The sequence below is a fragment of the Martelella sp. K41-7 genome (genome assembly GCF_055808365.1).
On sequence record NZ_JBVVRV010000002.1, the window covers coordinates 115343 to 173013 of the forward strand.

A 57671-nucleotide genomic window follows, 5' to 3' on the forward strand; every position below is an offset into this window, starting at 1 on the left:
GCCGATTCAGAATTTCACAAGCGGGAGGCCCGCATCATCGGCTCGCGCAACGCGCTGAAATCCGATTTCGAGCGCGTGATGGCCGCGATGCGCGCGGGCGACATCCCGACCGATGCAATTGCATCCGAAGTGATCGCGATGGCCGATCTGCCCCGGCGTTTTTCGCAACTGGTGGGCGCGCGGGATCATCTGGTGAAAGTGCTCGTCAGGCCGTAATTGCGATCGCGCCGATCCGAAGCATCTCGGCGCGCGCATCGGCATCACCGCCGTGCTCCACACATGGGGTTCGGCCATGGCCCATCATCCCCATGTTCACATGATCGTGCCCGGCGGTGGCATTGCCCTTGATGGAAAACGATGGATATCATCACGCTTGGCGTTCCTCCTGCCGGTGCGCGTGCTCGGAAAGCCGTTCCGCCGCCTGTTCCTCACGCGACGGCTTCAGCTCCGTGATGCCGGCAAGCTTACCGTCTTCGGCTCAGTAGCCCATCTGGCCGATCGCCGGGCATTTGTGCGGCACCTGTCGCGCTATACCCACCGGGTGGCGATCTCGAACAGACGTCTGATCTCGTTCGACAAGGCCGGCGTCACCTTCCGCTACAAGGACTACCGCCGCGAGGGCAGCGACGGCCGCAGATCATGACACTCGCCACCGCCGAGTTCATCCGCCGCTTCCTGATCCATATTCTGCCCGGGACACTACTCCGCCCGAGGCAACCAACGTTCCCGTGCGCTTCCATCACCATGACCAGGCTCGACCAAGCCGTCTACTGGCATATGTTTATCCGCGACCGCAGCGCGAAGACACGCCAAAACTGTCTGATCGCAACAGATACGGCGCGCAAAATACCCAATCCACGTCAGTTCAGGGATGGGCTGAAAATGAAAATCCCATAGTCCGGTCTTCGCCGCCCGCAGGTTCCTTCCTCGACGACTTTCGTACGCCTGATGGCACTCGAAACTCTTCATGAAAAAGGACTGGCGGGTTTTGGCGCAGGAGCTGAGAGCCCGATTTAAAAGTTGTTGAGTGATATCAGAAGGATGTGATTCAACCACCTCTGCCAAGAACGTGGAGGATTGCATGCCCTGGACTGATATCACCCGCCTGCAGCATAACCGCGATCGCCTTCGCTATCCAACCGATTTGACGGATCGTGAGTGGGCTGTAATTGCTCCACTGATACCGCTGGCCAAGCCCGGTGGGCGGCCACGGAAAACGAATATGAGGGAAGTGGTGAACGCGATCCTTTATATTGCGGGCAGCGGCAGTCAATGGCGGGCTCTGCCGAAGGACTTCCCTCCGGTCTCCACGGTGCGAGGCTATTTCTATGGCTGGCGCGACATCGGCCTTTGGCAGACCATCAATCATCTGCTCGTCTGCGCTACGCGCGAACTGGAGGGGCGCGAGGCCTCGCCCACAGCCGGTGTCATCGACAGCCAGAGTGTCAAGACCACCGAAAGCGGCGGGGTTTCGGGCTACGACGCCGGCAAGAAGATCAAGGGCCGCAAGCGCCACATCATCACCGATACGATCGGGCTGATGCTGTTCGTGCTTGTCCATGCTGCCGATATCCAGGACCGCGACGGTGCGCCCGATGTCCTGAAAGCCATCCGCTACCGTTTCCCCTGGTTGCGCCATGTCTTCGCAGATGGCGGCTATGCCGGGCAGAAGTTGCGAAAAGCGCTGCGCGGATGCGGCCAATGGAACCTTGAAATCATCAAGCGCTCCGACATAGCGAAAGGCTTTGAGGTTCTGCCCCGCCGATGGGTGGTGGAGCGCACCTTCGGCTGGTTCGGACGATGCCGTCGGTTGGCCAAAGATTGGGAAAAGTCCATCGCAAGCGCCACAGCATGGGTCAACATCGCCAGCATCAGGGTGATGACCAGACGCCTCGCACGATATTGTTTCCCATCATGAACTTTTGAATCCGGCTCTAAAATCCCAAAGTAGTGTTAGCAGATATTCGCAAGGCGCTGTCGCAATGTCCGCTTCGGGCGGCAAGCAATTCTTCGCCTATCATACCAGAGCGTCCGTTTTGCTCGTGGGGCGGTCTAAACCTGCCGGACGACTCCCGGTCCCATTTTTGTCATCCTCACGGGGGTAAGCTCTTGTTTGGGTAACAGAATTCTCACACGGATGAATGTCACCACGACAGGTCAAGGGTTCATATCCCCTCAAGTCCTGACGCTGCCCCGATTACACCCCTTCGCCAGCGCATGCAGGAAGACATGGTGATGCGGAGCCTGGTGGTACCGGCCAGCGCGGGCTTGGTAGTGCTCGCCTTCGCATCTTCGGATTGTGGCAAAACTCTATCGTCGGCCTTGTGGCCGGTGTCTTGATCATGGACCTTGCGGTGCAGTCCTCTCAGGTTGCCAACCAGGCACGCGTCAAAGCGCTCGACCCGTCTGCCCGCAGTCGGCTCAACACGGTGTTTATGGCGACCATGCTCGCTGGCGGCGCAGCCTCGGCCGACCTCGCTTTGTTGTTGTCACGAAAATCCTGACGTGTGCGATGCCATTGATTGTGCGTACGGTAAGCTCATAGTTCAGCGCTCGGCCGGACATGGCCCGATCGAGGGAACGCTTTCGCGGGGGAGTGGCGGAGGGGGAACCCGGAGACAGGCTCGAAAAGGCCCTTCGCCATATGCGGGCTGGAAGGCTGCAAAGCGCGACCATGTCGGTCGTTGAGAATCATCTGGCCTTCGATCGCCATCCGGTTGGACAATAGTGACCCTGCCGGAATTACCAATATAGATAAGCCGCCGAGTTATTTCGGCGGCCTTTGAAATTTCCATGTCGCGGCTAAAATTTTTCAGGTATTTTACCTGCATACGCAGCATCGGGCCGCAACAGGCGTCCCGTACGCTGCTGTTCAATGCCATGCGCTGTCCAGCCGGCCGTGCGGCCCGCAGCAAACACTGGCGTAAAGGCCTGGCGGGGTATCTTCAGCGCATCGAGCAGGATCGCGGTGAAGAACTCGACATTGGTATCGAGCTTGCGGTCGGGTTTGTGACTCGCAAGTGCCTGACGGGCGTATGCCTCTACTCGTGTCGCAAGCCCCAGGTCCTTATTTTTAGTGTGGAGCTTTTCAACGGCAGCCTTCAGCACATCAGCGCGCGGGTCGCGGACCCGATAAATACGATGACCAAAGCCCATGAGCCTGTCCCCGCGCGCGAGAGCCGCATCAATCCAGTCTTCGATACGGTCTTCAGCGCCAATTGCATCCAGCATGTCGAGTACCGGCTCCGGCGCGCCACCATGCAACGGGCCACTGAGCGCGCAGTAGGCAGCTGTGACCGTCATGAAGAGATCGGCGGCGGTGGAAGCGACGACCCGACCCGCGAAAGTGGAGGCGTTCATGCCATGGTCGGAAACCGTGATCAGATAGGCATTCAACGCGGCGATCTCCGGCGGCGAAGCATGGGTGCCGCGCAACATCCGCAAAAAATCGCCCGCGTGGGAGGCGTTGGCATCAGGTTCGACAACGGCCTGATCCTCACTGCGACGAACGAGTGCGGCAGCCATGACCGGCATCGCGCCAAGCAGTGCAATTTCCGGCGGAAGCTCATCGCTTGGGCGGAGTGCCGCGACAGCTACGCGGAAACCATCAACGAGTGGCATCCCCTCGGTAACGGACAGAACGGCAGGCACGCGCGCGAACGCTTCGACACGCGACTTCCCGAGAGCCGCGCGGACGTAGTCGGCATCGACATCTTCGTCCTTTGCAAGCGCCCAGAGACGGGTGGCAAGCGCCTCGAAATCGCGATCAAAAGCAAGATCGTCGACATATTCTCCAGCGATGATCAATTCGCCCCGCTCGCCCGCCACATGGGAAAGCCGGGTTTGCGCCGCAACAACGCCGTCAAGCCCGATCGCGGGCCGGGATTGGTGGTTCATAGCCAAACTCCTTCTTCGAAGAGGGAAGAAGAAGACCATCTTTCCACGTTGATCAATCTTGATTATATTAATCAATATGAAGAAAGATATCGACTCGCTTTACCTGACTGCCGGCGAGGCCGCCGCGGAACTGTCGGTGTCGCCGGCAACGCTCTATGCCTATGTGAGCCGCGGCCTGATCCGCTCCGAGGCGGTGCCTGCGTCAAGGGCAAAACGCTACAGTGCCGACGATGTCAGGGCACTCAAGAACCGGCGTGCGCCCTACCTGGCAGCACGAGGCGCTCCGGGTGACGGTTCCGTTCTCGACTCCGCGATCTCGACGATCACCGCGCAAGGCCCGCTTTATCGGGGCGTGTTGGCGACAAAGCTTGCCGAACAGGCAACGCTGGAAGAAACGGCGACGCTGTTGTGGGACATCACAAATGCCGATCCGTTTGCCGAGGACAACATGCCGCCATCATCACCGAACCTTGAAGCCTCGCGCATGGCGATGGCAGACCGCCAGCCGCTCGCCCGGGCCATAGCGCTGACCGCACTTGCAGGCGAAGATGACCTCCGCGCTTTCAACAGATCGACTGTCGGGAGGGCCGAAACCGGAGCAAGAGTGATGCGGCTGGTGACGTCAGCGGTTCTCGGAACGCCAGCGTCTGCAGCTCCTGTGCATAGCCAGATTGCCGCTATCTGGGCGCCGGACAATCCCCCGGCCGAAGATCTGATCCGCCGTGCACTCGTGCTTCTGGCCGAACATGAGCTGAATGCCTCGGCTTATACAGTGCGCTGCGCCACCTCGACCGACATCAATCTCTACGACGCCACGGTGGCGGGTCTCGCGGCGCTGAAAGGCCCAAGGCATGGCGGCGCGGGACCGCTGGCAGCGCGTTTGCTTGATACGCTGGCGGCGGGCGACATCGCGACCAACATACGCGAGCGCGCGATGCTGGGAGAAGACTTCCATGGCTTTGGTCACGCCGTCTATGAAAACGGAGATCCCCGTGCCGAAAACCTGCTGGCTGCATTATCCAGCGCTGAAGCCGATCCGCGCCTGACCCGCGACGCTCCGCGCCTCGTGCAGGAAACAACGGGGCTGTTTCCAACAATCGACTATGCGCTTGCGGTGATGACCCGAATGCTCGGCCTGCCGGTCGGCCATGAAACCGCGATCTTCGCAATCGCCCGCACGGCGGGATGGATTGCACACGCCATGGAACAGCAGACGGCACAGCAGCTCATCCGCCCCCGTGCCCGCTACACAGGTCCAGCTGCGGGAAGGAGCCAGATCGCGGATCCGATCTGAGGTTTGGCAAGTTTAGAGGCAGCGCCAGGCCAAAAATGCCGGCGCGACTGGTCAGCGGGAACCACTGCTTTCGTGTTTTTGCCCACGAAATCCGCCATTTCCTCGCGGCCCCATTTTTGTCATCCCATCGGGGGCAAGCTCTTTTTGGGTAGCGGAATTTTCACGCGGGCCAACATCACAACGAAGGTCACTGGTTCATATCCCTTCAAGACCTGACGGGTTTGCGCCTCCGGCACCATCATGGCGATGACACCGCTGTCTGTCGGAAAACCTTCGTCCTAGGGTTTCATGCAGCAGTCGATCCTGATGGCGTTCTCCTCCGGCCGAGAACAATGCTGGTAAACATCTTGCGAGGCCATCTCACCGGGATCGGTATCGTGGCGCAGTTCGTGACTGACGTCGTCATATCCTTGGCCAAGCAAACGCTTTAGTTGGAGATTTTGCGCGAAGCCCTGAACATGTCGCGTTCCCCCTAGATCGCCATCGCGACGTAGACGCTCTACTGACCACAGCCTTGGAGAAACAACTGTTTCAAGCGCAGATCGACAATCTCCACCAAATCTCCATCATTTCTCGACCGACTATGGAAGGGCGCGTGTCAGTTGCGGACGAAATACATCAATCCGGACGCCTGTCATGTCGCACCGCTTTTCGTTCATCGCCTTCATCGTTTGTGTAATCGTCCTCTCTTTGTTTCTGATTTTCCGGGGCGGTGCGGTTACGGAACCGGAAGGCGCATCCTCTTATACGCAGGCTCCCGCGCAGGTCACCACCCTCATGCTTCAGCCGGAGCGCGTCGTCCTGATCGACGTCTTTCCCGGGCGCGTGGCGGCCTATCGGCGGGTTGAAATCCGGCCGCAGGTCACCGGCATCATCAAGAAGCGGCTTGTCGAAGGCGGGACCGAGGTTGCGGCCGGTCAGATCCTGTTTGAAATCGACCCGGACCCGCTTCAGGCCGATCTCGAAACCGCGCGGGCAGGGGTGACGCGTGCCGAAGGGGCGTTGGCGCATGCGCGGCAGGGCTTGGCGCGGGCGGAAGCGCTTGTGGCGGAAAATGTGACGAGCCGCAAGAATTACGAGCAGGCGCAAAACGAGCTGACCATGGCTGAGGCTAATCTCGCCGAGGCCCAAGCGGTCGCTCACCGCCGAAAGCTCGATCTCGACTTCGCGACCATACGGTCGCCGATCAAGGGCTATGTCGGGCGTAAGCTGGCGGACGAGGGGGCGCTCGCGTCGACGTCAAGCCAGACGGAGCTGGCCGTGGTGCAGGAGCTGGACCGCGTCTATGTCGACCTGCGCCTGCCGGCAACGAAGCTCGACGGGGTGCAGTCTGCCGCCGAACAGGGCCTGGGCCCGGTCGAGATTCTGGACGCCGATGGCAAGCCGCATCCCCGTCCGGGCACACTGGTTCTGTCGGACGTCACGGTCGACCCCGGGACCGGCAATGCCATGGTCCGGGTCGAGGTGGAAAACCCCGGTCTCAGACTTCTGCCCGGCATGTATGTCCGCGCGCGACTGCCGCGCGGGGTTCTGCCAGATGCGCTGCTGGTGCCGGAGGAGGCGGTCGTGCGCAACGGCGCCGGCGAGGCGCAGATCGTGGTGGTGACTGTCGACGGGCGGGCCGAACGGCGCGACGTGGTTCTGGGCGACGCCATTGGCGGGCGTCTTGTCGTCTCCGCCGGCCTGAAGGTGGGCGAGGTCATCGTCATTCGCGGTCAGGATCGCCTGCAGGACGGCACGCGCGTGAGCCCGGTTATCGCCGCGCGCGATGCCGCACCGGCGGCCAGCAAGCATTAGAGGTCGGATATCATGCCACAATTCTTCATCGACCGCCCGGTCTTTGCCTGGGTGATTGCGATCTTCATAGCGCTTGCTGGCATTGTCGCCATTCCGCAGCTTCCGGTCGCGCGCTTTCCCGTCATCGCGCCGCCGAATGTCAGCGTCTTCGCAAGCTATACCGGCGCGACCGTGCAGACCGTCAATGACAGCGTGGTGACGCCGATCGAGAAGGAACTCTCGAGCGTCAAGAACGTGCTCTACTACGAATCCACCGCGGATCCGACCGGCGGTGCCAATATCACGCTGACGTTCAAGCCCGGAACCGATCCGGAACTGGCGCAGGTGGATGTTCAAAACCGCCTCAAGAATGCCGAACCGCGTCTTCCGGAGACCGTCCGGCGCAGCGGCGTCAGCGTCGAGGCCGCCGAATCCGGTTTCCTGATGGTGATCACCCTGAAGTCGCTCGGCGGCGAGACTGACGAACTGGCCCTTGGCGACTACCTCACGCGCAATCTGGGCGAGGAGCTGAAGCGTCTTCCCGGCGTCGGCCGTTTGCAGCAATTCGGATCCGAGCGCGCCATGCGCGTCTGGGTGGATCCTGAAAAACTGGCGGCCTACGATCTGACCATGGCCGACGTGACCGCGGCGATCACCCGCGAAAATGCGCAGGTTTCGCCGGGCCGTGTCGGCGATGAGCCGACGGTTCCCGGCACGATGATCTCGACGCCGCTGACCGTGCATGGCCAGTTGAACACGCCGGAGGAATTCGCGGCGATACCGCTGAGAGCGCAGACCGATGGGGGACGCCTGCTGCTGTCGGATGTGGCGCGGGTGGAACTCGGCGCCCAGACGCTGGCGTTCAGTGTCAGCAGCAATGGCAAGCCGGCGGCGGCGGCCGCGGTCCAGATGCGGCCCGGCGCCAACGCCGTCAGCACAGCCGCAGCGATTGAAAAACGTCTGGCGGACCTGAAGCCGTCGATGCCGAAGGATATGGAGGTCGTGATCTCCTACAATACCGCGCCCTTCGTGAAGATATCGATCACCAAGGTCGTTCAGACCCTGATCGAGGCGATGGTGCTGGTCTTTCTGGTGATCCTGCTGTTCCTGCAGAACATTCGCTATACGCTGATCCCGACCATCGTGGCGCCGATCGCGCTTCTGGGCACGTTCGCGGTGATGGCGGCGGCAGGCTATTCGATCAATGTGCTGACCATGTTCGGCATGGTGCTCGCCATCGGCATTATCGTCGATGACGCGATCGTCGTCGTCGAGAATGTCGAGCGGATCATGTCCCGGCAGGGTCTGTCGCCACGCGATGCCACCCGCCAGGCGATGGGCGAGATTTCAGGTGCGATCGTCGGCATCACGCTGGTTCTCGCCGCCGTCTTCATACCGATGGGCATGGCCGCCGGTTCGGTTGGCGCGATCTATCGCCAGTTCACCCTGTCGATGTCGGTTTCGATCCTGTTTTCGGCCTTCCTCGCACTGACGCTGACGCCGGCACTCTGCGCGACGCTCCTGAAACCCGGGCAAGGTCACGCCACAAGCGGCTTCTTCGGGTGGTTCAACAGGCGGTTCGAGAGCCTGACCGCGCGCTATACCGGCGGCGTTGGCTGGGTGTTGCGGCGCGGCGGGCGGATGCTGGTCGTCTATGCCGTGTTGCTGGTGGTGCTCGGCGTCGGCTATTCGCGGGTGGCGACGTCGTTCGTGCCGGAAGAGGATCAGGGAAATTTCATGGCGATGTTCGAGCTGCCGGCCGGCGCCACCGCCGAACGCACGCGCAAGGTCGTTGCGGCCTATGAGGCCTATACCGCGACTCGGCCCGATATCGTCGAGAGCACCGTCATTCTGGGCTTCGGATTTTCCGGCTCCGGTCCCAATGCCGCACAGGCCTTCACCAGCCTGAAGGATTGGGGCGAGCGCAAGACCACGGTGAATGCCGAGATCGCAGCCGCTGAAGCCGCGATGGCCGACATTCCCGAAGGCACGGCGATGATCATGAAGCCGCCGGCCATCGAATCGCTCGGCACCACATCCGGTTTCGCGCTGCGGCTGGAGGACCGGGGCAACGCCGGACCGGACGCGCTGAAGGCGGCCGAGGACCAGTTGATCGCGCTGGCGTCCCAAAGCCGTCTGGTGACCGACGTGATGGCCGACGGGCTGCCCGATGGCCAGAGCATCGCGCTGAAGATCGATCGCCAGAAGGCGCTGGCGCTCGGCGTCTCCTTCTCGGCGATCAGCGACATGATTTCGACGGCGATCGGATCGAACTATGTCAACGATTTCCCCAACAAGGGTGAGCTTCAGCAGGTGGTCGTGCAGGCCGACGCGCCCGCAAGGATGCATGTCGAGGATGTCCTGCGTCTGAAGGTGCGCAATATCGATGGCGGCATGGTGGCTCTGTCCGAAGTTGTCGAACCCGTCTGGGAAACGACGCCCCTGCAACTGGAGCGCTACAACGGTTACCCCGCCGCCAATATCTCGGGCTCGGCGGCGTCCGGCGTGTCGAGCGGCGCGGCGATGGACGAGATGGAGCGTCTGGCGCAACAATTGCCGGAGGGCTTCGCGCTGGAATGGACCGGCCAGTCGCTGCAGGAAAGGCAATCCGCCGCGCAGGCGCCAATGCTGCTGGCCGCCTCGATGCTGGTCGTGTTCCTTGTGCTTGCGGCCCTCTATGAAAGCTGGTCGATCCCGCTTTCGGTGATGCTGGTCGTGCCGCTTGGTGTGCTCGGCGCGGTGCTGGCCGTGCTGGCGCGCGGCATGGACAATGACGTGTTCTTCAAGGTGGGGCTGATCACCATCATCGGGCTTTCCGCCAAGAACGCCATTTTGCTGGTCGAATACGCCCGGCACCTGAGAAATGACGGAATGGGCCTTTATCGGGCGGTGCTGCGGGCATCGCGGTTGCGGCTCAGGCCGATCGTGATGACATCGCTGGCTTTCATCCTTGGTGTCGTGCCATTGATGATCGCGCATGGCCCCGGCTCCGAAATCCAGAACGCCATCGGAACCGGCGTATTTGGCGGGATGTTGTCGGCCACTGTACTTGCGGTTTTCTTCGTGCCGGTGCTTTACGTTACAGTCAGCCGACTGACGACGCGCAAATCACGGAACAAGGGCTCTGGGAAAAGCACGGGATGAGCCGCGTGAACATCCGGGGACGGTGTTACAAAGATCGAAGACATGGCCATGAACAATGCTCTGATCCTGATTATCGAAGACGAACCCGAGATCGCTGAAATCATCGGGACCTACATGGCGCGTGAGGGCTTCCGGGTCATCACCGCGGGCGACGGGAGCGTCGGGCTTGCCCATCATCTGCGCTTGCGCCCCGATCTGGTGGTGCTCGACATCAAGCTGCCCGGGCAGGACGGCTACGAGGTGCTGGCGGCGATAAGGCGGCGCGGCGACACGCCGGTGATCATGGTCACGGCGCTGGCGGAGGATCTCGACAAGCTGCAGGCGCTGCGCATCGGCGCCGACGATTATGTCGTCAAACCGTTCAATCCGCTTGAGGTCGTGGCCCGTGCCAAGGCCGTGCTCCGTCGAACGTTGGGACGTGGCGGCGATGAGGCGCTGCGCGCCGGTCCACTGACCGTGGATCCGCTGGCCCATAGCGCGGCCGTCGATACCCCGGCCGGGCCGGTGACGCTCGACCTGACGCGGACCGAGTTTCGCATTCTCGCCCATATGGCCGCAAGCCCGGGACGGGCGTTCGAGCGCGCCGAACTGGTCGATGCCTGCCTGCCGGAAGGCGAGGCGCTCGATCGGACCGTCGACAGCCATGTCAGCAATCTGCGCCGCAAGTTGATTTCTGCGGGGGCAGGGGGGCTGCTTACCGGCGTGCGGGGCGTCGGCTATCGCCTGGACAATACTGATGGCTGGACTGATGGTCGGGCCGATGACTAGACCTGTGGCTGGAAAACTGAATTCCCAGATTGTCCGCGCGATGATCGCCTTGACGCTGCTTGCCTTCGCCGTCGTCTATTTCGGCCTGATTGCCTATTTCTTTTTCATCTATGATTGGCTCTATCCGGAGTTCACCGACGAGGATTTCCTGCGCACCGGCGACATCGTGACCCTGGGCCTGCTGCTCGGCATCGGCATAGCGTCAGCCTCATTGCTGGGCTGGTTCCTCGCAAGGCGGATCGTCGCGCCGTTAAAATCGGTTGCCGAGGCCGCGCGCCAGGTCGCGGAGGGCGATTTTTCGGCGCGCGCTTCGGTACGCCGCGGCAATTTCGGCGAGGCCGGCGATCTGGTCGGCGACTTCAACCAGATGGCGGAGCGGCTGCAGCGCGCCGAGACCGAATTGCAATACTCGAACTCGGCGATCGCGCATGAACTCAGGACCCCCTTGACCATTTTGCGCGGGCGCTTGCAGGGCCTGCTGGATGGCGCCTTTGAGCCCAGTCCGGCGCTTTATGGCCGGCTGATCGAGCATGTCGATGATCTGTCGGCTATCGTGGAGGAGTTGCGCACGCTGGCGCTGGGCAATGCCGGTCAACTCGATCTGCAGGTCTCACATCTCGATCTCGCCGCGGAGGCCGAGTCAGCACTGACCGCACTCGAGGAGCCGCTCGCCAAGACCGGAATCACCGTTAAGCGGCGATTGGAGAGCGTGGTCACCCATGCCGACCGCGCGCGATTGCGGCAGGCCTTTGTTGCGCTCCTCGAAAACTGCTGCCGCTACGCGCCGCAAACCACAGTGCTCGTGGAGACCGGCCGCGCCGGAGAGCACGTCTTCTTCCGTTGCACAGATACCGGCCCCGGACTTTCCGACGAAAACCGCGCGCGCGCCTTCGAGCGGTTCTGGCGCGCGGACGACTCGCGCGGGCGGGCCAGAGGCGGTTCCGGTCTCGGCCTGCCCATCGTCAAGGCGATCGCGCAGGCACACGGAGGCGATGCGCTGATCCTTCCCGCCCAAAACACCGGCTTTGCCGTCGAAATCCGGCTGCCGCGCCGGGACATATCAAGGCCCACCCCTCCCGGGTTGCACGCTGCCGGCCGCTGATCGGCATGTTCAGTGGCTGGAACCGCCGATCGGGCGATAGCGGGCCAGCAGCACGTAGACGGCGACGGCGAGGGCCGCGATCACGGCGGCCGCCAGGGACAGCAATGCGACATGGGTTGCGCTGAACGCGGCCTTGCCGGCGGCGATCAGGGCGGTGCCCTGTTCGCCGGACAATTGCCCCGCCACAAGATAGGTGTCGCCGATGGAACGGCGTGCCTGTTCGGCCAGGGGCAAGGCGAGGTCCGGCGGTATCTCGATCGCCCGGCCGAAAACATTCGCCATGAATACGCCGAAGAAGGTGATACCGAGACCGGAGCCAAGTTCATAACCTGTGCCCTCGAGCGCGCCTGCCGCGCCCCCTTTTTCAGGCTCCACAGACCCCATGATGGCGATCGATGATGCTGTCAGCCCGATGCTGAGGGTGAGGCCGGCCATGCCGAGCGCAGCCGGGACCTCGAAGCCCGGGACGCGGAAATCGGCGCTGCCGAGATAGGCCAGCGAAGCTGCGGCGAGCAGCAGCGACAGCGTCGCCACCCGGCGCAGCCCGAACGTGTTCGACAACCAGCCGGCGACGGGGCCGCCGATCGCGGCCGCAGCCATGATCGGGATCATGAAAATGCCCGCTTGGAGCGGCGTCTTGCCGATCACATATTGCAGTTCCTGGGCAAGCGTCAGCTCGACGCCGGACAACGCGCCGGTCGCAACGAGCGCCATGATGATGCCGGCCACAATCGCGGGACGGGAGAACAGCGACAGGTCCAGCATCGGATTGTCCGACCGAAGCTGCTTGCGTATGAACAGCGTCAGCATCGCGATGCCAAACGCCATAATCAGGAGAACGAAGGCGAGCGGTTTGCTGCCGCCGAAGCCCGCCTTTATGGCGTAGACAACGGAGATCATGCCGGCGATCAGCAGTAGCGCCTGGCCGAAAGCCCATTTGCCGGGCGTTGTCGCTTCCTTGCGCGGCAAAAGGAAATAGCATGCGGGCGCGACCACCAGCATAAGCGGAACGTTGATGAGGAATACCGAGCCCCACCAGAAATGTTGCAGAAGTCCGCCGCCAACCAGCGGGCCGAGGGCTGCGCCAGCCGACCCGATCGTTCCCCATAATCCAAGTGCGATTGCACGCTCGTCGGTATCCTCGAAGGTGCGGCGAATGATCCCCAGTACACAAGGCACGACCATCGAGCCGCCGAAGGCAAGCAGGATGCGCGCTCCGATCAGCATCGCTGGGCTTATGGAAAAGGCGGCAGCAACCGATGCGAAGCCGAAGATCGCAAGGCCCGCCAACAGCAGCTTGCGGTTTCCGACCCGGTCGGCCAACGTGCCCATTGGCACCAGCAGGCCCGCCATGAGGAGCGGATAGATGTCGATGATCCAGAGCACTTCCGTGCCGGAGGCCCCAAGCGACTGGGTCAGTGTCGGGATTACGACGTGGAGCACGGTCATGTCGATGACGACGGGGAGGAAGGCGAACGTCACGGCAACGAGAACGAGCCATCGCTTGGGATCACGGAGAGGGGCAGACATCGGAACACCTGAATGATAAATTGCAACGCCGTATATAAATACATACGTATGGAATGCAATGTCGAAATCTGTTTGATGAAGGAGAGACGATGGGAAGAAAACCGACGATCAGCCGGGACGGGCTTTTGACGATCGCCGAGGACATCGTGAACACCGAGGGGCCGCAGGCGCTGACGATCGATGCCCTGGCAAAAGCTGCGGGCATATCGAAAGGCGGCGTTCAATATTCGTTTTCGTCGAAGGATGAACTGGTCAAAGGGCTGGTCGATCGTTGGACCACCCAGTTCGATTCCCTTGTCGCCGACATCGAGAGTGTGGGGCCGATCGCCTTTGTGCTGAGCTACATCGCCGCCATGCGCACATCGCAGGGGACCATCGATGCAAAGCTAGCTGGGCTCATGATCGCCTACATGCAAAACCCTCAAAACCGCCTGGAGACAGCGAACTGGTACCGGTCGATCCTGTCCAGAATGGGCGATAGCCAAGAGGCGCGTGCGGCAAGAACCGCGTTTCTGGCTGTGGAGGGACTGGTCACGCTGCAGGTCTGGGGGGCGGAGGACAGCGTCGATATGCAATCGCAACTCGATGACATCGAGGCCATGCTGCTGACCGATGGCGCTTGCAACTGACCGGGCTCTGGTTGGGCACGGCGCAATAGCCGGCAAACCTGCTATCCGTTTGGAAGGTTCCCCATGAGTGTTGCCGTACCATCAGAAGTGGTCTTGGATTTTCGGCCAGTTTGCCGCCGGGCTAAGCTGTAGCATCGGTTTCAGTTCAGGCGGCGATCTTCAGGTCCGGGATCCGGTTATCATAGGCCTCGTCCGGCTTCAGCAGCCCATGTGATGAGTGCGGGCGTTTTTCGTTGTAATAATTGATCCAGGCGCCTCTTCCTTTGCGGGCCTGCGAGCCAGTCTCGAAGGCGTTCAGGTAGACGCACTCATATTTCAGTGACCTCCAGAGCCGCTCGATCATACGGCTTTCGATCCAGCGCCCGCGCCCGTCCACCGAAATTTTCACCTTCGCGTCGTACAGCACACCGGCGAAGTCGGTGCTGGTGAATTGAGATCCTTGGACGCCCATCTAGGAGTCAAACGGCAATTTGGCTTTGGTTGATTTCTCTGGGCCGCCGCATGATGATGACAAAGATTTCGTGGGCAATGTAACGCTTGAGGCAACGAATTGCTCCCAGCTTTGAATTGCCCAATGCAATGCGCTTAGCGACGTAGTCCTGCGTGCGCGGGTCGACACGAAGCCGCCCGACAGCAATGATGTGGATTGCGCTATTCGCCGCTCGGTTTCCACCTCTGACTTCACGCGGAAAACGAAACCCCTTCAAACGAGGGAAAGTGCTCGGTAGAGTCATGTCGCCTCGATAGACGAAACGCCGGGGTGAAACAACTTGGCAATACCGTTTCAGTCGCTGCCGCCGCTTGGCTGAAATCGTTTCTTTCAGAGTGACACTGCCAGCCGAAAGGATCGGCCTTTCTAAAGGGCCTCTCCCGATTTTGCATCGAAATAGTGCGTTGCGCCATGATCGAGCCGAATTTGCATCGAGGCGCCATATTCTATGTCGATCCGTTCGCGGAATACCGCGGAAACAGACTGCCCGTGGATCGTGAGCTGGGCAAAAATTTCCGAGCCGGTCGGTTCCACCACGCCTATCTCCGCCGTCACGCCCTTGTCCGTGGCCAGCAGGTCCTCTGGCCGTTTGCCGACAAGGATTGCCCGCCCCTCATCAATGCCGGCCGGGGCTGAAATACCGCTCGATGCACCGTTTTCAAAAACAAGCTGTCCGGCCCGGTTTGTCAGTGGCAGCAGGTTCATCGACGGCGATCCGATGAACTGCGCGACGAAGGCATTTTGGGGTGTGTCGTAAAGCTCGAGCGGTGATCCGGCCTGTTCGATGCCGCCGCCATTGAGCACCACGATTTTGTCCGCCATCGTCATTGCCTCGACCTGATCGTGGGTCACGTAGACGATGGTGGTGTTGAGCCGTTTGTGCAGTGCCTTGATCTCCGCACGCATCTGCACCCGCAGCTTGGCGTCGAGGTTGGACAGCGGCTCGTCGAACAGGAAGACCTTCGGGTTGCGGACAATCGAACGGCCCATGGCGACACGCTGGCGTTGTCCGCCAGACAATTGCCGCGGATAGCGTTTCAAAAGCGGCGTGAGGCCAAGGATCTCGGCTGCTTCCGACACCTTTTTCTCCTTTTCCTGAGCGGGCGCACCCGCCAGGGTCAGCGAAAAGGCCATGTTTTCAAACACTGTCATGTGCGGATAGAGCGCATAGTTCTGGAACACCATCGAGATGTCGCGCTGTTTTGGCGGCAGATCGTTGACCACCTTGCCATCGATCGCAATCTTGCCGCCGCTGATGTTTTCAAGCCCGGCAATCATCCGCAAAAGCGTCGACTTTCCACAGCCGGAAGGGCCGACCAGAACGACGAACTCTCCATCTTCGATCTCGACGGAAATGTCCTTCAGCACGTTGACGCTACCATAGTCTTTTCTGATGTTTCTGATCGAAACCGGGGCCATATTTCCCTCCCGAGGGCAGCGGGTCACACCGCACTGCTCATGTAAAATTCGAATGCGAAGTGAGCCGTTCAAACAGGCCCGACACTGACCTTGTCGGCAGAAACCGCACCTTCATGGACAACAAGGCCGATACCGCCATCGCAAATGGCTTCGGCACTGTCGTCGGTTGCCGCAATCGCGATGCCGTCAACGACTGCCGAAATCGTCCGGCCTTCGACCCTCGCCGCAATCGCGATCGGACGCTCGAAGGCAAACGTGTAGTCCTGTTCGGCAAGCACCGTGACCGTCTCGTCGCGCACACGCACGATCTCGATCTTGTCGGCACGGGTGACGCGCACGGCGTAGTAACGCCGCAATCCCTGAACTCTCAGAGCTACACCGGCATGGTTTCCGAGGTGAACGAGCAGCCCGGTTTCAACCGCATAGTCGGTCCAGTCGCGTGTCCCGTGGGCAATCAGGCCCTCGCCATCGGACTGGGAGATGCGGAAACTGGCCGGAAAGTTCCGGGAGAAGAAGCTGACGCCATTGACCCAGGCCTTGCGCCAGAAGTCGCCATCGCCAGATGGTCGCTGAAGCACCATATCCGGCGTGCCATCAAAACGCAGATAATCGACAAGCACTGCGCCATCGGCGCGTCTTCCGTCCGGGCGGACGACAAGGCCGAGTTCGGCAATCGGCTGGCCGCCGGTTGCGGGCAATCGCCATTCGAGAACGGTTTCGCCGCCGGGCACCAGTGTCTCAGCAGCGCCTTCCAGCGGGACCAGCTGATCGCTGCCGTCATAATGACGTATCATCAATGCGACTGCGACATTGCCGTTGTTGTCGGCAGGCGTCATCACCCTGGCGCGAACGGTCTGGCCGGGATAGACCAGCGGCGTCGCCATCAGGTCATAGGTGCGCATTTTCAGCAGTTCGGGTGGCGAGAAAACAGGGGTCATCGCGGCCGCTTTCTGGCCAGGTGCCAGCGCCGAATACCGGATGGCAAGCGCTCTGCCGCTGTCGGTCGCAACACTATCGACATGCGTAGCGGCATTGACGTCGAAGCCGCTCAACGGCCTGAAACCCTGGGTGCTGCCGGGCAGCGAAAAGTGGAACCGTGCGCCATTTTTCGGTGGGCTTGATGGCGTTTGACCTGCAAGCGCCAGACCCAGATCGGCGATGTAATAGGCCATGCGGACGGCGTCATTGATGGAATTGCCGCCGTCAGCCGTCGAGATCAGCATGCGGTCGGCAAGCGGTCCGCGCCAGTCCGGCCCGGTTTCCAGGCCATCGAGACCGAGCATCAGGCCCATCAGGCAACCGACATTGCCGGCATTGCAGTCGGTATCCCAACCGCATGTGTTGATGATCATCTGCGACTTCTGGAAGTCGTCGGGCGCGTAAAGCATGGTCATGATCATGATCGCGTGGTTCGGCACAACATGGCAGTTGCCGGGGAACTTGTCGTAGCCGTAGGTATCCGCAATCTTCTGGCGGGTGTCCCGCCATTCGGCATTTTCGCGATGCCATGTGCGGACATCGGCCACGATCCGGGCGATCAGGCAATCTTCGGGGATCAGTGAAAGACCGGTGTCGATGAGGTGATCTATGTCTTTGGAGCGGAAGGCTTCCGCCTCCATGGCCGCCCACAGCATGGCGGCATAGACGGATTCGCCGTCATGGCTGACTTTTCCCGCTTGCTCAGCGAGTCTCGCCGCCAGTTCCGGCTTGCCGGGGGCGACCATCGCCCATCCGTCGATGAATATCTGGGCGCCGATCTGCTCGGCCACAGCCTTGCCGTTCCGGGCAATGGAGCCGGATTGCGGGGCAGGGATGCCCTTCTTCAGGTTCAGCCACGCCGTATGCTCGGTCGAGTTGCCGTTGCCGCCCCACCAGAGAATGGTGCGTTCCTCGATAATGTAGTTCAGCCATGCGCGTCCGATATCGGCGGCAGAAAGGTCCGGCGAGATACCGTAGTCCTCAAGCGCCCGGATGAAGGTGAACGTGCCGGAAACGTCGTCGTCGGTCACCACCAGCGGGTCGCCGAGCCGGTCATGGACGTAATAGTCGATCGGTCCCAGTTCCCTGGTGATGCGCTCATAAGTCCAGCCCTCGAAGGGACGGCCGAGATAGACGCCGATCAGCTTGCCGAGAACACCTGCATAGACACGTTCGAGGTAGTCGTTGGGAATGGTCACTTGAACCCCTTTGATAATAGAGAATGCATCTTCAGCCTTTGACCGAACCGCCGGCCATGCCTTCGATGAAGCGGCGCTGAAGGAAGATGAAGAGAATGACGATGGGCAGAATGATGATCAGCGCTGCGGCCATGACCTCGCCCCAATCGGAAGAGTACTGGCCCGACAGCAGGAAGAAGGAAACGACAGCGGTCATTCTGTCCTGCCCTTGCAGGAAGGTGGTCGCGATCAGGAATTCGTTCCACGAATAAAGGCCGATAATCAGCGCGACGGTCAGAATGCCCGGCGAGACGATGGGCAGGAAGACACGCCGGAACACCTGCCAGTGCGTTGCGCCATCGATCAGCGCGGCTTCTTCCAGTTCCTTCGGAACGGCCAGAAAATAGGTGCGCAGCAGCATGATTGCGAAAGGCGAATAAATGGCTGTGTAGACGAACGCCACCGCAACCGGATTATTGATCAGGCCGAACCGTGCGAAGCCAAAATAGAGCGGGAACAGGAAGAGCTGGATCGGGGCCGTCGTCGAGGCAAGAAGGTAAAAGGTCAGGATCTTCCAGGATTTGATCTTCTTGCGCGCCAGAACATAGGCCGTCAGCGAAGACGTGGAGCAGACCAGCACGATTGTCATGGCGGTCAGCACCGCCGAGTTGAGAAGCGTGCGTGCGAAATTCGCATCAGTCCAGGCGCGTGTGAAATTGTCCCAGCGCAGCTCTGAAGGTATCGAAAGCGGGCTCTGGACGATCTCGGTTGAGGGTTTGAGCGAGTTCAGCACCATCAATGCGATCGGAAACAGGGTGATGACCAGAAGGACTGTCAACGTCGTGTAGACGAGGATACGGGTGATACGGCTTTCTGAAGTGTTCACTGTTCGAGCTCCTGGGCCTGAGAGCGGATGTAGAAGATCGTTGCCACAAGCCCGAACAGGCTGATGATGAGCGAAATCGCAGCGGCTTTGCCGACCTGCAGGTCGTAAAACGCCGAACGGTAGGCAAAAGTGGACAGTACTTCGGACGAGATAGGCCGGACCACCGCCGGTGAGGATGTAGACGAAGTCGAACACCAGAAACGACCAGATCACGGTCATGATCATCATCAGCATGATGGTGGGCTTGATGCCCGGCAGCAGGACATAACGCATGGTCTGGAAGAAGGTCGCGCCTTCAACGCGGGCCGCTTCTACCTGCTCTGCAGGAACCTGACGCAAGGCTGCGAAGAAGATGACGCACAGAAATCCCCACCAATGCCACAGATCCACGGTGGCGATCCCGTAAAGCGCGGTTGAAGTTTGCGTCAGCGGATCCGTGACGTCCAAACCCAGGCGCTGCAGTAGGCCTGTGATGCCAGTCACGGGCGAATAGATCATGCCCTGCCAGACGCGCGCGGTGATCGCGGTTGCGATGATCACGGGGAGAAAATAGATGACCTGAAAAAGTTGGATCCGCGCCGCGCCACCAGCATCATGGTCGCGGCCAGCAGGCCCATGCCGATCGGTATCGTCAGGAAGATCAGGGTCCAGATCAGGTTATTTCTGAGAGCGATCCAGAAAACGCCGTCAGACCAGAGCGCCAGAAAGTTGCCGAGCCCGACGAACTGAGGTGCGCTGATGCCGTCCCAGTCAAAGAACGCCAGCATGATCGTCAGCAACGCCGGTATCGCTATGATGACGATATTGATGAGCAATGTCGGTATGACATAAAGTCGGTGCATCGTAATACCTTTTGAGGGGCAAGGCGGGCGGAGCCGCTGGCATAAGACGAAACGATGTTGGCGCGCGCTGCCAAGGCTCACGCGCGCCTCATATTGCTGGTCTGGCTAGCGTGCCGGGACTGCGGGCACTTTGCCGGCCTTCAGTTCTTTCTGGAAACTCTTGTCGAGATTTTCCAGAAACTCTTCGGTCGTCAGCTTGTCCAACCAGACCTGCTCAATGCCGTTGATCAGGTAGTTGTCCGTTGCCGGCGGCAGGAACGTCCATGTGGAATAGCCGTAGTCGCCGTCATTGACCGCTGTTGCCAGTGTGTTCATCGCTTCCGTAAAGATCGGCGTGACATTGTCGCCCATCTTCGCATCCGAAATATCCTTCAGCGGGATGTTCCATTCGCCCTGCCAGGCCGAGTTCATCGATCCGTAGACTTCAGGCGAGAAGATGAAATCGATTACTTCGGCTGCCCCGTCGGGGTTGTTGGCTTTGGAGCCGATGGAGAAGGTCGAGCCGACACCAAGCGGATAGACCGGGTTGCCGCTGGCACTCGGGAAGCCTGCAAAGCCCGCTTCGGTTCCATTTTGCGCGCTATACGTCGCGACGTTCTGGAATTGCCAGGTGCCGGTCGGCATCATGCCTGCCTGCCCGGAGGTCATCAGGCCTGCGGCCTGCTCATCGCCGTTCAATGAGAAATAGTTCTTGCCGAAATAACCCTGATGCCACCACGAATTCAGGCGATCGATGGCATCAACAAACGGCTCTGCCGTCCATGGAATTTCGCCACGCAGAGCCTGGTTGATGGCTTCTGGTCCGGCAACGGCATTGAGCGCCAGCGTAACCTGCCATTCATTGGCGCCGCGCCAGCCCACATTGCCTGCGGCAAAGGGGATGATGTCCATTTCAAGCATTTCACCGGCAACCGTTTCCAGCTCGTCCAGCGTTTGCGGAACAGTCCAGCCATTCTCCTCGAAAAGCGACTTGTTGTAGAACAGGCCGAGCGTTTCGTAGGTTTTGGGCAGGGCATAAAGCTTGCCGTCATATTTGCCCATGTTCAGCAACACCGGCAGAATGCGGTCATCCCAGCCGTATTCTGCCGCGTATTCATCGAGCGCCATCAACTGGCCGCTCTGGGCCATTTGTGCCACGTAGCTCGGGCCGGGCGTATAGACCACATCGGGGCCATTGCCGGAAAGCAGCGCAACGCGAAGCTGCTTGTCCAGCTCATTGCCGCGATAATCGACCCGCAGCGCGTAGTCGGGATACGCTGCGTCGAAAGGCGCGATGATATTTTCTTCGATCAGCTTCTGCTGATCTGGTGTCGCCTGTTCATACCACCAGGTCACGGTTTCGGCGGCATGAGCCTTTGTCAGGGGCAGTGCGGCGCCAGCCATAAGTACGGCGGTCGTCGCGAGAAAAACGCGTCTCTTCATTGTACTCTCCTCCACATTGATTTTTTGTCGCCTCAGACAGATTCCCTTTCAATGAGCTGAAAGGGCATTTCATGGGTGCTTCCGGCGCCTTCCCGCTCGCCGTTCAGGCGTTCGAGAAGAATGGCCGCAGCCTTTTCACCGAGATCTTCCTGAAACTGGGTCACGGTCGACAGCGGCGGCGAGACGAGCCGCGCGGCCGGAATATCGTCGAAGCCGAAGACGGCAACGTCTTTGGGAATGTCTAGGCCGCGCTCCTTCAGCGCCCGGATGACGCCGATGGCCATCAGATCGTTGGCTGCGAAGATCGCGGTCGGCTCGAAACCGCTTTCCAGAATGCGTTCTCCGGCGCGCAGGCCGCCAACCTCGTTGAATGCCTCGTCGATGATGACATGCGGCTCCGCGCCAAAGGCCGAAAGCTGCTCCCGGTATCCCTCGACGCGAACGCGTTCGGGGCCACCAGCGCCTGCAACCATGGCAATGCGGCGGTGACCTGCCTGCCAGAGCCGTTCGGTGACGGCCATGCTGGCTGCCTTGCTGTCGATGAAAATGTCGTCGATCGGCTTTGCGCCGCCGATCTTGCGCGACGATTCGACACGGACGACCGCGATGCCGGCATCGAGCAAGGGCGACAGTTCCGGGACCCGCAGATGGAAAAATACGCCGATCACGCCGTCAACCCGGCCCTGCATTGCCCATGAGAGGAAGTGCCGCTCGCGCGCAGGACTGCTGTCCGTGTCGACTGTCATGACATCGTAATTATGAGCGCGTGCGACATTTTGCACGCCGCGAATGAGGCGGGGATAGAACGGGTTGGTGATATCGGGAACGATACAGGCAACCGTCATCGTCTTGCGGGTCTTCAACGCCTGGGCAAAGCGGTTCGGTGTATAGCCGATCGCCTTGGCAACTGCCTTGATACGCTCGACCGTTTCCGCCGAAACCGTATGCGCACCGGCATTGTTCAGCACCATCGATACGGTGGCCTGGGAAACGCCTGCCTTTTCGGCAACGTTTTTCTGGGTCGGTCTACTGCGCATTTTCGATGTCCGGTTATACGAATAACTAATACGTATAACTAAAATGAACAACGTGTCAATCGTCTCGTCAATTCAGGAGAGCAGCGGCCGCTCTTCTGCCTTAAAAGCTGGGGGACGATTACGTCCAGCGAGGGCAAGGGAGAGGTGTTTGCATGGAAACATCATTGCGAAGCCGACGAAGGGCCGGACTGCCGCAAAGACAGATCGCGCCGGGCCAACCCGAAGGCATTCTGGCTACTGAAATCAAGCGGCTGTCTTCAGAGCGAGAACTGTTCTGCTATGCTGCGAAGGAAGTCACGCTGTCACCAGTTTGTGACCGAGCCGTCCCGGCGTTTGAGATGTGGCGCTTCCCAGGGTGCGAAGTCCGCGTCCTTCAAAAGCGTCTCATCAACCTCGACGCCCAGCCCCGCACTTTCCGGCACCTTGTAGACCGCGCCGTCGAGTTGTGGCCGGACAGGAAAGAGAGCCGCATCGTCAAAGCCGAGATGGGTTTCAACGGGACTTGAGCGCGTCTCCAGCCACGCAAAATTGGCGACTGCGGCGGAAAAATGCAGCGTTGCTGCCGTACAGATGGGGCCGAGCGGGTTGTGGGGCATCATGTCGACATAATGCGCCTCACTCCAGCCGGCGACTTTCATCGATTCCGTGAACCCGCCTACATTGCAGACATCCAGCCGGTTGAATTGGTGAATGTCGCGCTCGATGAAGGGCAGAAACTGCCATTTGGAGGCGAATTCCTCGCCGATGGCAAAGGGAATGTCGGTCATACGCCTGAGACTTTCATAAGCTCCCGGCGTTTCGTCACGGATCGGCTCTTCGATGAAATCAAGTGTACCAGCCGGCATCTTCTGGCAAAAGCTGGCCGCTTCTGCGACCGTCAACCGGTGATGGAAGTCGACGCCAAGCACGATCTTGTGGCCTAGCGCCTTGCGTGCTTCAACGCACCATCGCGCCGTTTCGGCGATATGCTCGCGCGGTTCGTAGGTTTGCTTTTCCTCATGACCGGAAACGGAAAGCCGCATCGCCCGCCAGCCTGCATCGACCAGAGATTGCGCTTGCGCGATCATTTCCGGGCCGGGCGGGGCCGAGGTGGTGGCGAAAGTCGGTATGACGTCGCGGTTCTTGCCGCCGAGCAGTTCATAGACAGGCACGCCAAGCGCCTTGCCCTTGATGTCGTGGAGCGCGATATCGATGGCGGAGATCGCGGCGGTCAGCACCCGACCGCCCTCGAAATACTGGCTGCGGTACATTTCCTGCCAAAGAGCGGAAATCGCCATCGGATCGCGGCCGACAAGAAAGCCGGCAAAGTGCTCGACAGCGCCGGCGACCGCCAGCTCACGGCCCGAAAGGCCGCTCTCGCCCCAGCCATAAAGGCCTGTATCTGTTTCGACCTTCACCAGAAGCTGGTTGCGGATGCCGACGCGTGCCGCATGTGAGCGGATTGCGGAAATCTTCATATCGAGACCTCACCAGTGCCAGAGCGTGCCGTCTTCCAGACGGTTTACCGGAAGGTATGAACGCTCATAAGGGAATTTTTCCGCAAGCTTCTCGTCGATATCGACGCCGTGGCCGGGCGCATCACCCGGATGAAGGTGGCCATCTGCAACCGTCCAGTCGCCGGGGAATACCTCAAGTGTTTCCGGCAAATAGGGCGTATATTCCTGAATGCCGAAATTGGGAGCCCAGAGGCCAAGATGCAGGTTCGCAGCAAAGCAGGCGGGTGACATGTCCATGGCGCCGTGGCAGGCAGTGCGGACATTGTAGATGCCGGCCAGATCCATGATCCGGCGCATCGGTGTTACGCCACCGGCATGCACTGTGGTCATGCGGATATAGTCGATCAGCTGTTCCTCGATCAAAATACGCGCGTCCCAGATCGTGTTGAACACCTCGCCGACGGCAAGCGGTGTGACGGTGTGGTTGCGGATCAGCCTGAAGCTTTCCTGATGTTCGGCGGCGACCGCATCCTCCAGCCAAAACAGGCGGTATGGTTCGAGATCCTTGCCAAGCCGCGCCGCCTCCAGCGGCGTGAGCCGGTGGTGGGCATCGTGGAGCAGTTCCACGTCAAAGCCGAGCTGATCGCGCAGCGCCTCGAACAGCGTTGGCACGTGGCGCATGTATTTCGACGTCGACCAGACTTCCTCGTGCGGCAGATTGTTGAGATCTGCAGTGTTGGTCGCGGATTTATCCGTGCCGTAAACGGCCGGAAGTCCGGGTATACCCACCTGAGCGCGTACGGCACCATAGCCTTTGTCCATCCATTGTGCGACAGCGTCCACCGCTTCGGAAATTTCGCCGCCCTGGGCATGGACATAACAGAGCATCTTGTCCCGGCTCGCTCCGCCCAGAAGCTGGTAAAGCGGCATGCCCGCGGCCTTGGCCTTGATATCCCATAGCGCGGTGTCGATGCCGCCGATGGCCGCCATGGTCACCGGGCCGCGGCGCCAGTAGGCACCCTTGTAGAAATACTGCCAGATGTCTTCGATGCGCGAGGCGTCGCGGCCAATCAGGATTGGCACAAGATGGTCTTCAAGATAGGCCACAACCGCTTTTTCGCGCCCGTTCAGCGTAGCGTCGCCGATGCCGGTCAACCCCTGATCGGTGAAGACCTTGACGGTGACGAAATTGCGGCCCGGCGCGGTCACGATGATTTTAACGTCGGTGATTTTCATTTTCTTATCCATTGATGTGGGCAGCCGCCTTCGGATCGTAGCGGAACCGGTTCTTCAGACGCGGGTTGCGCGGATCGGGATTGGGAATGGCGGAGAGCAATGACTGGGTGTAGCGGTGCTGCGGGTTGTTCACGACCTCATCGGTCGCGCCGGTCTCCACGATCTGGCCGCGATACATCACCGCAACGCGGTCGCACATGTAGCGAATGACCGACATGTCATGGGAGATGAAGATATAGGAGAGCCCCATCTCGTCCTGGAGCTGCATCAGCAGATCGAGCATCTGCGAACGCAATGATACGTCAAGCGCGGAGGTTGCCTCGTCGGCGATGATCAGCCGCGGCCTCACCGAAATGGCACGGGCGATGCCGATGCGCTGGCGCTGCCCGCCGGAAAAGGCGTGCGGGTAGCGTTCACGCAATGACGGTTCCAGCCCCACCTGTTCCATCAGTCGGCAGACCTCGTCCTCGCGCTCCTTGCCACGCATGCCCGCAAGCTTCAGTGGCTCGGCGATGATCTCTCCGACAGTCTTGCGTGGACTGAGCGAGCCGACCGGGTCCTGAAAAATCATCCGGATTTCACGGCGGATCGATTTGAGGCCAGACCTGTCGGCGCCCAACACATCCTCAATGCGGCCATCCTTGCGTCGAAAATCGACGCGTCCTTCCTTCGGGTCGTAGATGCGCAGCAGGCAGCGCCCCATCGTGGTTTTGCCCGAACCGCTTTCGCCAACAATACCGAGTGTCTCGCCGGTTCTGACAGAAAGCGATACCTTGTTGACCGCAGTCATCCCGTTCGGGAAGGTCAGCGTCATATCTGTGACGTCAAGCAGCGGCGTTTCATCCTTGGGGATTGGCGGGCGGGACAGGCGGATTTCGGCCTTTTGCTCAAGCTTGACCACCGAGCCGATCAGGTTGCGGGTATAGTCGTCCTGCGGATCGTGGAAGATTTTCTCCGCCGTCCCCGTCTCGCGCACCTTGCCGCGATACATCACCAGAACATCATCGGCGATCTCGGCGACCACGCCCATGTCGTGAGTGATGAAGATCACCGCCATGTTATGGCTCTTCTGCAGGCGCCGGATCAGATCGAGAATCTCGGCCTGCGTGGTCACGTCGAGCGCTGTCGTCGGCTCATCGGCGATCAGCAGATGGGGATTGCACGCCAGCGCCATGGCGATCATCACGCGCTGGCGCATGCCGCCTGAAAACTCGAACGTGTACTGATCGATCGCGGTTTCAGGATTGGGAATTTCCACCTGTCGGAGCAGATCGATGACGCGCAAGCGCTCTTCCCCCGTGATATCTTTTCGTGGATTCGAAGCGCTTCGCCGATCTGGTCGCCGACCCGGTGGACCGGTGAGAGTGAGCTCATCGGCTCCTGAAAGATCATCGCGATTTCCTTGCCTCGGATGTCGCGAATGGTCCGGCCGCGCGGATCGAGCCCGGCGATATCGATGGTCGAGCCATCTGCGCGGGTGAACATGATCGATCCGCCCTCGATGCGGCCGGGATGATCGACGATCTGGAGAATCGAGCGGGCGGTGACGGACTTGCCCGAGCCGCTTTCCCCGACGATGGCCAGCGTCTTGCCGCGTTCGAGCGAGAAGGAAACGTCGTCAACGGCCTTGAAAACGCCGTGGCGCGTCGGGAACCAGGTCTTGAGATTGTCGACCTTGAGAATGGTGTTTGCGGGTTCGCTCATGAGGTCGCTCCATAAGGATCGGCGGCATCGCGAAGGCCGTCTCCGAGGAAATTCAGCGCCAGAACGGCGATCACGATGGCAGCCGCCGGGGTGAACAGAAGCCACGGTGCCTGCGCGACAGCGCGAATGTTCTGCGCCTCCTGCAGCAACGTGCCCCAGGAGATGATCGGAGGCTGGAGGCCGATGCCGAGGAAGGACAGCGCCGTTTCGGCGAGGATCATGGTCGGGATCGCCAGCGTCAGCGTGGCGATGATGTGGCTGACGAAGGATGGCACCAGATGGCTGAAAATAATGCCGATCTCGCTCATGCCGTCGAGCCGCGCCGCAGTGACGAAATCCTCGTCGCGCATCGACAGGAACTTGCCGCGCACTTCTCGGGCAAGCGCCGTCCAGCCGATCAGCGAAACAATCAACGTTATGAAGAAATAGGTTCTGAGTGGCGGCCAGCCGACGGGAATTGCGGCCGCCAGCCCCATCCACAGCGGAATGGTGGGGATCGATCGCAGAAGTTCGATGAACCGCTGGATCACGACATCGGTAAAGCCGCCGAAAAAGCCGGATATCCCGCCGATCGTGACACCGAGGACCAGGCTCAGGAACACACCCACAAGGCCGATCGAAAGCGATATCTGCGCGCCGTAAATGACACGCGAGAAGATATCGCGGCCAAGCCTGTCGGCGCCGAAGAGATAGAGACTATCGCCGCGCTCGGCGTTTTCGATGCCGAAAAACTTGGTCTCGACCGTGAACAGGCCGAGCAGCTTATAGGGCTCGGAAGGCGCCAGAACGTCAATGAATACCGGCTGATCCGCCTCTTTTGTGAATTCGCGGCGCATCGATTCCTTGTTGAGCGTCATCGCCAGCCTGTCCACATGCGGCGCGAATTTGCCGTCATAAAACAGCGAGACATATTGCGGCGGAGCATAGGTGAAGCGGGCATTGGTCGCGTTCGGATCAAACGGCGCGATGAATTGCGCAAAGGCGGCAACCAGATAGAGCGCCAGAACCACGACAAGGCTGATGACGGCGAGGCGGTGGCGCCTGAAGCGCAGCCAGAACAGTTTCCACTGGCCGGCGACGGCGAGTTCATTGGCGCGCGGATCGCGAAGCACGTCCGCTGCGGGGATAGCTGTGTTTGTCATTGCAATCTGATCCTTGGATCGGCGAGCGCCAGCAGAATGTCCGACACCAGCGTGCCGATGATGGTCAGCACCGAAATCAGCAGGATGAGCGATCCGGCGAGGTACATATCCTGGGCAAGAAGAGAGCGAAGCAGGAGGGGCCCGGTGGTCGGCAGGCTCATGACGACGGAAACAAGAATTTCCGTCGACACCGCCGCCGGCAGGATCCAGCCGAGCGCGGAGATAAGCGGATTAAGCGCAATGCGCACCGGATAGCGCATCAGCAGCGCGAATTCGGAGACGCCTTTGGCACGGGCTGTCGTCACGTAGGGCTTGCGCAGTTCATCGAGTAGATTGGCGCGCATGATGCGCACCAGTGCGGCAAGCGAACCGGTCCCGATGGCGAAGACGGGGAGCCAGACATGTTTGAGAAAGTCCCAGAACCGGGCGAGGCTCCAGGGCGCATCGATGAATTCCGGTGAAAACAAGCCGCCGACGCTCTGGCCGAACCAGGCTGACATCGCATACATCATGGCGAGCGCCAACACGAAGTTCGGCAGCGCCAGAAACACGAAGGCGATCAATGTGGCACAGTAATCGGCAATCGAATACTGGCGCACGGCCGAGAGAATGCCGATGGGGACTGCGATCACCCATGAGAAGATCAGTGTCAGGAGGGCGAGCAGGAAGGAAAACCCGAGGCGCGACCAGATCAGCTCGGAAACCGGCCGGCCATATTCGAACGACATGCCGAAATCGCCGTGCAGCAGGATACCGGCAATCCATTTGTAATACTGGATGTAGGCAGGCTGATCGAGACCGTAGCGCTCACGCATGGCGGCAACGGTTCCCGCCTCCACGGCACCACCCTGGCTCGCCCAGTCCGCCATCAGCGTTGTCAGATAGTCGCCCGGTGGCAACTGAATGATGATGAAAGCGATGATCGACACCGCAAACATGGTCGGGATGGCATAAAGAAGCCGTTTGGCGAGAAACTGGAGCATGACTTTTGGTTTCCTGGGATTACCCCTGGCCGGGCATGAGGCAGCAACCCCGGCGGCAGATCAGAGACCTGCCGCCGGATTGAGCCGCGCCGGTGGACGGGAGGGACCGCCGGGGCATGGCCGCTTTGCTTTTCGTTTTACTGGCCGTTGTCGAAATACCACTGGCTCAGTGTCGGGGCCGGATGCCAGAGGATGCCGTTGATCGGAATGCCGTCATAGACGTTCTTCAGATCGTTGGAGACCATCATGTATTTCGGTTCCGAACGGATGATGCCAATGTTGAGGAAGGCATCTGCGGAAAGCGCGAGAAACGCTTCCATCTGCGCCTTGCGGTCCTCATCGGTCACGGCCAGCGTCACCGCATCATAGGCCGCCATCAGTTCCTTGATCTCTTCCGGCGGTTCTTCGCCCTTGGCGTTGTCGGAATACCAGTCCGACCATTTCGACGCGAAGAAGATATCGGCCTTCTGATAAGGCATGTAGCAGCGCACGTCGGTATAGACTTCCGAAAGCCCGCCGACGCAGTTCCAGATATAAGCGTCCTGCTCGTTGGCACTCCACATCGTGTTGAGACGCGTGCGGTCGGTGGTGCGGATCTGGATATCGATGCCGACATCACGCGCATATTGCTGCACCATTTGCATCACATCCGGATAGGACAGGCCGAACACATCAGCGACCATGAAGTTGATGGTGAAACGCTCGCCGTCGGGACCGAGACGATAGCCCTGATCATCCTTCTCTGGCATGATCTCGTCCAGCATTCGGTTGGCCAGTTCCGGGTCGTATTCAGTATATTGTGCTGAGGCGCGCTCATTATAGAGCTCGTGGGCCGGGTTGACCGCGACCTGAGACGGCGTGCCCTGTCCGACATAGATCAGATCGATGATATCCTGGCGGTCGATCGCGTGGCTGAGTGCGATGCGGAAGTCCTTGTCGTTGAATATCTCGTTCTTGATCGGATCATCGGTGTTCAGATTGAGTAGAAGAACGGCGTCATTGGCCGGCAGGTCCTGCACATCGAGAAAGTGGTAATTGCCGCTTTCCTGACCGTCATAGAGCACGGAGCGGAAGGTGGCATTGTTGATGTGGCGAAAGGCGAAATCAAACTCGCCGGAGGTCATCTTCAGCACCATCAGCTGCGGGTCGTCGACCTTCGCCCAGGTAACATTGTCGATATAGGGAAGTTGGTTACCCTCCGGATCGACCTTCCAGTAGTAGGGATTGCGGGTCGCGGCCACACGCTCGCCGTCGGCATAGGGCACCGTCAGGATCCAGGGGTTCATGGTCGGCAGTTCGGTGTTCTGCCAGTAGGCCGGCTGGAAGCTCAGCGAAACCTTGGAATTAAACAGCGAAACCCAGTCATTGGCGGCCTGGGTTTCCTCAAGCAGGGCCGGAATGCCGTCGGCATTGTATTTCTCATGGAACTGGCTGAGATAGTGCCTGGGGAAGATCACCGGCTGGTGCCCCTGACCATAGGCCAACTGCTGCAGAAAAAGGCCATAGGGCACATCGAACTTGAACTCGACCGTGCTGTCATCGATCCTGGTGACGGTTACAGGCTTGCCGCCGGCGACGAAGATCGAGCTCTTGCTCGGCGTCAGCGCCTCGTTCATGAACACGTCTTCGTACCAGAACATGATGTCGTCGACGCCGAAGGGTTCGCCGTCGCTCCACTTCAGACCGTCGCGCAGCCTGAACGTATAGGTCGTTGCGTCGTCGGATACCGTGACCTCCTCGGCAAGCGAGGGAACGATCTTCTGCCATGCGGGATCCCAGCGCACGAGAAGCTCGTTTGCGACGGTTCGCGTCAGGTTATAGTGGTCGCCATTGGCAAGGATGGTGGTGCGCAGCGTGCCGCCGTATTCGCCGATGCCATCGACCATGGTTTCGACATAGGGAGCTTCCGGCAGACGTTCGGCCACCGGCGGCAGGCTGCCATCCTCAACCTTCGCATCAAGCATAGGCGCCTGGTGGAATTCCATCGCTCCGGCCGCTGCGGCCATCACGAGAACGAGGCTCGACGACAGCGCGAGCCGCTTCAATAAGCGCGAATAGATCATGTGTCTCCTCCGACCCTGTTCAACAGGGCATCGTGGACGTTCAGGATTGCATCCTGACGTTTCTGAGTTGGTATCGCCGCGGCAGTTTGAGAGAAACCGATCCCTCCTCCGATCGACAGCGAGCACGATGACAAAAGACCTCCCCGCCATCTGCTGTACGATAAAGACCATATCGTACATTATCTGTCAATTATCGTATTTGAATAATTTTGACTTTCTATGCGTTGATGCGTAAACCAAAGAGAACAAGAATGGGACAGGATCGGGCCTACCCAGGAAAACACCGGATGACGATGCAAGCGCGAAACCATCTCAACAAAGAACAAGGCGAAGACACCTCGGTCTACGCGCGATTACGGGACGACATTGTTCTGGGTCGGGTCAAACCGCATGAGCGGCTGAAGGTTTCCGAACTCGCGCGGCGGATGGGCACCTCGACAAATCCCGTTCGCGAGGCGCTGCAGCAATTGCGTGGCGAGGGGTTCGTGATCATGGAAACCAACCGTGGCGCTCGTGTTCGGCCGATGGATGCCGATTTTGTGCGCGACATCATCGAAATCGAAATGCTGATCGAACCGAAGCTCACCCACTGGTATGTCGGAAATGCCACCGCCGAAGATATCCGGGTTCTCGACAACCTTTGTAACCAGATGGAAGCCCTGAAGCTCGACGAGGACCACGAGCAGCAATCGCGCCTAGACGCCCGGTTTCATCAGTACATGTACGAGCGCCACTATAATCGCCATGCGATGGAGCTCTGGTGGCGCCATCGCGACATTCTGGGCGCGATCGGTCGTCCTTTCACGAACTCTCCGAAACGGCGAAACGAAGTGCTTCGTGAGCACCGGGCCCTGCTTGATGCCATCCGCCGGCAAGATGCCGACGAGGCTGCGCGCGTGATCGCCGCTCATGTCGAGGGGGCAGGCCAGAACATCATCGACCAAATGCGTGTGCAGGGAAATGTCCGTCGTGCGGCCTATCCGGCCTGAGCGGACACTGTTCGGTCGGAGAGTGTCCTGCTGCACTTGTGAAACTGCCCCCCTTCATGATGGCAGGCTTGTGTTTTCCGTCACCCGTCAGCAGTGAAATATCGGCCAGCGGGACTCCGTTGATCACGAGGAGATCAGCGGCTGCGCCTTCGCTGATGCCGCCGATCTCGCCTTCCATCTGGCAAGGCTCGGCCCTGGTGAGCGTTGTTGAACGGATGACTTCCGCCTGGGTCAGCACGCGCGCAAGGATATCGAACCCCTTGCAGTGATATGAGCGCAGTTCGCCGAGAACGTCAGAACCGACAGCCATTTTCAGGCCTGCGTCGCGCATGATTTCGAGAGAGGCTAGCCCGGCCTCGCGCACAGTATTGATCTTGGTGAATTCTGCCGCCCCGAGACCGAGCGCTTCGCTCTCTTCGACCATGGCGGCAATTTCATCGCGTGAATACTGGATCGCGTGGGTCGGGTCATTGGGTGATAAGCCCCCTCCATTGGCCATGACCTTGATGAATTTCGCGCCCTCCTTGATCATCGTCGGGCAGGTCGCGCGGACATCGTCGACAACGTCTGCGATTACGCTCATTGAGCCCACCCGTTCGAACAGAAGCCCAGGCCGGTTGTCGCCGCGCAAGCGCGGATCGGTATGGCCGAGCGTCACCGTAAGCCCTTTGCTGCAGGTGATAAGCCGCGGCCCGTTGACGAGGCCGTCCTCGACAGCGCACACCAGACCGGTGTCCGCTCCGCCGAGATCATGCAGCGTGGTGAAACCGCAGCCGAGCACCTCTTCCGTAACGCGCGCGGACCGGAGCGCCGAAAGGGAAGCGGGCACGACCGTGTTCGACCACAGATCGAGCGACCAGGCACCGACATGCACATGGCAATCGATCAGTCCCGGCATCAGTGTCCGGCCTCCGAGCGGTATCTTACAAGGTGTCTTCAGACACCCGGATATCCGCGCCGACCTTACTGATACGGCCACCGGTAAACAGATAGGAAGTCATCATCATACGGTCCTCAACGGTGATGGCAGGCGACGCGGTGCTCGGGCGTGCTGCGTTTCGTCAGTGCCGGGTCTTACCGGCGGCAAATGTCTGTCGCCAGCGGACAGCGTTTGTGGAAGGCGCATCCTTCCGGCCGGTTGGTTGCGCTCGGAATGTCATCGCTGGCGGTGGAAAAAGCGTAGCGTTTGCGCGGGTCAGCGTGAGCACCGAACTCAAAAGCCCTTCGCTTTGACGCAGTCGCAGGCCGAATACCATACCCAGTATCAACATCGTCTCAATGGCCAGATTAGAGTAAAGCGGCTGACTCCCAAGCGCCTTGCGACGCGGGGCAGTCCAGCCCGCCAAAGCTTCCGGCGTCATCCAAAGGGTCAAACTACCGCGGCGGCGAAGGCCCGCCTCATACTCTGCCCATTCCGAAACAGTCTGAGACGCGACGTCGATGCCGCGCCCGGCAAGCAGGTCTTCAACATCTCGAGAATGTGGACAAGGCGAATCGCTGGACATCTTCGCGCACTTGCTTTGCAGGTACCGGATGGGGCAATCTGGCCTCTCGCATGCGTAACGGAATCGTCAGGGGAGATCGACATGCGGGCTGCACCGTCCGGCACACAGGAAAGCTACACAGGCGGCGCCGTCCTGATGTGCGCAGGTGTTGCCTGCCTGAGCGCCAATGATGCAGTGGCCAAGGCATTGACCGCGCATTACGCGCCGCTTCAAATCTTGTTTCTGCGCAACGTGATCGCATTGCCTTTCACCGTGCTCATCGCCCTCATCATGGGTGGACGACCGGCGCTGAAAACATACCGCCCCTTGGCGCATCTCATGCGCGGCATGCTTTGGGTCGCCGCCACGATGCTGTTCTTTACGAGTTTTATCTATCTCGGACTTGCGGAGGCCACCGCGCTGGTCTTTGTGGCGCCTTTCTTCATCACCGTCATTTCGGCGCTGTTTTTGAGGGAGAAGGTCGGTATGCGGCGATGGCTGGCTGTGCTTTTCGGTTTCCTCGGCGTGCTCGTGGTGATCCGTCCGGGCGGTGCGGCGTTTCAGGCGGCGTCTCTTCTGCCCGTGGCCACCGCACTCGTCTACGCATTGCTGATGCTCAGCGCCCGCTGGATCGATGCGCGCGAGAGTGTATGGACGCTGCTGGTCTATCTGACAGGCACGGCCGCGCTGATCAGCGCATTTATCGTACCCTTCGTCTGGGTCCCGGTACCTATCGAAGACCTCTGGCTTTTTGCGGCCATCGCCCTTTTCGGAACGTCAGGTATGACGATGATGACGCAGGCTTTTCGGCTGGCGCCTGCCGTCATCGTCGCGCCGTTGGATTACACCGGTCTCATTTGGGCGACGTTGTTCGGCTGGCTGATCTGGCGGGAAAGTCCGGACGCCATGACCTTCTTCGGCTCCGCAATCATCATCGCCAGCGGCGTGTTCACCATCTTGCGGCAAAAAGAGAAACCCGCATGAAAGCGCAGCAAAGTACCCCCAGGGAGAGGGATGAAAGATGACGCGCCAACCGGATGTTTCGATCGCCTTTGATATCCGATCAGCAAGCTGGGCGGATTTTGAGGCCGTTATGGGCGAGAAAGGCGGTTGTGGCGGATGCTGGTGCATGCTGTGGAGACGAAGCGCCAGGACGATGGAAGCTGGCAAGGGGGATGGTAACCGGCAGTCCATGAAGGCGATATTCGACAGCGGCGCCGTTCCGGGGCTTGTCGCACTGCATGGCGGTGAGGTTGTCGGCTGGATCCAGATCGACCGGCGATCGGCCTTCCCGCGCCTTGCAACATCGAGAACCTTGAAACCGGTGGACGAACAGGCGGTCTGGAGCGTTTCATGTTTCCTGGTCGACAAGCGATTCCGGCGTCAGGGTCTCTCTCTCAAACTGCTGAATGCGGCTGTCGACTGGGCACGCGTGCGCGGAGCAGCAATCGTCGAGGGCTACCCTATCGATACGCCGAGAACAAAATATCCGGCCGTCTATGCCTGGACCGGTTTTATAGGAACATTCAGGAGCGTCGGATTCATCGAGGTCGCGCGCCGGTCCGATACGCGGCCGATCATGCGAAAGCAGCTGAAGAATGAAGGAGGGAATTGAGATGATCAAAGGCCGATGCGAATGCGGCGCGGTCGCTTTCGAGGTGGACGAGGTGCGCGACACCGTGACCGTCTGCCATTGCAGCCAATGCAGACGAACGAGTGGCCATCTCTGGGCTTCGACCCACGCGCCCTTCGACAAGCTGTTTTTTTGAGTGATGTAGGACTGCGATGGTACGCATCGTCTGATCAAGCAAAACGCGGCTTCTGCGCGCATTGTGGGTCCAGCCTATTCTACCGCATGAATGACGAGGCCGGCATTGGCATCGCCGCCGGCTGCCTGGATGACACCTCCGCTTTACGCATCAGCAAGCACATCTTCGTTGCCGATAAGGGCGACTACTATCCGCTGTAAGTGGGAGCACCGTGAGACCGCATGGACGCCCGGCGCTCCCACTTACAGCGGCATTGATGGCGTGCCCCCGGCTTTCGCAGCAGCCTGTATTTCGGAAAGCCAGCTCTGAAAACAGGGCGGCAGGTCCTACCGGAAGCCATCGGCATGGCGCTCCGCGCGCCATGCCCTGTCAAGGTTGCGACTGCCTTATTGTTAGCCGACAAGGCCGCCGTCATCGCGCTTGATCGCCATGATCGACGAGCGCGGCAGGCCGTCTTCCGCCGGCCACGAGCCGCCCGGGTGCTGGACGCCGACGAACATGGTGCGCCGGTCGGCGGACCAGCACAGGCCGGTGATCTCGCCGCCACGCGGGCCGGTCAGGAAGCGGACGATCTCGCCCGTCACCGGATCGCCGGCAAGCTGCTGGTTGTTGCCCATGCCGGCGAATTCGCCCTCATTGCTGTCATTGCCGTCGGTCTGGATCCAGACGAGACCGCTCGAATCGAAGGCCATGCCGTCGGGCGAGTTGAACAGATTGCCGCTGTTGACGTTGGACGAGCCGGCATAGGCGTCCGAATGGACCTCCGGATTGCCGGCCATGACGTACAGGTCCCAGCGGAAGCTATTGGAGGCGTGGTCGTCGTCATCGGGATACCAGCGCACGATCTGGCCGTATTTGTTGGCCTCGCGCGGGTTCGGCCCGCCGACAGGGTGGCGTCGCCGCCGGCATTTTCCTTGACGCCGCGGTTCTTGTTGTTGGTGAGACAGCAATAGGCCTCGACCGCGTAAGGGTTGACCGCGACCCATTCGGGACGGTCCATGGTCGTGGCGCCAACCTTCGATCCGGCCATTCGGGCGAAGATCAGGATGTCGGCTTCGTCCATGCCGGTGGTCTCCGGCGTCAGCGCCAGCCACTCGCCGGTCTGATCGTCGTTGAACTTCGCGACATAGAGCGTGCCGTCGTCAAGCAGGCCATCGGTATCGCCGCCGGCGACATAGGGATTGGTCGAGACGAAGCGGTAGAGGAACTCGCCGCGCTCGTCATCGCCGAGATAGACCACGACGCGGCCATCGGGGGCGAGCGTCACTTCGGCGTTTTCATGCTTGAAACGGCCGAGTGCCGTGCGCTTGACCGGCGTGCTGTCGGGATCGGTCGGGTCGATCTCGACCACCCAGCCGAAGCGATGCGGTTCGTTGGGGTTTTTCGAGGTATCGAAGCGTGGGTCGAACTTTTCGTAGCTGTAACGCCCTTCCGGTGCCATGCCGTAGCGCTTGTAACCGTCAGCGACATCATCGCCGTAGCTCGTCTCTTCGGTAGCGCCGAAATAGCCGTTAAAGTTCTCCTCGCAGGTCAGATAGGTGCCCCAGGGCGTCTTGCCGGCGCCGCAATTGCCCATCGTGCCGAGCACGGCGCGGCCATCGGGGTCGGCTTCGGTCTTCAGCAGAGGATGACCGGCGGCCGGCCCGGAAATCGCCATCGGCGCATTGTGATGCAGGCGGCGGTTGAAGGGGCTGGAGCGCACCACGGACCAGCCGTCGGCGCCTTCCTTGATTTCAACAACGGTAACGCCCTGCAAGTTCTGCAGCTTCAGAACATCGGCCGCGTTCTGCGGCACGCCGTCTTCCGTATGCGGCAGGTTGATGTCGCTGTTCACATATTCGTTGTTGACCGCGAGGATCTGGTGATTGCCGATCTCGAAGGTTTCCATGCCATCAGTGTTTTCACCAAAAACCTTGTCGGATTCCTCGACCGCGCCGCCGGTCTCGTGGTCGAATTCGGCAACGCCGTCATAAAGCGGATCGCCCCAGCTCACCAGAACCCTGGCTTTATAACCTTCCGGCACGTGAAAGGCGTAATCGGTCTGGGCCGCGATCGGCGTGAACGGAAAGCGCGATTGCGGCGCTGCCGCTTCCGCTGACCCGCTCGGCAACAGCCCGGCGCTCATGGCAACGGCGCCCGACCCGAAGGCGACCACGCCACCGAGAAAGCCGCGCCGCGAGATCGCGCGTTCGACGACGCGGTCGAAATCGTTTTCTTCCGCGCGGGGGAAGTTGAGCTCGTCCCACGCGTCGGCGGGCATCTTGATAGGCGGTATCCTGGTCATAAAAGGTCCTCGTAATTTAATACCATTACGAAATTACCCCTACAGGGCGTTCTTAACGGTGGTATGAAAGGCACCATCGATGACAGCATAAAAAGGCGCCCATCGAGCCCCGCTGCCATGGCCAAGGCAGAGGTGGGGAGCAAAAGCAGGCATGCGGAAGGGCGTGAAGGCCCCGAAGACAGGCAAATGCCGTGCGCCAGCCCACCCGCACTTTGGCACCGTCGTCAATCCAGAGGCAAATTTTCGGGAAAACGGAAAAAGCGGTTGCCTTCATATCACCCCTTCGGTAAATGTAATGATATTACATTACTATTTCTCTTGCGTATGAATGAGAGCCTTTCGATGGCCGAGGCCTGCCTGACCTTTCGCGATCTGACGCTTGGCTACAACCGGCATCTGGCCGTGCGCCACCTGAACGGCGTTGTCGGCAAGGGCAGCCTGACGGCGGTCATCGGTGGCAACGGCTCATGCAAATCGACCCTGATGAAGAGTATTGTCGGAAAGCTGCGGCCGCTTGGCGGCAGTTGCGCGGTCGCGCCCGGTACCCGACCCGCCTATCTACCGCAGCTTTCCGAGCTCGACCGCAGCTTTCCCGCGCGGGTCGCCGGCCTCGTCTCGCTGGGGCTGTGGCCCCGCTGCGGGCTTCTCGAGCGTCATCGCGCGCAGGACCGGCAGGCCGTCAGCGACGCACTGATGGTCGTGGGTCTCGAAGGCTTCGAGAAGCGTCCCGTCGACAGCCTGTCCGGCGGCCAGTTGCAGAGAGCGCTGTTTGTTCTGGTTCAGGACGCCGATCTCGTTCTTCTGGACGAACCGTTCGACGCGGTTGCCGCGCGCACGATTACCAACCTTGTCGCGCTGATCAAGAACTGGCACGGGGCGCAGCGCACGGTCATGGTCGTTGCCCACAATGCCTTCCGGTATTTCGAGCGCGACTACGGGGTTTTCTTCCTGTCGCCGCAGGGTGTTTCGGCGGAATCCGAAGCATCCGCCGGGGATGCCGCATCGCTGATCCGTGAAATCCGGGAGAAGCGCGCGGTGGTCGCCTTTGCCGAAAGCATTTCCGACGCCCGCCTCGTCGAACAGATCGCGTCCGAAGCCGGACTGGAACTTGGGGGAACGCTCTATTCGGGCGCGTTGTCTTCAGCCGATGGCGCAGCACCCAGCTATATCGACATGATGCGCTACGACGTCGAAACGCTCGCCACCGCCATCAATAACGGCTGACACTAATAAAAAGGGTGAGGTCGAACCTTGCTTCTTAATGTTACGTTATACCATCAAGGAGAGACTGATATGAAACGATGGATCCTGGGTGCATCCGCACTCGCGATTTCGCTTGGCGCTCCGGCGGCGTTTGCCGAAGACCATGAGGACAGCATCACCCTCTACCGCGTTTTCGTCGGCGACCATGACGCCGCGAAAATCACGGCCTTCGACCTCAGCGAACCCGACCATCGCTGGTCCTTCGACACCACCGGCCAGAACAAGCTTTACGCGGTCAACGACGGCGCAGCCGTTGTTGCTGTTCAGTCCAACGATGACGCGGTTCACTTCATCAACAGCGGCATCTCGCTGCATTCCCACGGTGACCATTCCGATATCGATATCGAGGCGCCGGTCGCCATCGAGGAAAGCCTCACCGGCCCGCGCCCGTTCCACATCATCGATCATGACGGCAAGGTGGTCGTCAATTTCGACAAGGGCGGCTATGCCGCAATCGTCGATGCTCCCGAGCTTCACCACGGCGAGCTTGAAACCAGCGAACTGAAGCAGGAACGCGCCCATCATGGCTTTGCCGCTCCCGTCGGCCAATACTGGGTCACGAGCGTTGCAACCGATACGCCGGTTGACGGCACCCGCATCGGCCTGCGCGCCGTGACCGAAGACGGCGAGCCGACCGGCGATGTCGCGACCTGCACCGGCATTCACGGCGAAGCCTTCTCCGGGGCCTTTCTCGCGGCCGGTTGCCAGGAAGGCGTGCTGACCGTGACCCCCGGCGAAGACGGCCCCGTCTTCGAAATGCTGACCTATCCGGACGATTTGCCGGAAGGTGAGACCACGGGCACCCTGCTTGGCGCCAAAAGCATGCAGGTCTTTCTCGGCAATTACGGATCCAATGGCCTCGTCGTCATCGACCCGGCCGATGAGCCGCATTTTAGCTATATCGAACTGCCGTTCCGCCGCGTTGACTTCGCGCTCGATCCGGCCAATCCCTTTTTCGGCTATGTGCTGACCGAGGATGGCAGCCTGCATCAGATCGACATTCTGGACGCCAGCCTCACGACAAGCGCCAAGGTTACCGAGCCCTATTCGATGGATGGCCACTGGAACGACCCGCGTCCACGCATCGCCATGGCCGGTGATGAGATCGTGATGAGCGACCCGAATGCCGGCCTCGTCCGCCGCATCGCCAAGGATGGTCTCGCGGAAGTCGGTACGGTCGACGTCGGCGGTATGCCCTACAACATCGCCGTTGCAGGCGGCAGCGGCATGGTCCACGAGGGCGAAGATGATCACGCCCACGATCATGGCGATCCGCAGATTTACAAGGGCTATTTCGAGGACAGCCAGATCGCGGACCGTCCGCTTTCCGACTGGGCCGGCGACTGGCAGTCGGTCTATCCCTATCTTCAGGACGGAACACTCGACCCGGTGATGAAGCACAAGGCCGAGACCGGCAGCATGACCGTCGAGGAATACAAGGCTTACTACGACACCGGTTACAAGACCGATGTCGAGCGCATCACCATCGATGGCCACGAAGTCACCTTCTATGAAGATGGCGAGGCGGTTGAAGGTCGCTACAAAAGCGACGGCTATGAAGTCCTGACCTATGCCAAGGGCAACAGGGGCGTCCGGTTCATCTTCGAAAAGAGCGAGGGCGACGAGGCCGCGCCGCAATTCATCCAGTTCTCCGACCACCGGATCGCGCGGGCAGACGCCGATCACTATCACCTCTACTGGGGTGACGACCGTGCGGCCCTTCTGGAAGAATTGACAAACTGGCCGACCTACTACCCGTCATCGCTCGACAGCGACCAGATCGCCGACGAGATGCTGACCCACTGAGCTAGACGTAGCGCTTCAAAGAACGGGTGTCCGGCTTCACGGCTGGACGCCCTTTTCACGTTTCTTCCGAGGATCAAGTACAAGTAGATGCGCGTAAACGGTGCCATCATCGCCGTTTGCAGCGAGAAGACACTAGGTTCAGGACCTATTAAATCACTTGCGGCGTTCTCTTCGTTTTGATTCATTGGGCTCGAATGGAGAACCGCAATGAGTGATTTGCCGCTGCTGTCGCAGGCGCAGATGCGCCGGATCGAGCCCTATTTCCCACTGTCTCACGGTGTGCCTCGTGTTGATGACCGGCTGATCGTGAGCGGCATTGTCTTTGTCTTGCGCAATGGTTTGCGATGGCGCGATGCGCCGAAGGAATATGGACCGCACAAGACGATCTATAATCGCTTCATCCGCTGGAGCAGGCTTGGTGTGTTCAACAGGATTTTCGCTGAGTTGGCGGCCGAATGCGGTGAGCCGGAACAGTTGATGATCGACGCTACGCATTTGAAAGCACATCGCACCGCAGCCAGTCTGCTAAAAAAGGGGATGTTCCCAGACGTATCGGGCGCACCAAAGGCGGCTTGAACTCCAAGCTGCATGCGGTTTGCGATGGCCATGGCCGGCCACTGATCATGCTGTTGAGCGAAGGGCAGACGAGCGACTACAAAGGTGCTGCCCGAATGATAGAGGCCTTTCCCAAAGCAAAGACGGTACTGGCCGACAAAGGCTACGATGCCGACTGGTTTCGAGAGGCCTTGGCGCAGCGCAAAATCAAGGCCTGCATTCCATCGAGGGCGAACAGAAAGGTCCCAATAGCGCATGACCGCAAGCTCTACCAAAAGCGCCATAAAATCGAGAACATGTTTGGCAGGCTCAAGGACTGGCGCCGAATTCACACCCGATACGACCGTTGTGCACACACTTTCTTCTCAAGCATATGCATCGCTGCTGCCGTTATCTTCTGGCTTTGATTTTAACGAGTCCTGAGCCTAACGAAAAAGTCAAAAATGCCGGGAGTGCGCGAAGCAAAGCACCGGGCGAATAAGCTTGATCCGGTTTTTGATTGCCCGGTGCGCCAAAAAAATAGAAAGCTATATTCCCTCCACCAAGGCTGGCGTTGACAAGCGCGTCTATTCGGCGCAATTTTGGCGCGCTCACCCGGGGGTCCCGACAAGGGGCTGAGATACTGCTGGCTGTCGCAGCGCAGTGACCCGATGAACCTGATCCAGTTCACACTGGCGTAGGGATGGTGCATCGGCTGCGCGGGATCAAGCCCGCTATTCCTATCGGATGCAATGCGCGGCCTCCTCCATTCGACGTCGAACTGGGTCTCCAACGCCAAGAGCTATGGAGGCTCCGACCGATGAAAGACTTATCCCCAACCGTCACCACAGGTCCGCTGCCGGCGTCCCGCCGCGTCTGGCAAAAGGGCGTGCTCTATCCTGATATCCGCGTGCCCTTGCGCGAAATCGATGTGCACCCCAGTGCGGGTGAGCCACCCGTAACCGTCTATGACAGTTCCGGCCCTTATACCGATCCGGATGCCAAACCCTCCATCGAGGGCGGGCTGCCGCGCCTGCGAGAGGGCTGGGTCGCCGCGCGAAAGGATACCCGGACCTATGACGGCCGCCATGTGAAACCCGAGGACAACGGCTTTGCCGAGGGTATGCGGCTGGTGCCGGAATTTCCAGTGCGTCATCGGCCGCGCCGGGCGACGGGAGACTGCGCCGTGACCCAAATGGCCTATGCCCGCGCCGGGGTCGTGACGCCAGAGATGGAGTTTGTCGCCATCCGCGAGAATCTGGGTCGCAGGGCGGCGAAAGACGCGCTTGCACTCGATGGCGAGGATTTCGGCGCCGAAATTCCGGATTTCATCACGCCCGAATTCGTAAGGGACGAGGTGGCGAAGGGCCGGGCGATCATCCCTGCCAACATCAATCATCCCGAGGCCGAGCCGATGGCGATCGGGCGGAATTTCCTGGTGAAGATCAACGCCAATATCGGCAATTCCGCCGTGACCTCCTCAATGGCCGAGGAAGTGGAGAAGATGGTTTGGGCCACGCGCTGGGGCGCAGATACGGTGATGGACCTTTCCACCGGGCGCAACATTCACAACATCCGCGACTGGATCATCCGCAATTCGCCTGTTCCGATCGGAACCGTGCCGCTCTATCAGGCTTTGGAAAAAGTCGGCGGCATTGCCGAAGATCTCTCCTGGGAGGTCTATCGCGACACGCTGGTCGAACAGGCAGAACAGGGGGTGGACTATTTCACCATCCATGCGGGGGTGCGCCTGCACATGATTCCGATGACGGTGGGGCGGGTGACGGGGATCGTCAGCCGTGGCGGGTCGATCATGGCCAAGTGGTGTCTCCATCATCACCGTGAGAGCTTTCTTTACGATCATTTCAACGAGATCTGCGACATCGCCCGCGCCTATGACGTGTCCTTCAGCCTCGGCGACGGATTGCGTCCCGGTTCAATTGCCGATGCCAATGACGAAGCGCAGTTCGCCGAGTTGAAAACGCTTGGAGAACTGACGCAGATCGCATGGGCGAAAGACTGCCAGGTGATGATCGAGGGCCCCGGCCACGTGCCGATGCACAAGATCAAGGCCAATATGGACAAGCAGCTTGAGACCTGCGGCGAGGCGCCGTTCTACACGCTCGGGCCGCTCACCACGGATATCGCGCCGGGTTACGACCACATAACCAGTGGCATCGGAGCGGCGATGATCGGATGGTTCGGCACGGCGATGCTCTGCTACGTGACGCCCAAGGAACATCTCGGCCTGCCGGATCGTGATGATGTCAAGACCGGCGTCATCACCTACAAAATTGCGGCTCACGCCGCCGATCTCGCCAAGGGCCACCCAGCCGCGCGGATACGTGACGACGCTTTGTCGCGTGCGCGCTTCGAGTTCCGCTGGGAAGACCAGTTCAACCTGTCGCTTGACCCGGAGACCGCCCGCTCCATGCATGACGAAACGTTGCCCAAGGAGGCGCACAAGACCGCCCATTTCTGCTCGATGTGCGGGCCCAAGTTCTGCTCGATGCGGATCTCCCACGACATCCGCGCCGAGGCCCAGAAGGTCGGGATGGCGAGGATGGCGGAGAAATTCCGAGAGGGCGGGGCACTCTACGTTCCATTGAACAGCGAAGAGGAGGCCTGACATGCCGCAACGGGCATCCGGGATGCGGCAATCCACCGACCTGTCTGTCTATCTGGTTCTCGATCCCGGCCTTTGTGCCGGGATCGAGATGGTCGAGACCGCGCGCCGCGCGGTGGCGGGCGGGGCAACTACGGCGCAACTTCGCAACAAGACGGGCGGCAGAGCGGCCACTGGCAGGATCAGGCTGCTTGGGGTGAGAGGCCCACCGAGGATTGTTTGCCGGGCGACCCGAAAATCCGTAGCCGCGAACCTTCGGCAAAGAGGTGACTGATATGGCCGAGCGTGACGGTAACTTCGAACGGGCCATCGCCGCCAACTGGTCTTTGCCACCGCGCAATGCCGTCGACAATGCCTATGCTTCGCCCCTCCGAGGTCACGCACCAAAGTCGCAGATGCCCGCCTCGGCGAGCAGCAGCGCCGAAGGCTTCCAGTGCGGGCCGATCTCGGCGTGGTAGCGCATGATGTCGCGGGCCACTTGCTCAAGGCCGGTTTCGCGGGCAAAGCACATCGGGCCGCCGCGCGTGCGGGGAAAGCCGTAGCCGTTGACGAAGATGACATCGAGATCACTGATGCGCTGGGCAATGCCTTCCTCGACGATCTGATAGCCGGTATTGACCAATTGCCACATACAGCGGCGCAGGATCTCGTCATCGCTGACCTTGCGCCGCGTAATCCCCTTTTCCGCAGAAACTGCCTTGACCAGAGCCTCGACCTCCGGGTCCGGCACGCCGCGCCGTGCGCCCGCCTCGTAGAGGTACCAGCCCTTGCCGGATTTCTGCCCGAGACGGCCAGCTTCAAACAGGCGGTCGGCGGTGGTGAACGGGTAGGGGGTCTGAGGCCCGCGGGACTGACGGATATTGTAACCGATATCGAGACCGGCAAGGTCCATCACCGCCAGCGGCCCCATGGCCAGCCCCCAGCGGGTCATGACCGCATCGATCTGCCAGGGCAGGGCGCCCTCCTCGATCAGGATCTGGGCCTCGCGATTGAAGTTGATGAACATGCGATTGCCGGCAAAGCCGTCGCACACACCGACCAGAACGCTGTGCTTTCCAAGCTTCCGGCCAATTGCCATAGCGGTCGCGATCACGTCCGGCGCGGTCTTTTCCGCCTGTACGACCTCCAGAAGCTTCATGATGTGGGCCGGGCTGAAGAAATGCAGGCCGATGACATCTTGCGGACGCGCCGTTGCGGCTGCAATGCGATTAACATCAAGCGTGGAAGTATTGGTGGCAAGGATCGCACCCGGTTTGCAGACCCTGTCGAGAGCGCCAAAGACGGCGCATTTCACCTCCATGGATTCGAACACGGCCTCGATCGCCAGATCGACGGAGGCGAGGCTTTCGAGTGCGATCGTGCCCGTAATCAGCGCCATCCGCGCGGCTAGGTCATCTTCGGAAATCCGGCCCTTGTCGCGTGATGCCTCATAAGTCTTGCGGATGGCGGCAAGGCCCGCATCCAGCCTGTCCTCAGCTTCTTCCACGAGGGTGACGGAGAGGCCGGCATCGGCAAAGCACATGGCGATGCTGCGGCCCATCGTGCCGGCGCCGATGACGCCGACGGAGGAGACGGTGCGTTGCGGTGTGTCCTTCGGCAGGTCGGCAATCTTGCGCGCCTCGCGCTCGGTGAAGAACAGATGCCGCATGGCGCGCGCTTCCGGCGTGGCATTGAGGATCTGGAATGTATCGCGTTCCCATGCAAGCGCTTCATCGATGGGCGTGTCATAGGCCTTGCGCACGGCTTCAAGCGCCGTTTTCTCCGCCGGCGCACCCCTGCTACGGCGCAGATACTCTTCGGCAACCGCGTCAAGTGCATCCGGCGATCCAGTCATGACAAGATCCCGGACCCGGCGGCGCGGCAGTCCGTCGGCAACCGATTTTTCAAGGCGGGCGAGCGCGTCTTCCTCGTTTTCGGCAACGAGTTCGGCGATGCCAAGTGCCACGGCTTCCTCGGCTGCGATCGCCTTGCCGGTGAGAATGAGTTCCAGCGCCTTCGGCCCGCCCGCCAGCCGCGGAAGCTTTTGCGTGCCGCCGGCGCCCGGGATATTGCCGAGCTTGATTTCCGGGAAGGAGAATTTCGCACCCGGCAGGGCGTAGATATAGTCGCAACCCAGCACCAGTTCGAAGCCGCCGCCGAAGGCGATGCCGTTTACGATTGCAATTACGGTCTTTTTGCCTTCCTCCAGCATGGTGATCAGTTCGGTCAGGTAGGGATGTTTGCGGCCGGTGTTGAATTCGGTGATATCAGCGCCGCCGGAAAACACCCGGCCCGAGGCCGTGAGCACGGTAGCGGCGATCTCCGGATCGGCATCGAAGGCGCGATGGGCCTCGGTGATCTGGCTGCGCAACTCGTATCCCAGCGCATTGACCGGCGGGCGGTTCATGCGGATGATGCCGAGCGCGCCGCGCTTTTCCTGTTCGATCAGCGTGTTGGTCATGGCTTTGTCTCCGCGTCAAAGGGTTGCTTCGGTTCCGAAAATCGCAGTCGCCTGATGCGACAGCGTGATTCCGTTGCCATGGCAAAGCGCCGTTTTGGCATTGGTGATCTGCCGCTCGCCGGCAGTGCCGCGCAATTGGCGGGTGGCCTCGATCAGCGTGAAAACGCCGTACATGCCGGGGTGGCAGAAGGAGAGCCCCCCGCCATTGGTATTGACCGGCAGCGCGCCGCCGGGGGCGATGCGCCCGCCGGAAACGAAAGCCCCGCCTTCGCCCTTGGGGCAGAAGCCGAGGTCTTCCAGAAACAGGATGACGTTGATGGTGAAGGCGTCATAAAGCTGAAGCACATTCATGTCCTCAGGTTTCATTCCGGCCATGGCGAAGGCGCGTTGTCCGGAATCATGGGCCGCCGTCGTCGTCAGGTCCGGCATTTCGGAAACGGCCCTGTTATAGGAGGCGATGCCGCCGCCGAGGAAATAGGCCGGCTTGTTGGGCAGATCGCGGGCCCGGTCCGCGCGGGTCATCACCACGGCGCCGGCTCCATCGGTCAAAAGGCAGCAGTCGCGCAGGCTGAGCGGTTCCATCACCATGCGCGAAGACAGAACATCCTCTATGGTCAATGGGTCGCGTTCGAAGGCCTCGGGGTTCAACCGCGCCCAGGCGCGAGCGGCAACGGCCACCTCGGCAAGCTGTTCGCGGGTGGTGCCGAAACGCGCCATATGTGTGGCCGCCGCCATGGCATAGGCCGTCATCGGATAGCGCGGCTTGTGGGGGATCTCATAGGTCGGCTGTTCGGCGGCTGGCGTCATGCGGCCGGCGTTGGAACGCAGCGTTGCGCCGTAGCAGATCAGCGCCACATCGCACAGTCCGGCCTCAAGCGCCATGGTTGCCGACATGGCATCGGCAACGAAGCTGGAGCCGCCGGTATTGGTACCGTCGATCCAGCGGGGCCTCAGCCCCAGATATTCGATTGTCGATATCGCCGGGAAAGTGTGGCTCATATTGGCGGTGAACAATCCGTCGACATCGGAGAGTTTCAACCCGGCATCCTCAAGCGCTTCGTGAATTGCGAGCGCCTGGATATCCATTGCGTTGAAACCGGGGGCTTCGCCGAGCCCGGCCGTTCCGACACCGACAATTGCGGCTTTGCCGCGCAGGCGCGAATTCATGAGCGTGTCTCCTCACATGGGTCGAACACGACGGCATGCGCGCCGGCATCGCCCTCGATACGCGCCTTCACGCGCATGCCGATGGTAATGTCATCGGGATCGGTGTCGGGAAGGCGGCTCATCATGCGTGGCCCCTCGTCAAGGTCGACGAGAACGAGCGCATGGCGCTGCGGGCGGCTTTCGCCGGGCTTGGGGCGGCCGTAGAGAACCGTGCGGGAGTAAACCGTTCCAAGACCCGAGGCGGGGTGCCAGGCAAGTTTAAGCGAACCGCAATGGGGGCAGAGGATGCGGGGCATGAAGATCGCCTTATCGCAGTCCTGGCATGTCTGAAGCCAGAGCTGGCCGTTATCAACATGGGCCTGAAATTCAAGATCCGGCCCTGAAGCCGGTAACCGAACCGTCATCGCTTTTCCTCCCTGAAATCTCGCTTGCCGCGATATGCTCTTCCTCATTTCGCAACAATATAGTTGTCTGCAATGCAGACATATGTTTTAAATTATCGTTACCAAGCTTTGCCTCTTCTGGCAAGACGGTGCGTGCCGGGCGGCTTGCATGAGCATGGGTTCGGGCCTAGAGCCTCCCGGGTTATGGAGAGAAAGGAGCGGCAATGAACGGGTTCGGGATCGAGGACGAGAATGCAGGCGATCGCCATTTCGTGACGTCGCTGCAGCGCGGCCTTCGCGTCATCGCGGCCTATAGGCCGGATGACCGGGCGCTCACCAATCAGGCGCTCGCCGAGCGGACCGGCTTGCCGCGCTCCACGGTCGCCCGGTTCACGCATACGCTGCACAAGCTAGGGTATCTCGTCCATCACGCGCGCTCATCCGGCTACAGCCTGGCGCCGCGCGTTATCGAACTCAGCCGGGCGGCGCTGGTCAGCACCGGCATCAGTGATCTGGCGCGGCCCTCGATGGAGGCACTGTCCGAGCTTGGGCCTTTTTCCGTGGCGCTCGGCGTGGCGAGCGATGGCGGCATTCGCTATCTCGATCTGGCCCGGCGACCCGAGGCGATCGTGCTCAATCTGGATGTCGGCGCTCTGGTGCCGATGCTGCAGACCGCGATCGGAAGGGCTTATCTTTCCGCGCTTTCCGAGCCGCGCCGCGCGGCCATGCTGCGGCAGCTTAGGGTGGCCGATCCTGCTCTTTATGATGCGCAGGCGCCGCTTCTGGCCGCTGAGGCGGAGCGGTATCAATCGGAAGGCTATGTGACCTCGTTCGGTTGCTGGTGGCCGGAGCTGAATGCAGCGGCCACGACAATCCGTTTCGCCGAGGATGGCGATCCGCTTCTCCTTTCGATTTCCGGGCTTTCATCCGCGCTCACGCCTGAGAAGGTGCGTACCGATTACGCCGCGGCGCTGATGAATTCAGCGCGTGTCATCGAAGGGCGCATGCGGCGGCATTATTCCGAATAGATTTTAACGATGTCTGCATTGCAGGCATTTTTTCCAAAAATATGTTGACCCTTGGAGAGGTTTCGGGAATAGTCCCGCCGGACAGGCCAAGGGAGGAATGGTATGTTGAAAAATGCTGCGTCCGGTGCGGAGACCGGTCTGGAGGCCGCAGCGGGTGAGGGTGTCTTCGCCCAACTCTCGGGTCTCATGAACCCGAAAAGCGTCGCCGTTGTCGGCGCGAGCAACCGAAGTGACGGCTGGAGCGGCATGGCGGTGTCGGTGTTGCGACGGCTCGGCTTTGAGGGGCGCATCTTCCCGGTCAATCCGAAATATGAAGAGCTGAACGATCTCAAATGCTACCCGTCTGTCTCGGCCATCCCCGAGCCAGTCGACGCCGTTCTCATTTTCGTGCCGCAAAAGCTGCTGCCGGACATTCTGGAGGATTGCGGCAGGAAGGGCGTGCGCGGCGCCGTCATTCTCGCATCGGGCTTTTCGGAGACCGGCGAAGAGGGGCGAGCGATGGAAGAAAAGCTGCGCGAGATCGCAAACCGCAACCGGATTGCCATCTGCGGGCCGAACTGTCTTGGCCTTGCCAATCTCGGCAGTGGCTTTATGGGGCTGACGGCGGCGACCTTCCCCGAGGATATGTCGGCGGGACGCACCGCGCTGATTTCCCAGAGCGGCCAGCTTTTGATGGTGCTTCTGTCCCGCGCCCATGATCAGGGCGTTCGCATGCGATATCTCGTATCGACCGGCAATGAGCTTAATGTCGAGGCGGCGGATTATGCCAGCTGGGCGCTGGATGACCCGGACATCGCCTCCATCTGCATGAATCTCGAAGGTTTGCGCACGCCCGCGCGCTTTCTTGCGGTGGCGGAAAAGGCGCAGGCCGTCGAAAAGCCGCTGATCGTGCTGAAGCTCGGCCGCAGCAAGCGCGCCGCGCGCACGGCCCTTGCCCATACCGGCAAGATGGCCGGCGCCTTCCGCACCTATGAGGCCGTGTTCCGGCAAAACAACGTGGTTTCGGTCGATGACCCGATGGAGCTTGCCGAAGCGGCAGCCCTTTTCGAAAAATGCCCGCCGCCGCGTGGCGAGCGCATTGCGGTGGTGACATTTTCGGGCGGCTGGAGCGGTGTCATGGCCGATCAGTGCGAGGCGCTCGACCTGCCGATGGCCGATTTCACCGAAAAGACCGTCGAAGGCCTGCGTCCGTTGCTCGATTTCACCCCGCCGGTCAATCCGCTGGATCTGTCGGGCAATGTCAACAATCACCCCGAACGCTGGGGTCAGAGCCTGAAGATCGCCCTCGATGACGAGAACACAGACATTCTCGTCGTGTTCATTCATCAGGTGCGCGAAAGCTGGCGCGGCCGGTTGATCGGCCCGGTGCTGGAACTGAGCGAAACGGCGGACAAGCCGATCATCGTCGTCTATGACGGCGGCAAGGTGGTGGAGGCGGGCTATGAACAGCTTGCCCGCGACGGACGCCTGCCGATCTATCGCGGAAGCCAGCAGATGCTGAAGGCTCTGAAACGGTTCACCGATTATCACAAGCGCAGGAAGCGCCCAGCAGATGAAGGCGACCGCCCGGAAATCGCCACAGGCGCCGCAGAACGCGTGACTGCATTGCTTGCCGGTGGCGGCCGCACGATTGCCGAGAATGTCGCCAAGGAGGCGCTTTCGGCCTATGGCCTGCCAATGGTCGGCGAAGCCCTGGTGAAAAGCGAGGAGGAAGCTGTTCGCGCGGCTGAGGTCATCGGTTACCCGGTCGTGCTCAAGGGCCTTGCCGACGGCATGGAACACAAGAGCGATGCCGGGCTGGTGCACCTGAAGCTTGGCGATGCCGATGCCGTGCGCGACGCATTCGTCGATCTTGCCGACAAGCTCGCCGGGCATACGCTCGACGGCAAGCCGGCCCCCTGTCTGGTGCAAAAAATGGTCGGCAGCGGGGTCGAGGTTATTCTCGGCATGCAGAATGATCCCGATTTCGGGCCGATGATCCTTGTCGGCGTCGGTGGCGTGATGACCGAGCTTTTGAACGATGTCGCGCTGCGCCGCGTGCCGCTCAGTCCCTCCGACGTTGCCGAGATGATCGACGAAACCCGGCTTGCAACGCTTCTTGCCGGTTATCGCGGGCAGCCCGCAGCCGATCGCGCGGCGCTGGAAGATGCGATCATGCGGCTTTCCGCATTGTCGGTCGCACATGCAGACGCCATCGAAAGCATCGACATCAACCCGGTTCTCGTCCTTGCCGAAGGTGCGGGCTGCGTTGCTGTCGATGCGCTGATTGTCAAACCGGAGGGCAAGGCGTGACCGATCTTCTCAACGCACCCGAGGATACCGCCTTTCGCGCGGAAATCCGGTCTTTCGTTGAAGCAGAACTCGATCCCTCGACCCGGGCGAAAGTGTCGCGGGGCAGCCCGCTTGCGCGCGAGGATTTCGTGCGCTGGCACCAAAGCATGCATCGCAAGGGCTGGGTGGCGCCGGGCTGGCCGAAAGAACATGGCGGCCCCGACTGGACCGCGCGGCAGCGGCTGATTGCCGACGAGGAGTTTTTTCGACTGCACACGCCGCCGCTGCCCGGTTTCGGGCTGAAGATGATCGGCCCGATCCTCATCCGCTTCGGCAATACCGAACAGCAGAAGCGTTTCCTGCCGCGCATTCTCTCCTGTGAGGACTGGTGGTGCCAGGGCTTCAGCGAGCCGGGCGCCGGCTCCGACCTCGCCTCGCTACGCACGCGCGCCGTCAGGATCGATGGCGGCTGGCTCGTCTCCGGCTCGAAGACCTGGACCACCTATGCGCAATATGCCAACTGGATTTTCTGCCTCGTGCGCACCGATCCCGAGGTCAAGAAGCAGCAGGGCATTTCGATGATGCTGATCGACATGTCCGCACCCGGCGTTTCGCGCCGCCCGATCCGGCTGATGGACGGGACCGACGAGGTCAACGAAATCTTCCTCGACAATGTCTTTGTTCCCGATGATCTGGTCGTCGGCGAGCTTAACAAGGGTTGGACTTATGCCAAGGCGCTGCTTGAGCACGAACGGCTGGGCATTGGCGGCGTCGGACGTTCGAAGCACCTTCTGTCGCGCGTGCGGGAGATGGCCGGGGCCGTCGCGATGGTCGATGATCCAGAGATTTCCGCGCGGCTAGCCGGTTTCGAGGTCGATATCATGGCGATCGAAGCCACCACGTTGCGGCTTCTGGCGGCTGCCGAGGCGGGCCGCACGCTTGGCGCTGAAACCTCGCTGTTGAAGGTGCGGGGCACCGAAGTGCAGCAGGGGCTGACAGAACTGATGCTGGATATCGCCGGCCCCGCCGCCCTGCCCGAAAGCGCCAGCGATTGCGCCGACGCGCTGTTTTCAAATGTCGCCTATCAGTTCCTGAACTGGCGGAAACTGTCGATCTATGGCGGCAGCAACGAAATCCAGCGCAGCATCCTGGCCGGCCAGGTTCTGGGGCTTTGAGGGACAAGAGCATGATACGTTTCGATCTTCCGACAGAAGAAGCGCAACTGCTGAAGGATACGGCAGAGCGGTTCGTTGCCGATCACTACGCGCTGGAAAAACGCGTGAAGGCGCTTTCGGCCGCGCCCGGCGATGTGCCGCGGCACTGGGCCGAAATGGCCGAACTCGGCTGGCTGATGGCCTGCGTTCCGGAGGAAGCGGGCGGGCTCGGTCTGACGCCGGTGCAGATCGTGCCGCTGATGGAGGTGCTGGGGGCAGGCCTGATCCTGGAGCCGGTCGGCGCTGTAAGCCTCGGCTGTGCCGCCATGCTGGCCCGTGCTCTGGCGCCTGATGACGCGGCGGAAAAACTTGCGCCCGTTCTTGCCGGCGAGGCGATCGAGGTCGTTGTCGCGGGCCGGGAAGGCGCGCCAATCGCGGCCCGCCGGACGGGTGATGATCTCGTTTTGTCGGGCGCTTCTCCCGCCGTGATCGGCGCGGCCGCCGCAACTGCATTGTGGGTGGTTGCCGAACTGGACGGAACACGTCTTCTGGCGCGCGTCCCTGCGGGAGCCGTATCGGTGACGCCATGCCGGCTGGTTGATGGCCAGGCCGCCGCGCAGGTGTTTTTCGACGATGTGACGCTGCCGGCTGTCGAGGCGATTTTCGATTGCGACGCGGCGCTGGAATTCGGTGCCGATCTGGCGCTGGTTGGCACGCTTGCCGAAACTTCCGGCGTGATCGACGCTCTGCACAAGGCGACGCTGGACTATGTCAAGATGCGCGAACAGTTCGGCCGGGCGATTGGCCGGTTCCAGGTCGTGCAGCATAGAATGGCCGACATGTTCATCGCCTGCGAGGAGGTCCGCTCGATGGTTCTGCTGGCCGCCGAAGCCATGGAGAGCGATGACACGGCATTTCGCGCGAAACTGGTCTCGGCGGCCCGGGTGAAGGTTTCGGACGCGGCGCGCGCGGTGTTGCGTGATGCGGTTCAGCTTCACGGCGGCATGGGCGTCACCGATGAGCTTCCCGTCGGCCACATGGTCAAGCGCCTTCTGGTCCTCACCCAGACCGGCGGCAACCGCGCCGACCATCTCAAGCGCTTTGCCAAGGCGGCCTGATTATTGGTCCTTGATATAAACGGCTGCGGCGCGTTCTGCGGTCAGGCGATATCGCCTGACCGCGTTTTCACTACAGTGTCATGCCGCCATCGACCACCAGAACATGTCCGGTCACCATGCTGGCCCCTGCGCAGAGATAGAGCACGGCTTCGGCAATGTCTTCCGGCTCGGAGCGGCGTTTCAAGACGGCGAGATCGCGGGCCCATTGCTTGCGTTCTTCCGGCCAGTCGTCGGTCCAGGGCGTCCGGGTCTGGCCGGGGGCGACCGCATTGACCCGCACGTCCGGCGCAAGGCCGCGCGCCAGGCTCCGGGTCAGGCTGACAAGCCCGGATTTGCTGGCGGCATAGGCGATCGAGCTGCCCTGCTGGCCCATACCGGCGATTGAGGTCATGTTGACGATCGCGCCACGGCTCTGCTTCAGCGATGGCGCTGCGGCATGGGCGCAGCGAAACGGGCCGATCAGATTGGTACCGATGAGAAGCTGCCAGAAATCCTCTGTCATCTTGTCGAGATCGGAGGGAGGGATCTTGTCCTGCGTTCCGGATGTGCCGGCATTGTTGACGAGATAATCGAGCCCGCCCATGGCATCGACAGCGGTTTCGATCATGGCTTCGGCATTGCCGGGGATCGAGATATTGCCGGGAGCTGCGATTACATCCAGCCCCTTTGCCTGCAACTCGGAGACCTTGGCCGGGCCGGCCGGATCTCCTTCCAGATGGTTTATCGCCACCTGGGCTCCCATTTCGGCCAGCATCGTCACCGTCGCCAGCCCGATGCCCGAAGCGCCACCCGTCACCAGTGCGCGCTTTCCTGTCAGATCGGCTCTGATCATTCCTGTCCTCCCGTTATGTTTGAAAGCATTTTTTTCAATCGCAAAAGGTCGAGATCGCGCTGGTGCAGCAGATCCTCCACCGGTTCGTCACCGTAGTCGTAGAAGCCGGCGCCGGCCCGAACGCCGGTTCTTCCCTCGTCGATGAGGCGGGCGAGAGCGGGGCTGTGCCCGGTGTTTTCGGGCGGCCGATAGGTGCGCGTGGCAAGCCCGTTGCGTATCATTTCAAGTCCGGTGTAGTCCATCTTGCGCATATGGCCGAGCAGGGCGAGGCGATGGATCAGGCCGTGTTCGATGGAAAAGTCGATATCGGCAGCGCATGCCCAGCCCTCGTCGATCATGCGCAGGCATTCGAGATTGAGTGCGGCCTGCAGCCGATTGGCGATGTAGCCGGGCACCAGACGGTCAAATACCAGAGGCGCCTTGCCGAACCCTTCGTAGAGCGCGCGCAATGTCTCAATCACCTGTGGTGCGGTCGAAGGTCCCGGTGCGATATCCACCAGATCGACAATATAGGGGGGCGAATACCAATGCGCGATTGCCGCGTTTTCCTGCCGTGAAGCCGGGATCAGGGGAAAGATATCGAGATAGGACGTGTTGGAGGCGATGATGGTCGAGGCGGGGGCGAAACGGTCAACCTCCTCGAAGACGGCGCGCTTCACCTCGGCCTTTTCCACCACAGCCTCGACGATCAGATCTGCCTCCGCGACAGCCTGTTCGAGCTTGTCGGCAAGGTGGACGCGGTTGCGCGCGGCTTCGGCTTCATGTGGCGATATCGTTCCGGCCTCGCAAAGCGTGTCGCAGGCTGTTGCGATAAGCGCCGGCGCGCGCGCCAGGACCGTGGCTTCGGCATCATGCAGCATCACCCGGCATCCGCCCAGCGCATGCACCAGCGCCAGCGCGTGGCCCATGGTGCCGGCGCCGATCACGGCAACTTTTTCTATCGACATCGGGCCTCCCCTCCCTTTTGTCTTGTCTTCCGTCAAGCCGTGGCGCGCACGATCAGTTCAACGCCGAGATCGAGGTTTTTCCGCTCCGCGTCGCCATTGCCTATCCTTTCGAGAATATGTTCCGCCACGGCTCGGCCGATCTGTTCGTGCGGCGGGCGGATTGTTGAAAGCGGCGGGTTGGTGCAGGCCGCGATGTCGAGATCGCCATAGCCCAGCAAGGCGATATCGGCGGGTATGCGAAGCCCCCTTCGTTCCGCCTCGAACATTGCCCCGACGGCGAGCATGTCGCCGGAAAAGGCGACGGCCTGCGTTTTTGGCGCGGCTGCAAGAATCTCGCCGAGAGCGGTGCCGCCTTCGGCGATGTCGCGCCCGCTTGCCGTGATGATCAGGGGGCGCTGTCGGCTGCCAGCGGCGAACCCCTCCGCAAAGCCTTTGGCGCGGGCCGCCGCGCGCTGGTCGCTTTCAAGGATCGCGCCGACATAGGCGACTTTTTCAAAGCCCTTCTCGGCAAAATAGCGTCCCGCCAGTTGCCCGGCACGGCGATTGCTGAAGCCGATCGCACTGTCGATCGGGCGCTCGTCATGGTCCCACATCTCCACCACCGGGCAGTCCGCCGCGCTCAACATGCCGACAGTGCCGCGCGTATGGTCGCGCCCGGTTACCACCAGGGCTGCCGGGTTCCAGCTGGCAAAGGCGGTGACGATCCGCTCCTCGCGCGCGATGTCATAATCATGCTGGCCGATCATTAGCTGATAGCCGGCATCCTCGAGAATGGTCGACATCCGGTCGAGTGTTGCGGCGAAGAATGAGTTGGTCAGACTGGGAACGATCACGCCGATCAGTGGCGAGCGGGTGCCCGCAAGGCTACCCGCGATCCGGTTCGGGGCATAGCCGAGGCGCTCGGTCGCCTCCCGGACAAGCGCCAGACGTTTCTTCGAGACTGTTTCGGGCGCCTTGAGCGCACGCGATACCGTGGCAAGCGAGACGCCCGCGACCCGGGCGACCTCTTCCATTCTCACCCGCTTGCCAGCGAGCTGCATGTCATCCTTCCGGGGCACGGCTCAGTACTTTCGCTTCGTTTCAGGTCTCCGGTTGCGATAGTAGCGTTGTGACCGTCAATTGCAAACGAATTCATTTTCTATACTAAATTTTGAAAATATTCTTTATCGATATTGAATTTCAACGAAAATTGTGAAAATCTTGATTTTTGAAAGCGCTTTCAAAATAGAGGAGAGAAACGATATGTCGGAAAACGGTCAGTCTGCCAGGAATGGCGCGCGCTATATCGCGGAATCCTTTGAGGCGCTCGGCGTCACCCATGTCTTCTTCATGGATGCGATCCTGCGTCCGACTCTGGTCGAGATGGAGCAGCTCGGCATCAAGCGCATTCTGGCTCACTCCGAAAAATCCGCCGTCTACATGGCCGATGGCTATGCGCGGGCGAGCAATCGCGTCGGGGTCTGCATGTGTCAGTCGGTGGGCGCGGCGAACCTTGCCGCAGGCCTTCAGGACGCTTATCTGCACCGCGCGCCGGTGGTGGCGCTGACGGGACGCAAGGAGCCTATGCTGCGCCACCGCAACGCCTATCAGGAGGTGCCGCATACGCCTCTGTTTCAATCGGTCACCAAAGCCAGCATGGATGTGGCCGAAGCGCGCGAACTGCCCCATCTTCTGCCGCAGGCGTTCCGCATGGCAACGGATGGTTCGCCCCGGCCCGTCCATCTGGACCTGAACGGGCTTGGCGGCGAGATCATCGAGACGGGCATGGTGCCGTCATCCGTTCTGCCGGATTCGGCGCTGGGCCGGCTCCCCGCCCATCGCCCGGTCGCACCGCGGGTGATGATCGAGGCGGCGGCCGAACGGCTTGCAAAAGCCGAACGACCGGTGATCGTAGTCGGCGCCGGGGCGATCCAGGTCGAGGCCCATGCCGAAATCCGCGCCTTCGCTGAAGCCTGCAGTATTCCGGTGGCGACCTCGCTTGGCGGGCGCACTATCGTGCCGACCACCCATCCGCTGCATATCGGTACGGTCGGCACCTATTCCGCGCCGCCGGGAAACCGGCTCGTGCATGAGGCCGACCTGGTGATCTATATCGGCTGCCATGCCGGCGATCAGCCCACCAATAATTACACCGTGCCCGCACAGGGAACGGCGATCATTCAGATCGATCTCGATGGTCAGGAAATCGGCCGCAACTATCCCGGCGTTACGGCGGTCTGGGGGTGCCCGCGCCAGGCTGTGGCGGAGCTTGCCGCGCATGTGACACCGCGCGCGGCCTGGGCGGATTTCGCCGCTCATGCGACAGCGGAAGTCGCCGAATGGCGGCGCGGCATGGAACCCGCCACGCGCTCGGACGCGGCCCCGCTCAGGGTCGAGCGCCTGTGCCATGACATTTCAGAGGCGCTGCCGGAAAATGCAATTCTGGTGGCCGATACCGGCTATTCCGGCATCTGGACCGCCACCATGCTGGATCTGCCGCATCCGGGCCAGAGCTATCTGAGGGCCGCCGGCTCGCTCGGCTGGGCCTTCCCCGCCGCGCTTGGCGCGCAATGCGGCGCGCCGGAGCGGCCGGTGGTCTGCTTTTCCGGCGACGGGGCGTTCTACTATCACCTGAGCGAAC

General features: G+C 60.9%; 42 protein-coding genes, 9 pseudogenes and 1 riboswitch (2 of these 52 running past the window's edge). Of the genes and pseudogenes, 24 read left to right on the plus strand and 27 right to left on the minus strand.

The window, feature by feature from the left end; all coding sequences use genetic code 11:
• The 4 genes and pseudogenes from AC0L7L_RS20985 to AC0L7L_RS21000 all read left to right on the plus strand — a co-directional run.
• Positions 1-216, plus strand: the end of a protein-coding gene (locus AC0L7L_RS20985; protein ID WP_473514163.1) for a zinc-binding alcohol dehydrogenase family protein. Its footprint begins 792 nt before the window's first position; only the last 216 of its 1008 coding nucleotides appear in the window; its start codon lies beyond the left edge, outside the window; it ends in the stop codon at positions 214-216.
• Between the two features lie 10 nt (positions 217-226).
• Positions 227-714 (plus strand): annotated as a pseudogene (locus AC0L7L_RS20990) (IS91 family transposase); the annotation flags it as partial.
• A 367-nt stretch (positions 715-1081) separates the two neighbouring features.
• Positions 1082-1918 carry an IS5 family transposase gene (locus AC0L7L_RS20995; RefSeq protein WP_272212434.1) on the plus strand — a complete coding sequence of 279 codons (837 nt, stop codon included), beginning with the start codon at positions 1082-1084 and terminating at the stop codon, positions 1916-1918.
• A gap of 424 nt (positions 1919-2342) precedes the next feature.
• Positions 2343-2504 carry a hypothetical protein gene (locus AC0L7L_RS21000; protein WP_473514164.1) on the plus strand — a complete coding sequence of 54 codons (162 nt, stop codon included), beginning with the start codon at positions 2343-2345 and terminating at the stop codon, positions 2502-2504.
• A gap of 298 nt (positions 2505-2802) precedes the next feature.
• Here the strand turns inward: AC0L7L_RS21000 and AC0L7L_RS21005 are convergent, their stop codons facing one another.
• A complete protein-coding gene (locus AC0L7L_RS21005) occupies positions 2803-3897 on the minus strand; it encodes a citrate synthase (RefSeq protein WP_473514165.1) in 1095 nt (364 codons plus the stop codon).
• A gap of 76 nt (positions 3898-3973) precedes the next feature.
• On the opposite strand from AC0L7L_RS21005, the gene AC0L7L_RS21010 reads away from it, so the two are divergent.
• The 5 genes from AC0L7L_RS21010 (at position 3974) to AC0L7L_RS21030 (ending at position 11981) form a co-directional block, all read left to right on the plus strand.
• Positions 3974-5191, plus strand: a complete 1218-nt coding sequence (locus AC0L7L_RS21010; protein ID WP_473514166.1) for a citrate synthase — start codon at positions 3974-3976, stop codon at positions 5189-5191.
• A gap of 636 nt (positions 5192-5827) precedes the next feature.
• Positions 5828-6988: an efflux RND transporter periplasmic adaptor subunit gene (locus AC0L7L_RS21015; RefSeq protein WP_473514167.1), complete on the plus strand. Its 1161-nt coding sequence runs from the start codon at positions 5828-5830 to the stop codon at positions 6986-6988.
• Positions 6989-7000: 12 nt separating this feature from the next.
• The gene (locus AC0L7L_RS21020; protein ID WP_473514168.1) at positions 7001-10111 is read left to right on the plus strand and encodes a multidrug efflux RND transporter permease subunit; all 3111 of its coding nucleotides are present in this window, start codon (positions 7001-7003) and stop codon (positions 10109-10111) included.
• Between the two features lie 48 nt (positions 10112-10159).
• Entirely contained in the window at positions 10160-10879 is a 720-nt protein-coding gene (locus AC0L7L_RS21025) for a response regulator (protein WP_473514169.1), read from the plus strand.
• Positions 10848-11981: an ATP-binding protein gene (locus tag AC0L7L_RS21030; protein ID WP_473514170.1), complete on the plus strand. Its 1134-nt coding sequence runs from the start codon at positions 10848-10850 to the stop codon at positions 11979-11981. Before AC0L7L_RS21025 ends, AC0L7L_RS21030 begins: the two co-directional genes overlap by 32 nt.
• A 9-nt stretch (positions 11982-11990) precedes the next feature.
• Here AC0L7L_RS21030 and AC0L7L_RS21035 read toward each other — a convergent pair whose 3' ends face one another.
• Entirely contained in the window at positions 11991-13511 is a 1521-nt protein-coding gene (locus tag AC0L7L_RS21035; RefSeq protein ID WP_473514171.1) for an MFS transporter, read from the minus strand.
• Positions 13512-13636: 125 nt separating this feature from the next.
• Between AC0L7L_RS21035 and AC0L7L_RS21040 the strand changes: the two genes are divergently transcribed.
• Positions 13637-14140: a TetR/AcrR family transcriptional regulator gene (locus AC0L7L_RS21040; RefSeq protein ID WP_473514172.1), complete on the plus strand. Its 504-nt coding sequence runs from the start codon at positions 13637-13639 to the stop codon at positions 14138-14140.
• Positions 14141-14321: 181 nt separating this feature from the next.
• On the opposite strand, the pseudogene AC0L7L_RS21045 reads toward AC0L7L_RS21040, so the two are convergent.
• From AC0L7L_RS21045 to AC0L7L_RS21115, 15 genes and pseudogenes are all read right to left on the minus strand, one after another.
• Positions 14322-14582: pseudogene (locus tag AC0L7L_RS21045) on the minus strand (integrase core domain-containing protein); the annotation flags it as partial.
• 16 nt (positions 14583-14598) lie between these two features.
• Positions 14599-14817: pseudogene (locus AC0L7L_RS21050) on the minus strand (IS110 family transposase); the annotation flags it as partial.
• A gap of 179 nt (positions 14818-14996) precedes the next feature.
• On the minus strand, positions 14997-16049 hold the full coding sequence (locus tag AC0L7L_RS21055) for an ABC transporter ATP-binding protein (protein ID WP_272214453.1): 1053 nt from the start codon (positions 16047-16049) through the stop codon (positions 14997-14999).
• A 68-nt stretch (positions 16050-16117) separates the two neighbouring features.
• On the minus strand, positions 16118-18226 hold the full coding sequence (locus tag AC0L7L_RS21060; protein ID WP_473514173.1) for an ADP-ribosylglycohydrolase family protein: 2109 nt from the start codon (positions 18224-18226) through the stop codon (positions 16118-16120).
• A gap of 31 nt (positions 18227-18257) precedes the next feature.
• On the minus strand, positions 18258-19001 hold the full coding sequence (locus tag AC0L7L_RS21065) for a carbohydrate ABC transporter permease (RefSeq protein ID WP_473514267.1): 744 nt from the start codon (positions 18999-19001) through the stop codon (positions 18258-18260).
• Between the two features lie 86 nt (positions 19002-19087).
• Positions 19088-19933: pseudogene (locus AC0L7L_RS21070) on the minus strand (carbohydrate ABC transporter permease).
• A 105-nt stretch (positions 19934-20038) separates the two neighbouring features.
• Positions 20039-21355 carry an ABC transporter substrate-binding protein gene (locus tag AC0L7L_RS21075; RefSeq protein WP_473514174.1) on the minus strand — a complete coding sequence of 439 codons (1317 nt, stop codon included), beginning with the start codon at positions 21353-21355 and terminating at the stop codon, positions 20039-20041.
• A 32-nt stretch (positions 21356-21387) separates the two neighbouring features.
• Positions 21388-22392, minus strand: coding sequence for a LacI family DNA-binding transcriptional regulator (locus AC0L7L_RS21080; RefSeq protein ID WP_272214448.1), 1005 nt, complete (start codon positions 22390-22392; stop codon positions 21388-21390).
• A gap of 302 nt (positions 22393-22694) precedes the next feature.
• On the minus strand, positions 22695-23849 hold the full coding sequence (locus tag AC0L7L_RS21085) for a mandelate racemase/muconate lactonizing enzyme family protein (protein WP_473514175.1): 1155 nt from the start codon (positions 23847-23849) through the stop codon (positions 22695-22697).
• A gap of 9 nt (positions 23850-23858) precedes the next feature.
• Positions 23859-25064: a D-mannonate dehydratase ManD gene (gene manD / locus AC0L7L_RS21090; protein ID WP_272214445.1), complete on the minus strand. Its 1206-nt coding sequence runs from the start codon at positions 25062-25064 to the stop codon at positions 23859-23861.
• 4 nt (positions 25065-25068) lie between these two features.
• Positions 25069-25878 (minus strand): ATP-binding cassette domain-containing protein, encoded by an 810-nt coding sequence (locus tag AC0L7L_RS21095; RefSeq protein ID WP_473514268.1) that lies wholly within the window; start codon positions 25876-25878, stop codon positions 25069-25071.
• Between the two features lie 99 nt (positions 25879-25977).
• A pseudogene (locus AC0L7L_RS21100) lies at positions 25978-26768 on the minus strand (ABC transporter ATP-binding protein); the annotation flags it as partial.
• Positions 26765-27910 (minus strand): ABC transporter permease, encoded by a 1146-nt coding sequence (locus AC0L7L_RS21105; RefSeq protein WP_272214443.1) that lies wholly within the window; start codon positions 27908-27910, stop codon positions 26765-26767. The pseudogene AC0L7L_RS21100 and the gene AC0L7L_RS21105, both read right to left, overlap by 4 nt.
• The gene (locus AC0L7L_RS21110) at positions 27907-28893 is read right to left on the minus strand and encodes an ABC transporter permease (RefSeq protein ID WP_272214442.1); all 987 of its coding nucleotides are present in this window, start codon (positions 28891-28893) and stop codon (positions 27907-27909) included. The genes AC0L7L_RS21105 and AC0L7L_RS21110 overlap by 4 nt, the downstream gene beginning before the upstream one ends.
• Before the next feature lie 137 nt (positions 28894-29030).
• The gene (locus tag AC0L7L_RS21115) at positions 29031-30956 is read right to left on the minus strand and encodes an ABC transporter substrate-binding protein (protein ID WP_272214441.1); all 1926 of its coding nucleotides are present in this window, start codon (positions 30954-30956) and stop codon (positions 29031-29033) included.
• 287 nt (positions 30957-31243) lie between these two features.
• On the opposite strand from AC0L7L_RS21115, the gene AC0L7L_RS21120 reads away from it, so the two are divergent.
• Complete coding sequence (locus AC0L7L_RS21120; RefSeq protein ID WP_473514176.1) at positions 31244-31945, plus strand: GntR family transcriptional regulator; 702 nt, start codon at positions 31244-31246, stop codon at positions 31943-31945.
• On the opposite strand, the gene AC0L7L_RS21125 is transcribed toward AC0L7L_RS21120, so the two are convergent.
• From AC0L7L_RS21125 to AC0L7L_RS21135, 3 genes and pseudogenes are all read right to left on the minus strand, one after another.
• On the minus strand, positions 31890-32843 hold the full coding sequence (locus tag AC0L7L_RS21125; protein ID WP_473514177.1) for an amidohydrolase family protein: 954 nt from the start codon (positions 32841-32843) through the stop codon (positions 31890-31892). The two genes, AC0L7L_RS21120 and AC0L7L_RS21125, sit on opposite strands and share 56 nt — an antisense overlap.
• A 176-nt stretch (positions 32844-33019) precedes the next feature.
• Positions 33020-33196: an ABC transporter ATP-binding protein gene (locus AC0L7L_RS21130; protein WP_272214691.1), complete on the minus strand. Its 177-nt coding sequence runs from the start codon at positions 33194-33196 to the stop codon at positions 33020-33022.
• Positions 33142-33405, minus strand: a pseudogene (locus tag AC0L7L_RS21135) (transposase); the annotation flags it as partial. The gene AC0L7L_RS21130 and the pseudogene AC0L7L_RS21135, both read right to left, overlap by 55 nt.
• A 126-nt stretch (positions 33406-33531) precedes the next feature.
• On the opposite strand from AC0L7L_RS21135, the gene AC0L7L_RS21140 reads away from it, so the two are divergent.
• The 3 genes and pseudogenes from AC0L7L_RS21140 (at position 33532) to AC0L7L_RS21150 (ending at position 35398) form a co-directional block, all read left to right on the plus strand.
• A complete protein-coding gene (locus AC0L7L_RS21140) occupies positions 33532-34413 on the plus strand; it encodes a DMT family transporter (protein ID WP_473514178.1) in 882 nt (293 codons plus the stop codon).
• Positions 34414-34450: 37 nt separating this feature from the next.
• Positions 34451-35044 carry a GNAT family N-acetyltransferase gene (locus AC0L7L_RS21145; RefSeq protein ID WP_272214436.1) on the plus strand — a complete coding sequence of 198 codons (594 nt, stop codon included), beginning with the start codon at positions 34451-34453 and terminating at the stop codon, positions 35042-35044.
• A gap of 1 nt (position 35045) precedes the next feature.
• Positions 35046-35398 (plus strand): annotated as a pseudogene (locus tag AC0L7L_RS21150) (GFA family protein).
• A 192-nt stretch (positions 35399-35590) separates the two neighbouring features.
• On the opposite strand, the pseudogene AC0L7L_RS21155 reads toward AC0L7L_RS21150, so the two are convergent.
• Positions 35591-37482 (minus strand): annotated as a pseudogene (locus AC0L7L_RS21155) (PhoX family protein).
• A 342-nt stretch (positions 37483-37824) separates the two neighbouring features.
• On the opposite strand from AC0L7L_RS21155, the gene AC0L7L_RS21160 reads away from it, so the two are divergent.
• The 5 genes and pseudogenes from AC0L7L_RS21160 to AC0L7L_RS21180 all read left to right on the plus strand — a co-directional run.
• Complete coding sequence (locus AC0L7L_RS21160; RefSeq protein ID WP_473514179.1) at positions 37825-38706, plus strand: metal ABC transporter solute-binding protein, Zn/Mn family; 882 nt, start codon at positions 37825-37827, stop codon at positions 38704-38706.
• Between the two features lie 69 nt (positions 38707-38775).
• Positions 38776-40551 carry a ZinT/AdcA family metal-binding protein gene (locus tag AC0L7L_RS21165; RefSeq protein ID WP_473514180.1) on the plus strand — a complete coding sequence of 592 codons (1776 nt, stop codon included), beginning with the start codon at positions 38776-38778 and terminating at the stop codon, positions 40549-40551.
• Between the two features lie 207 nt (positions 40552-40758).
• Positions 40759-41513, plus strand: a protein-coding gene (locus tag AC0L7L_RS21170; protein WP_473514181.1) for an IS5 family transposase whose coding sequence is annotated in 2 segments (ribosomal slippage) — positions 40759-41092 and positions 41092-41513 — 756 coding nt in all. Because the reading frame shifts where the segments join, the coding sequence is not laid out codon by codon here.
• Positions 41514-41691: 178 nt separating this feature from the next.
• Positions 41692-41807: riboswitch (TPP riboswitch) on the plus strand.
• A 98-nt stretch (positions 41808-41905) separates the two neighbouring features.
• Positions 41906-43714 carry a phosphomethylpyrimidine synthase ThiC gene (gene thiC, locus AC0L7L_RS21175; RefSeq protein WP_473514182.1) on the plus strand — a complete coding sequence of 603 codons (1809 nt, stop codon included), beginning with the start codon at positions 41906-41908 and terminating at the stop codon, positions 43712-43714.
• Between the two features lie 22 nt (positions 43715-43736).
• Positions 43737-43892: pseudogene (locus AC0L7L_RS21180) on the plus strand (thiamine phosphate synthase); the annotation flags it as partial.
• A 195-nt stretch (positions 43893-44087) separates the two neighbouring features.
• Here AC0L7L_RS21180 and AC0L7L_RS21185 read toward each other — a convergent pair.
• From AC0L7L_RS21185 to AC0L7L_RS21195, 3 genes are read right to left on the minus strand one after another with little or no spacing between them, the layout of a single operon-like run.
• The gene (locus AC0L7L_RS21185; protein ID WP_473514183.1) at positions 44088-46151 is read right to left on the minus strand and encodes a 3-hydroxyacyl-CoA dehydrogenase NAD-binding domain-containing protein; all 2064 of its coding nucleotides are present in this window, start codon (positions 46149-46151) and stop codon (positions 44088-44090) included.
• Between the two features lie 15 nt (positions 46152-46166).
• Positions 46167-47318: an acetyl-CoA acetyltransferase gene (locus AC0L7L_RS21190; RefSeq protein ID WP_473514184.1), complete on the minus strand. Its 1152-nt coding sequence runs from the start codon at positions 47316-47318 to the stop codon at positions 46167-46169.
• Positions 47315-47722, minus strand: a complete 408-nt coding sequence (locus AC0L7L_RS21195) for a Zn-ribbon domain-containing OB-fold protein (protein WP_272214427.1) — start codon at positions 47720-47722, stop codon at positions 47315-47317. The genes AC0L7L_RS21190 and AC0L7L_RS21195 overlap by 4 nt, the downstream gene beginning before the upstream one ends.
• Positions 47723-47925: 203 nt before the next feature.
• Here AC0L7L_RS21195 and AC0L7L_RS21200 point away from each other — a divergent pair, with 203 nt between their 5' ends.
• The 4 genes from AC0L7L_RS21200 to AC0L7L_RS21215 all read left to right on the plus strand — a co-directional run bounded on the left by AC0L7L_RS21200 (position 47926) and on the right by AC0L7L_RS21215 (position 53272).
• Positions 47926-48729, plus strand: coding sequence for an IclR family transcriptional regulator (locus AC0L7L_RS21200; protein ID WP_272214426.1), 804 nt, complete (start codon positions 47926-47928; stop codon positions 48727-48729).
• A gap of 102 nt (positions 48730-48831) precedes the next feature.
• Positions 48832-51021 carry an acetate--CoA ligase family protein gene (locus tag AC0L7L_RS21205; protein WP_473514185.1) on the plus strand — a complete coding sequence of 730 codons (2190 nt, stop codon included), beginning with the start codon at positions 48832-48834 and terminating at the stop codon, positions 51019-51021.
• Complete coding sequence (locus AC0L7L_RS21210; RefSeq protein ID WP_473514186.1) at positions 51018-52175, plus strand: acyl-CoA dehydrogenase family protein; 1158 nt, start codon at positions 51018-51020, stop codon at positions 52173-52175. Before AC0L7L_RS21205 ends, AC0L7L_RS21210 begins: the two co-directional genes overlap by 4 nt.
• Positions 52176-52186: 11 nt before the next feature.
• Positions 52187-53272 carry an acyl-CoA dehydrogenase family protein gene (locus AC0L7L_RS21215; protein WP_272214422.1) on the plus strand — a complete coding sequence of 362 codons (1086 nt, stop codon included), beginning with the start codon at positions 52187-52189 and terminating at the stop codon, positions 53270-53272.
• 70 nt (positions 53273-53342) lie between these two features.
• On the opposite strand, the gene AC0L7L_RS21220 is transcribed toward AC0L7L_RS21215, so the two are convergent.
• The 3 genes from AC0L7L_RS21220 to AC0L7L_RS21230 are packed head-to-tail and all read right to left on the minus strand — an operon-like array spanning position 53343 to position 56091.
• The gene (locus tag AC0L7L_RS21220) at positions 53343-54104 is read right to left on the minus strand and encodes an SDR family NAD(P)-dependent oxidoreductase (RefSeq protein WP_272214421.1); all 762 of its coding nucleotides are present in this window, start codon (positions 54102-54104) and stop codon (positions 53343-53345) included.
• Positions 54101-55051 (minus strand): 3-hydroxyacyl-CoA dehydrogenase family protein, encoded by a 951-nt coding sequence (locus AC0L7L_RS21225; protein WP_473514187.1) that lies wholly within the window; start codon positions 55049-55051, stop codon positions 54101-54103. The genes AC0L7L_RS21220 and AC0L7L_RS21225 overlap by 4 nt, the downstream gene beginning before the upstream one ends.
• A 32-nt stretch (positions 55052-55083) precedes the next feature.
• The gene (locus AC0L7L_RS21230; protein WP_473514188.1) at positions 55084-56091 is read right to left on the minus strand and encodes a LacI family DNA-binding transcriptional regulator; all 1008 of its coding nucleotides are present in this window, start codon (positions 56089-56091) and stop codon (positions 55084-55086) included.
• 202 nt (positions 56092-56293) lie between these two features.
• Here AC0L7L_RS21230 and AC0L7L_RS21235 point away from each other — a divergent pair, with 202 nt between their 5' ends.
• Positions 56294-57671 carry the 5' portion of a thiamine pyrophosphate-binding protein gene (locus AC0L7L_RS21235; RefSeq protein ID WP_272214417.1) on the plus strand. 317 nt of this gene lie beyond the right edge of the window, so the window shows 1378 of its 1695 coding nt (coding positions 1-1378); the start codon lies at positions 56294-56296; the stop codon falls past the right edge of the window.

What these genes read in the sequence shown, in the direction of transcription:
- AC0L7L_RS21140 (WP_473514178.1), top strand. Translation starts at nt 33,532, where the DNA reads ATGCGGGCTGCACCGTCCGGCACACAGGAAAGCTACACAGGCGGCGCC.
- AC0L7L_RS21205 (WP_473514185.1), top strand. Translation starts at nt 48,832, where the DNA reads ATGTTGAAAAATGCTGCGTCCGGTGCGGAGACCGGTCTGGAGGCCGCA.
- AC0L7L_RS21020 (WP_473514168.1), top strand. Translation starts at nt 7,001, where the DNA reads ATGCCACAATTCTTCATCGACCGCCCGGTCTTTGCCTGGGTGATTGCG.
- manD (WP_272214445.1), bottom strand. Translation starts at nt 25,064, where the DNA reads ATGAAAATCACCGACGTTAAAATCATCGTGACCGCGCCGGGCCGCAAT.
- AC0L7L_RS21215 (WP_272214422.1), top strand. Translation starts at nt 52,187, where the DNA reads ATGATACGTTTCGATCTTCCGACAGAAGAAGCGCAACTGCTGAAGGAT.
- AC0L7L_RS20995 (WP_272212434.1), top strand. Translation starts at nt 1,082, where the DNA reads ATGCCCTGGACTGATATCACCCGCCTGCAGCATAACCGCGATCGCCTT.
- AC0L7L_RS21190 (WP_473514184.1), bottom strand. Translation starts at nt 47,318, where the DNA reads ATGAATTCGCGCCTGCGCGGCAAAGCCGCAATTGTCGGTGTCGGAACG.
- AC0L7L_RS21105 (WP_272214443.1), bottom strand. Translation starts at nt 27,910, where the DNA reads ATGACAAACACAGCTATCCCCGCAGCGGACGTGCTTCGCGATCCGCGC.
- AC0L7L_RS21225 (WP_473514187.1), bottom strand. Translation starts at nt 55,051, where the DNA reads ATGTCGATAGAAAAAGTTGCCGTGATCGGCGCCGGCACCATGGGCCAC.
- AC0L7L_RS21185 (WP_473514183.1), bottom strand. Translation starts at nt 46,151, where the DNA reads ATGACCAACACGCTGATCGAACAGGAAAAGCGCGGCGCGCTCGGCATC.
- AC0L7L_RS21075 (WP_473514174.1), bottom strand. Translation starts at nt 21,355, where the DNA reads ATGAAGAGACGCGTTTTTCTCGCGACGACCGCCGTACTTATGGCTGGC.
- AC0L7L_RS21195 (WP_272214427.1), bottom strand. Translation starts at nt 47,722, where the DNA reads ATGACGGTTCGGTTACCGGCTTCAGGGCCGGATCTTGAATTTCAGGCC.
- AC0L7L_RS21145 (WP_272214436.1), top strand. Translation starts at nt 34,451, where the DNA reads ATGACGCGCCAACCGGATGTTTCGATCGCCTTTGATATCCGATCAGCA.
- AC0L7L_RS21200 (WP_272214426.1), top strand. Translation starts at nt 47,926, where the DNA reads ATGAACGGGTTCGGGATCGAGGACGAGAATGCAGGCGATCGCCATTTC.
- AC0L7L_RS21110 (WP_272214442.1), bottom strand. Translation starts at nt 28,893, where the DNA reads ATGCTCCAGTTTCTCGCCAAACGGCTTCTTTATGCCATCCCGACCATG.
- AC0L7L_RS21055 (WP_272214453.1), bottom strand. Translation starts at nt 16,049, where the DNA reads ATGGCCCCGGTTTCGATCAGAAACATCAGAAAAGACTATGGTAGCGTC.
- AC0L7L_RS21035 (WP_473514171.1), bottom strand. Translation starts at nt 13,511, where the DNA reads ATGTCTGCCCCTCTCCGTGATCCCAAGCGATGGCTCGTTCTCGTTGCC.
- AC0L7L_RS21025 (WP_473514169.1), top strand. Translation starts at nt 10,160, where the DNA reads ATGAACAATGCTCTGATCCTGATTATCGAAGACGAACCCGAGATCGCT.
- AC0L7L_RS21085 (WP_473514175.1), bottom strand. Translation starts at nt 23,849, where the DNA reads ATGAAGATTTCCGCAATCCGCTCACATGCGGCACGCGTCGGCATCCGC.
- AC0L7L_RS21000 (WP_473514164.1), top strand. Translation starts at nt 2,343, where the DNA reads ATGGACCTTGCGGTGCAGTCCTCTCAGGTTGCCAACCAGGCACGCGTC.
- AC0L7L_RS21010 (WP_473514166.1), top strand. Translation starts at nt 3,974, where the DNA reads ATGAAGAAAGATATCGACTCGCTTTACCTGACTGCCGGCGAGGCCGCC.
- AC0L7L_RS21115 (WP_272214441.1), bottom strand. Translation starts at nt 30,956, where the DNA reads ATGATCTATTCGCGCTTATTGAAGCGGCTCGCGCTGTCGTCGAGCCTC.
- AC0L7L_RS21065 (WP_473514267.1), bottom strand. Translation starts at nt 19,001, where the DNA reads ATGGTGCTGAACTCGCTCAAACCCTCAACCGAGATCGTCCAGAGCCCG.
- AC0L7L_RS21125 (WP_473514177.1), bottom strand. Translation starts at nt 32,843, where the DNA reads ATGCCGGGACTGATCGATTGCCATGTGCATGTCGGTGCCTGGTCGCTC.
- thiC (WP_473514182.1), top strand. Translation starts at nt 41,906, where the DNA reads ATGAAAGACTTATCCCCAACCGTCACCACAGGTCCGCTGCCGGCGTCC.
- AC0L7L_RS21165 (WP_473514180.1), top strand. Translation starts at nt 38,776, where the DNA reads ATGAAACGATGGATCCTGGGTGCATCCGCACTCGCGATTTCGCTTGGC.
- AC0L7L_RS21160 (WP_473514179.1), top strand. Translation starts at nt 37,825, where the DNA reads ATGGCCGAGGCCTGCCTGACCTTTCGCGATCTGACGCTTGGCTACAAC.
- AC0L7L_RS21120 (WP_473514176.1), top strand. Translation starts at nt 31,244, where the DNA reads ATGACGATGCAAGCGCGAAACCATCTCAACAAAGAACAAGGCGAAGAC.
- AC0L7L_RS21230 (WP_473514188.1), bottom strand. Translation starts at nt 56,091, where the DNA reads ATGCAGCTCGCTGGCAAGCGGGTGAGAATGGAAGAGGTCGCCCGGGTC.
- AC0L7L_RS21015 (WP_473514167.1), top strand. Translation starts at nt 5,828, where the DNA reads ATGTCGCACCGCTTTTCGTTCATCGCCTTCATCGTTTGTGTAATCGTC.
- AC0L7L_RS21095 (WP_473514268.1), bottom strand. Translation starts at nt 25,878, where the DNA reads ATGACGCTGACCTTCCCGAACGGGATGACTGCGGTCAACAAGGTATCG.
- AC0L7L_RS21080 (WP_272214448.1), bottom strand. Translation starts at nt 22,392, where the DNA reads ATGCGCAGTAGACCGACCCAGAAAAACGTTGCCGAAAAGGCAGGCGTT.
- AC0L7L_RS21005 (WP_473514165.1), bottom strand. Translation starts at nt 3,897, where the DNA reads ATGAACCACCAATCCCGGCCCGCGATCGGGCTTGACGGCGTTGTTGCG.
- AC0L7L_RS21030 (WP_473514170.1), top strand. Translation starts at nt 10,848, where the DNA reads ATGGCTGGACTGATGGTCGGGCCGATGACTAGACCTGTGGCTGGAAAA.
- AC0L7L_RS21220 (WP_272214421.1), bottom strand. Translation starts at nt 54,104, where the DNA reads ATGATCAGAGCCGATCTGACAGGAAAGCGCGCACTGGTGACGGGTGGC.